Annotated in this window: 49 protein-coding genes and 1 pseudogene (1 of these 50 only partly in view); 24 read left to right on the forward strand and 26 right to left on the reverse strand. The window is 65.0% G+C overall.

Annotation, left to right across the window (positions count from 1 at the left end; all coding sequences use genetic code 11):
* A pseudogene (locus AC1VNY_RS27455) lies at window positions 1-550 on the reverse strand (hypothetical protein); the annotation flags it as partial.
* Window positions 551-1,029: 479 nt separating this feature from the next.
* On the opposite strand from AC1VNY_RS27455, the gene AC1VNY_RS27460 reads away from it, so the two are divergent.
* Together AC1VNY_RS27460 and AC1VNY_RS27465 are read left to right on the forward strand one after the other, a co-directional pair.
* Window positions 1,030-1,776, forward strand: a complete 747-nt coding sequence (locus AC1VNY_RS27460; protein ID WP_482407542.1) for a thermonuclease family protein — start codon at window positions 1,030-1,032, stop codon at window positions 1,774-1,776.
* A gap of 72 nt (window positions 1,777-1,848) precedes the next feature.
* Window positions 1,849-3,342, forward strand: coding sequence for a M48 family metalloprotease (locus AC1VNY_RS27465; protein ID WP_482407543.1), 1,494 nt, complete (start codon window positions 1,849-1,851; stop codon window positions 3,340-3,342).
* A gap of 176 nt (window positions 3,343-3,518) precedes the next feature.
* Here the strand turns inward: AC1VNY_RS27465 and AC1VNY_RS27470 are convergent, their stop codons facing one another.
* Window positions 3,519-3,920 carry a c-type cytochrome gene (locus tag AC1VNY_RS27470; protein WP_482407544.1) on the reverse strand — a complete coding sequence of 134 codons (402 nt, stop codon included), beginning with the start codon at window positions 3,918-3,920 and terminating at the stop codon, window positions 3,519-3,521.
* Between the two features lie 192 nt (window positions 3,921-4,112).
* Here AC1VNY_RS27470 and AC1VNY_RS27475 point away from each other — a divergent pair, with 192 nt between their 5' ends.
* Complete coding sequence (locus AC1VNY_RS27475) at window positions 4,113-4,922, forward strand: transporter (RefSeq protein ID WP_482407545.1); 810 nt, start codon at window positions 4,113-4,115, stop codon at window positions 4,920-4,922.
* Window positions 4,923-5,059: 137 nt separating this feature from the next.
* Here AC1VNY_RS27475 and AC1VNY_RS27480 read toward each other — a convergent pair whose 3' ends face one another.
* Window positions 5,060-6,349: an MFS transporter gene (locus AC1VNY_RS27480; RefSeq protein WP_172646401.1), complete on the reverse strand. Its 1,290-nt coding sequence runs from the start codon at window positions 6,347-6,349 to the stop codon at window positions 5,060-5,062.
* A gap of 246 nt (window positions 6,350-6,595) precedes the next feature.
* Between AC1VNY_RS27480 and cyoA the strand changes: the two genes are divergently transcribed.
* The 7 genes from cyoA to AC1VNY_RS27515 all read left to right on the forward strand — a co-directional run bounded on the left by cyoA (window position 6,596) and on the right by AC1VNY_RS27515 (window position 13,675).
* A complete protein-coding gene (cyoA, locus tag AC1VNY_RS27485; RefSeq protein ID WP_482407546.1) occupies window positions 6,596-7,762 on the forward strand; it encodes a ubiquinol oxidase subunit II in 1,167 nt (388 codons plus the stop codon).
* A gap of 10 nt (window positions 7,763-7,772) precedes the next feature.
* Entirely contained in the window at window positions 7,773-9,776 is a 2,004-nt protein-coding gene (gene cyoB / locus AC1VNY_RS27490; RefSeq protein WP_482407547.1) for a cytochrome o ubiquinol oxidase subunit I, read from the forward strand.
* A complete protein-coding gene (gene cyoC / locus AC1VNY_RS27495) occupies window positions 9,773-10,402 on the forward strand; it encodes a cytochrome o ubiquinol oxidase subunit III (protein ID WP_482407548.1) in 630 nt (209 codons plus the stop codon). Before cyoB ends, cyoC begins: the two co-directional genes overlap by 4 nt.
* A complete protein-coding gene (cyoD, locus tag AC1VNY_RS27500; RefSeq protein WP_482407549.1) occupies window positions 10,399-10,791 on the forward strand; it encodes a cytochrome o ubiquinol oxidase subunit IV in 393 nt (130 codons plus the stop codon). Before cyoC ends, cyoD begins: the two co-directional genes overlap by 4 nt.
* Before the next feature lie 212 nt (window positions 10,792-11,003).
* Window positions 11,004-11,792 carry an SURF1 family protein gene (locus AC1VNY_RS27505; RefSeq protein WP_482407550.1) on the forward strand — a complete coding sequence of 263 codons (789 nt, stop codon included), beginning with the start codon at window positions 11,004-11,006 and terminating at the stop codon, window positions 11,790-11,792.
* A 28-nt stretch (window positions 11,793-11,820) separates the two neighbouring features.
* On the forward strand, window positions 11,821-13,149 hold the full coding sequence (locus AC1VNY_RS27510) for an ATP-binding protein (RefSeq protein ID WP_482407584.1): 1,329 nt from the start codon (window positions 11,821-11,823) through the stop codon (window positions 13,147-13,149).
* On the forward strand, window positions 13,139-13,675 hold the full coding sequence (locus tag AC1VNY_RS27515) for a response regulator transcription factor (RefSeq protein ID WP_304497685.1): 537 nt from the start codon (window positions 13,139-13,141) through the stop codon (window positions 13,673-13,675). Before AC1VNY_RS27510 ends, AC1VNY_RS27515 begins: the two co-directional genes overlap by 11 nt.
* Before the next feature lie 71 nt (window positions 13,676-13,746).
* Here the strand turns inward: AC1VNY_RS27515 and AC1VNY_RS27520 are convergent, their stop codons facing one another.
* Entirely contained in the window at window positions 13,747-14,145 is a 399-nt protein-coding gene (locus AC1VNY_RS27520; protein WP_482407551.1) for a nuclear transport factor 2 family protein, read from the reverse strand.
* Window positions 14,146-14,338: 193 nt separating this feature from the next.
* Here AC1VNY_RS27520 and AC1VNY_RS27525 point away from each other — a divergent pair, with 193 nt between their 5' ends.
* Window positions 14,339-14,761: a hypothetical protein gene (locus tag AC1VNY_RS27525; RefSeq protein WP_482407552.1), complete on the forward strand. Its 423-nt coding sequence runs from the start codon at window positions 14,339-14,341 to the stop codon at window positions 14,759-14,761.
* A 333-nt stretch (window positions 14,762-15,094) separates the two neighbouring features.
* Here AC1VNY_RS27525 and AC1VNY_RS27530 read toward each other — a convergent pair whose 3' ends face one another.
* From AC1VNY_RS27530 to AC1VNY_RS27555, 6 genes are all read right to left on the reverse strand, one after another.
* Window positions 15,095-15,649, reverse strand: a complete 555-nt coding sequence (locus AC1VNY_RS27530; RefSeq protein WP_482407553.1) for a hypothetical protein — start codon at window positions 15,647-15,649, stop codon at window positions 15,095-15,097.
* A 283-nt stretch (window positions 15,650-15,932) separates the two neighbouring features.
* Complete coding sequence (locus AC1VNY_RS27535; protein WP_482407554.1) at window positions 15,933-16,742, reverse strand: CarD family transcriptional regulator; 810 nt, start codon at window positions 16,740-16,742, stop codon at window positions 15,933-15,935.
* A 411-nt stretch (window positions 16,743-17,153) separates the two neighbouring features.
* Window positions 17,154-17,492, reverse strand: a complete 339-nt coding sequence (gene fdxA, locus AC1VNY_RS27540) for a ferredoxin FdxA (RefSeq protein WP_016844914.1) — start codon at window positions 17,490-17,492, stop codon at window positions 17,154-17,156.
* 136 nt (window positions 17,493-17,628) lie between these two features.
* The gene (locus tag AC1VNY_RS27545) at window positions 17,629-17,913 is read right to left on the reverse strand and encodes an RNA-binding S4 domain-containing protein (RefSeq protein ID WP_028341879.1); all 285 of its coding nucleotides are present in this window, start codon (window positions 17,911-17,913) and stop codon (window positions 17,629-17,631) included.
* 30 nt (window positions 17,914-17,943) lie between these two features.
* The gene (locus AC1VNY_RS27550; protein ID WP_482407555.1) at window positions 17,944-21,456 is read right to left on the reverse strand and encodes a helicase-related protein; all 3,513 of its coding nucleotides are present in this window, start codon (window positions 21,454-21,456) and stop codon (window positions 17,944-17,946) included.
* 738 nt (window positions 21,457-22,194) lie between these two features.
* Window positions 22,195-23,025, reverse strand: a complete 831-nt coding sequence (locus AC1VNY_RS27555) for a DUF3108 domain-containing protein (protein WP_482407585.1) — start codon at window positions 23,023-23,025, stop codon at window positions 22,195-22,197.
* A 354-nt stretch (window positions 23,026-23,379) separates the two neighbouring features.
* Here AC1VNY_RS27555 and rpmB point away from each other — a divergent pair, with 354 nt between their 5' ends.
* The 4 genes from rpmB to AC1VNY_RS27575 all read left to right on the forward strand — a co-directional run bounded on the left by rpmB (window position 23,380) and on the right by AC1VNY_RS27575 (window position 26,330).
* A complete protein-coding gene (gene rpmB / locus AC1VNY_RS27560) occupies window positions 23,380-23,688 on the forward strand; it encodes a 50S ribosomal protein L28 (protein WP_028341882.1) in 309 nt (102 codons plus the stop codon).
* Window positions 23,689-24,098: 410 nt separating this feature from the next.
* Entirely contained in the window at window positions 24,099-24,359 is a 261-nt protein-coding gene (locus AC1VNY_RS27565) for a hypothetical protein (protein ID WP_482407556.1), read from the forward strand.
* A gap of 290 nt (window positions 24,360-24,649) precedes the next feature.
* Complete coding sequence (locus AC1VNY_RS27570) at window positions 24,650-24,877, forward strand: hypothetical protein (RefSeq protein ID WP_028336196.1); 228 nt, start codon at window positions 24,650-24,652, stop codon at window positions 24,875-24,877.
* Between the two features lie 247 nt (window positions 24,878-25,124).
* Window positions 25,125-26,330, forward strand: a complete 1,206-nt coding sequence (locus tag AC1VNY_RS27575) for an ABC transporter substrate-binding protein (RefSeq protein WP_482407557.1) — start codon at window positions 25,125-25,127, stop codon at window positions 26,328-26,330.
* Between the two features lie 202 nt (window positions 26,331-26,532).
* Here the strand turns inward: AC1VNY_RS27575 and AC1VNY_RS27580 are convergent, their stop codons facing one another.
* The 4 genes from AC1VNY_RS27580 to AC1VNY_RS27595 form a co-directional block, all read right to left on the reverse strand.
* Entirely contained in the window at window positions 26,533-27,495 is a 963-nt protein-coding gene (locus tag AC1VNY_RS27580) for an alpha/beta hydrolase (RefSeq protein WP_482407558.1), read from the reverse strand.
* Between the two features lie 29 nt (window positions 27,496-27,524).
* A complete protein-coding gene (locus AC1VNY_RS27585; RefSeq protein WP_482407559.1) occupies window positions 27,525-29,300 on the reverse strand; it encodes an NAD(P)-binding domain-containing protein in 1,776 nt (591 codons plus the stop codon).
* Between the two features lie 75 nt (window positions 29,301-29,375).
* The gene (locus AC1VNY_RS27590; RefSeq protein WP_482407560.1) at window positions 29,376-32,846 is read right to left on the reverse strand and encodes an acyl-[ACP]--phospholipid O-acyltransferase; all 3,471 of its coding nucleotides are present in this window, start codon (window positions 32,844-32,846) and stop codon (window positions 29,376-29,378) included.
* Window positions 32,847-33,132: 286 nt separating this feature from the next.
* The gene (locus tag AC1VNY_RS27595; protein ID WP_411781952.1) at window positions 33,133-33,390 is read right to left on the reverse strand and encodes a hypothetical protein; all 258 of its coding nucleotides are present in this window, start codon (window positions 33,388-33,390) and stop codon (window positions 33,133-33,135) included.
* 52 nt (window positions 33,391-33,442) lie between these two features.
* On the opposite strand from AC1VNY_RS27595, the gene AC1VNY_RS27600 reads away from it, so the two are divergent.
* Window positions 33,443-34,063: a TetR/AcrR family transcriptional regulator gene (locus tag AC1VNY_RS27600; RefSeq protein ID WP_482407561.1), complete on the forward strand. Its 621-nt coding sequence runs from the start codon at window positions 33,443-33,445 to the stop codon at window positions 34,061-34,063.
* A 20-nt stretch (window positions 34,064-34,083) separates the two neighbouring features.
* Here AC1VNY_RS27600 and AC1VNY_RS27605 read toward each other — a convergent pair whose 3' ends face one another.
* Window positions 34,084-35,082, reverse strand: coding sequence for a winged helix-turn-helix domain-containing protein (locus AC1VNY_RS27605; RefSeq protein ID WP_482407562.1), 999 nt, complete (start codon window positions 35,080-35,082; stop codon window positions 34,084-34,086).
* 150 nt (window positions 35,083-35,232) lie between these two features.
* On the opposite strand from AC1VNY_RS27605, the gene AC1VNY_RS27610 reads away from it, so the two are divergent.
* Window positions 35,233-36,411, forward strand: a complete 1,179-nt coding sequence (locus AC1VNY_RS27610; protein ID WP_482407563.1) for an ABC transporter substrate-binding protein — start codon at window positions 35,233-35,235, stop codon at window positions 36,409-36,411.
* Between the two features lie 161 nt (window positions 36,412-36,572).
* On the opposite strand, the gene AC1VNY_RS27615 is transcribed toward AC1VNY_RS27610, so the two are convergent.
* The gene (locus tag AC1VNY_RS27615; protein ID WP_038387793.1) at window positions 36,573-36,992 is read right to left on the reverse strand and encodes a hypothetical protein; all 420 of its coding nucleotides are present in this window, start codon (window positions 36,990-36,992) and stop codon (window positions 36,573-36,575) included.
* Between the two features lie 220 nt (window positions 36,993-37,212).
* Between AC1VNY_RS27615 and AC1VNY_RS27620 the strand changes: the two genes are divergently transcribed.
* Window positions 37,213-39,480: a DUF2235 domain-containing protein gene (locus tag AC1VNY_RS27620; protein WP_482407564.1), complete on the forward strand. Its 2,268-nt coding sequence runs from the start codon at window positions 37,213-37,215 to the stop codon at window positions 39,478-39,480.
* Window positions 39,481-39,723: 243 nt separating this feature from the next.
* The gene (locus AC1VNY_RS27625) at window positions 39,724-41,406 is read left to right on the forward strand and encodes a phospholipase D-like domain-containing protein (RefSeq protein ID WP_482407565.1); all 1,683 of its coding nucleotides are present in this window, start codon (window positions 39,724-39,726) and stop codon (window positions 41,404-41,406) included.
* Between the two features lie 67 nt (window positions 41,407-41,473).
* On the opposite strand, the gene AC1VNY_RS27630 is transcribed toward AC1VNY_RS27625, so the two are convergent.
* Window positions 41,474-42,574, reverse strand: a complete 1,101-nt coding sequence (locus tag AC1VNY_RS27630) for an LLM class flavin-dependent oxidoreductase (protein ID WP_482407566.1) — start codon at window positions 42,572-42,574, stop codon at window positions 41,474-41,476.
* Between the two features lie 104 nt (window positions 42,575-42,678).
* The gene (locus AC1VNY_RS27635; protein ID WP_482407567.1) at window positions 42,679-43,317 is read right to left on the reverse strand and encodes a TetR/AcrR family transcriptional regulator; all 639 of its coding nucleotides are present in this window, start codon (window positions 43,315-43,317) and stop codon (window positions 42,679-42,681) included.
* 55 nt (window positions 43,318-43,372) lie between these two features.
* Here AC1VNY_RS27635 and AC1VNY_RS27640 point away from each other — a divergent pair, with 55 nt between their 5' ends.
* Entirely contained in the window at window positions 43,373-44,899 is a 1,527-nt protein-coding gene (locus AC1VNY_RS27640) for an FAD-dependent monooxygenase (protein WP_482407568.1), read from the forward strand.
* 99 nt (window positions 44,900-44,998) lie between these two features.
* Here the strand turns inward: AC1VNY_RS27640 and AC1VNY_RS27645 are convergent, their stop codons facing one another.
* The 5 genes from AC1VNY_RS27645 to cobS form a co-directional block, all read right to left on the reverse strand.
* Window positions 44,999-46,111: an NADH:flavin oxidoreductase/NADH oxidase gene (locus AC1VNY_RS27645; protein ID WP_482407569.1), complete on the reverse strand. Its 1,113-nt coding sequence runs from the start codon at window positions 46,109-46,111 to the stop codon at window positions 44,999-45,001.
* A 136-nt stretch (window positions 46,112-46,247) separates the two neighbouring features.
* Complete coding sequence (locus tag AC1VNY_RS27650) at window positions 46,248-47,336, reverse strand: esterase-like activity of phytase family protein (protein ID WP_482407570.1); 1,089 nt, start codon at window positions 47,334-47,336, stop codon at window positions 46,248-46,250.
* Between the two features lie 3 nt (window positions 47,337-47,339).
* Window positions 47,340-49,238, reverse strand: coding sequence for a cobaltochelatase subunit CobT (gene cobT, locus AC1VNY_RS27655; protein WP_304557354.1), 1,899 nt, complete (start codon window positions 49,236-49,238; stop codon window positions 47,340-47,342).
* The gene (locus tag AC1VNY_RS27660) at window positions 49,235-49,645 is read right to left on the reverse strand and encodes a GNAT family N-acetyltransferase (protein WP_028343272.1); all 411 of its coding nucleotides are present in this window, start codon (window positions 49,643-49,645) and stop codon (window positions 49,235-49,237) included. Before AC1VNY_RS27660 ends, cobT begins: the two co-directional genes overlap by 4 nt.
* A 3-nt stretch (window positions 49,646-49,648) precedes the next feature.
* A complete protein-coding gene (gene cobS / locus AC1VNY_RS27665) occupies window positions 49,649-50,650 on the reverse strand; it encodes a cobaltochelatase subunit CobS (protein WP_028343271.1) in 1,002 nt (333 codons plus the stop codon).
* Between the two features lie 292 nt (window positions 50,651-50,942).
* Here cobS and AC1VNY_RS27670 point away from each other — a divergent pair, with 292 nt between their 5' ends.
* Window positions 50,943-51,605, forward strand: coding sequence for a DedA family protein (locus AC1VNY_RS27670; RefSeq protein WP_482407571.1), 663 nt, complete (start codon window positions 50,943-50,945; stop codon window positions 51,603-51,605).
* Here AC1VNY_RS27670 and AC1VNY_RS27675 read toward each other — a convergent pair whose 3' ends face one another.
* Window positions 51,606-52,829, reverse strand: coding sequence for a citrate/2-methylcitrate synthase (locus tag AC1VNY_RS27675; RefSeq protein WP_411781937.1), 1,224 nt, complete (start codon window positions 52,827-52,829; stop codon window positions 51,606-51,608).
* Window positions 52,830-52,905: 76 nt separating this feature from the next.
* On the opposite strand from AC1VNY_RS27675, the gene AC1VNY_RS27680 reads away from it, so the two are divergent.
* Window positions 52,906-54,000, forward strand: coding sequence for a citrate synthase/methylcitrate synthase (locus AC1VNY_RS27680; RefSeq protein ID WP_482407572.1), 1,095 nt, complete (start codon window positions 52,906-52,908; stop codon window positions 53,998-54,000).
* 298 nt (window positions 54,001-54,298) lie between these two features.
* On the opposite strand, the gene AC1VNY_RS27685 is transcribed toward AC1VNY_RS27680, so the two are convergent.
* Window positions 54,299-54,937, reverse strand: coding sequence for a J domain-containing protein (locus AC1VNY_RS27685; protein WP_038387781.1), 639 nt, complete (start codon window positions 54,935-54,937; stop codon window positions 54,299-54,301).
* A 109-nt stretch (window positions 54,938-55,046) separates the two neighbouring features.
* On the opposite strand from AC1VNY_RS27685, the gene AC1VNY_RS27690 reads away from it, so the two are divergent.
* Window positions 55,047-55,322: a BolA family protein gene (locus AC1VNY_RS27690; RefSeq protein WP_028338206.1), complete on the forward strand. Its 276-nt coding sequence runs from the start codon at window positions 55,047-55,049 to the stop codon at window positions 55,320-55,322.
* A 118-nt stretch (window positions 55,323-55,440) separates the two neighbouring features.
* Window positions 55,441-55,890, forward strand: a complete 450-nt coding sequence (locus AC1VNY_RS27695) for a hypothetical protein (protein ID WP_482407573.1) — start codon at window positions 55,441-55,443, stop codon at window positions 55,888-55,890.
* Between the two features lie 150 nt (window positions 55,891-56,040).
* On the opposite strand, the gene AC1VNY_RS27700 is transcribed toward AC1VNY_RS27695, so the two are convergent.
* Window positions 56,041-56,949 carry the 3' portion of an HlyC/CorC family transporter gene (locus AC1VNY_RS27700; RefSeq protein WP_028343265.1) on the reverse strand. 399 nt of this gene lie beyond the right edge of the window, so 909 of the gene's 1,308 nt are visible here — the last part of the coding sequence; the start codon falls outside the window, past its right edge; it ends in the stop codon at window positions 56,041-56,043.

Below are 56,949 nucleotides of genomic sequence, written 5' to 3' on the forward strand. Positions count from 1 at the left end.
CGCCATCGGCGCCGATGCCGCCGCCACCGCCGCCACCGCCGGCTGGATCGACCACGCCGCCATCGCCGCCCTTGGCCGTGTTGCTGCCGAAATTGACATTGTTCAGCGTGACGTTGGCGTTCTGTCCGACGAACAGGCCACCGCCAAGACCCGCGCCGCCGCCGCCACCGCCGACCCCGCCATTGCCGCCGCTTGCAACCGCGTTGACGATCGTGAGGTTCTTGAACGTCACCGTGCCTGATATGACGACGAAGCCCTGATAGCCGCGCGCGTCGATGACGTCGCTGTAGTCCTGTCCGCCGAGCTGATTGTTGTAGTCGGAGTTTCCGTCGAAAGTGAGCGTCGAGCCGCTCATCAGGTTGATGGCAGGCAGATCGTCGAGCAGCTGCAATGTGCGGGCGCTGCCGGAGGTCGAGAAGTTGATGACGTAGTCGGTGTTGGACGACGCTAGTCCGCCGCCGACGCTGATCGCCGAGATCGCGTTGTAGAGCTGGAGATAATCGTGGAGCGGATCGCTGGTCGTCAGCGTCAGAACAACGGGATTCGACACAAGGACCTCGGCAATATGCGTGAGCGACCGCAATCGGTCGCCCTTTCAAAAAATTGCCGAACAGTTACCTTGCGCCGCAAGCCATTGGCAACAATAACGAATTCTCATTCCGCGCACGGAGTTGAGATGATGAATGGGTAAGGTTGACGGGTGTGAGAGCCGCTCGACGCACGATCGGACGGCAATTTTCGTCACAACGAGGGGCGGTGAAGACGAGTTGGTCCCGCGACAGGCACGCATTGATGTGAAACACGAATCTCGCCTGTGCACACGATGAGAAGCGCCGCAGAAAAATTGACCACCGAATCAACGATGGCATCCCTCGATGCGATTTCGCTTCGCTTGTGGTGGCCCCGAAGCGATCTTTCCGTCAGACTGTCCTTGTTGGCGACCACGCTCCGAGCGGAGCGCGCCGAAGTGACGAGTGCCGCATGACGCCTCCACGCGATAGAGCATGGCGTCGCCGTCCGTGGGCGGTGATGATGACAACATGCGTCCTCGCGATCGGCGCGTGCAGCGCACGCGCCGAAGCGACTGGCTGCAATTTCGAGGTTCAGGGCGAGGGTCGCGTCGCCGCCATCGTCGATGCGCGCAGCCTTCGGCTCGACGACGGCCGTGAGGTCAAGCTCGCCGGCATCGAGGTGGCCGACAGGGCGAAGGCCATCGCTGCACTGACGGCGCTGCTGGTCGGCCGCGAGGTGACGCTGCGCGGACAGGACGACACGCCGGACCGCTATGGCCGGCAGCCGGCCTACGCATTCCTCGAAGGCAGTGAGAAGCCCGTGCAAAGCGAGCTGCTGCGCCAGGGCCTCGCTGTGGCGTCATCCGAGGTCGCCGACAAGGACTGCGCTACGGCGCTGATGGCGGCCGAGGCCGAGGCCAGGGCCGCCCGATCGGGAACCTGGGCCGAGGCCACCGTCATAAAAAACGCCGAAAGTTCCGCCGATATTTTGACCGGGATCGGGCGTTTTACAGTGGTCGAGGGCAGGGTTTTGTCCGTGCGTCAGGCGGGCGCGACGACCTACCTGAATTTCGGTCGAAACTGGACTCAGGACTTTGCTGCGACTATTTCAAGGCGCATAGTCCCCGCGTTCGAGGCGGCCGGGCTTGCGCCCAAGTCTCTGGAAAATCGTAAGATTCGTGTACGAGGCTGGGTGGAAGCACGACGTGGGCCGCGAATCGAACTGCTCCGGGTGGGGCAGCTTGAAGTGCTCGGCGGGAACTAGAGGCCCAAGGGACTCAAGAAATCCAGGGGCCCTGCCCCGGTCTTTTTACGGGACAATTTGTGAGTTTTTGACGTGATTGAGCGCGCAGGACGGCGTGAAGAGGGGACTGGCCGCCGCCTTTTGGCTGCGCCGGCGCTCGTTTGCGCCGCCCTGACGCTATCGGCCTGCGGCAATATCGGCCGGTTCGAGCAGGCCACGCCGACGGCAGCGACGGCACCGGTGAAGCCGAACCGCGTGGTGCAGCAGACGCCCACGAGCGAGCGCGAGCATGAGCGCATCCTGTCGTCCTATGGCGGCGCCTATGACGACCCGAAGCTCGAGGCCCTGATCAGCAAGACCGTCGAGCGGCTGGTCGCCGCCTCCGAACGGCCCGACCAGGCCTACAAGGTCACGATCCTCAATTCCGGCGCGGTCAACGCCTTCGCGCTGCCGACCGGCCAGCTCTATGTCACGCGCGGTCTGATTGCGCTCGCCAGCGACACCTCCGAGCTCTCCTCGGTGCTGAGCCACGAGATGGCGCATGTGCTGGCCAAACACGCGGCGATGCGCGAGGACCAGGCCCGCCAGGCGGCGGTGGTGACGCGCGTCGTCACCGACATGAGCACCGATCCCGATCTCACCGCGCTGGCGCTCGCCAAGACCAAGCTGACGATGGCGAGCTTCTCGCGGCAGCAGGAGTTCGAGGCCGACGGCATCGGCGTCGGGATCGCCGCCCGCGCGCATTTCGATCCCTACGGCGCGGCGCGCTTCCTGACCGCGATGGAGCGCAATGCGGCGCTCAAGATCGGCAAGACCGCGCTCGATCCGCGCGCGCAGGACTTCACCTCGTCGCATCCGGCAACGCCCGAGCGCATCAACAACGCGCAGACCACTGCACGGCAATACTCGTCGCCCGAGAGCAACGAGCGCGACCGCGAGACATATCTCGCCGCGATCGACAACATCGTCTATGGCGAGGATCCCAGCGAAGGCTTCGTGCGCGGCCGCCGTTTCCTGCATCCCAAGCTCGGCTTCACCTTCACCGCGCCCGACAATTTCACGCTCGACAACACCGCGCAGGCGGTGATCGGCGTGCGCGAGGGCGGCAGCCAGGCGATGCGCTTCGACGTGGTGCGGGTGCCGGCCGAGCAGTCGCTCGGCGATTACCTGAATTCGGGCTGGATGGAAGGCGTCGAGAAGTCCTCGACCGAGGACCTCAACATCAACGGCTTTCCGGCGGCGTCGGCCACCGCCCATGGCGACCAGTGGCAGTTCAAGGTCTACGCGCTGCGCTTCGGCAGCGACGTCTACCGCTTCATCTTCGCCGCCAAGCAGAAGTCCACCGAGAGTGAGCGCAACGCGCGCGAGACCGTCAATTCATTCCGCCGCCTGACGCTCGACGAGATCCAGGCCGCGCGGCCGCTGCGCATCAAGGTCATCAACGTGCAGCCCGGCGACACCGTGGAATCGCTGTCGCACCGCATGTCCGGCGTCGATCACCCGGCCGAGCGCTTCCGCGTGCTCAACGGCCTCGACGCACATGCCCAGGTGAAGCCGCGCGACCGCGTCAAGATCGTGGTGGATTGAGGCTGCGAGGCGTCGCGCTCGCGCCTCACTACCGCTGTCGTCCCGGCGAAGGCCGGGACCCATAACCACAGCTATCGATTGATTGAAAAAAGCTGGGGCCACAGCGCGTCCCAACAACATATTCCTGTGGTTATGGGTCCCTGCTTTCGCAGGGACGACAGACAGAGAGCGCTGCTCTACTTCGCCTTCTCCTTGAGGAAGGCGATGATGTCGGCGCGATCCTTCGGATCCTGAACCTCGTAGAACATCTTGGTGCCCGGAACCATGGCGTCCGGACCGGTGAGCCATTTGTCGAGATTCTGCTCGGTCCACACGATCTTCGAATTCTTCAGCGCGCCCGAGTAATTGTAGCCCGCGACGGAGCCGGCAAGCCGGCCCACCACGCCCCTGTGCATCGGGCCGACGTCATTCTTCTCGATCGAATGGCAATCGCCGCAGCCCTGGTACAGCGTGGCGCCGCGCGCCACATCTCCCGCGGCACGGGCGCTGTTCACGGCGAGCAGTATCGCGATCGCCGCCATCGCGGCAATTTTGGCTTGCCGCGGCGCCAGCACGTCTGCGATCGAACGAATGGTCATTCCGCGGGCTCTCCTGTTTGCCATCACAACAGGAGCGGCCATGCTGCCATTCTATTCCCTGAAATGCCGCAGGCTTCGCGCGGCCGGCGACTGACGAAGATTTTTGAGCCAACCGGGAATATCCCCGCGCCCCGCCGATCTCTATCGAAGCTGCTACCTCCGCAGCGGCGCCGGGCTATTGGAGCATCCCCAGTGTTTCAGAATCGGTTCGGCGCCGTCGCTCGACTTGCCGAACTCGGGTGCGTGCTTGCTGCGCTCACACTCGCAGCAGCCACCGCCGCGCGCGCGGACGGCTGTCCCAAGCCGAGCGACGAAATCGCGACCGACCGGCCCGACGTCACCAATTCGAGTATCGTCGTGCCGGTCGGGAGCCTGCAGAACGAGAACGGCATCAACCTGACCGGCCGCAACAACGGCCGCAGCATCGACGGCAGCAACAGCCGCTGGCGACTCGGGATTGCGCCCTGCCTCGAAGTGCTGATCGACCTGCCGAGCTATGTCGCGACTGTGAAGTCGCCCGGCGCCTCGGGCTTTTCCGACGTCGCGCCGGGGATCAAATGGCAGATCAGTCCGCTGCCGGGGAAGATCGACCTCTCGATCACGGCCGGCGTCGCGCTGCCGACGGGCGCGGCCGAAATCGCCGGGCGCGGCGCGCAGCCCTACATCCAATTGCCGTGGTCATGGGAGCTGCATGACGGCTGGGGCGTCAGCGGCATGTTCACGGAATTTTTCCGCCCCGCCGAGTTGACCGGCCGGCACATGTCGGAGGCGACCTTCGTGATCGAGAAGAAGCTGACCGAGCGGATCAGCCTGTTCACCGAATATGTCGGCGACTATCCCGACGGCGCGCGGCCGATCCAGCTCATCAACTCCGGCGGCCTGTACCAGATCACGCCGACCCAGCAGGTCGACTTCCATGTCGCGTTGGGGCTCAACCGCAACTCGCCGAACTACATCGTCGGCCTGGGCTATTCGTTCCGGGTCGACGGGCTGTTTCGCTAGCGCACCTCCCCTTGAAAAGGGGAGGTCGCTTTGCTCGCCAGAGCAAAGCGGGTGGGGATCTGCTCTCTCCGCTTGCAGCGGAGCCTGTGGCTGACCCCCATCCCGACCTTCCCCCTTTCAGGGGGAAGGAGAAGAGCTCAACCCTCCGCTTCGCGCAATCCGCTCAGCCACAGCGCCAGCAGCGTCCACACCGCGCCCGACAACAGATACGCACCGGCCGAGATCAGGCCGAAATGCGTCGCCAGCAAGAGCGCCGCGAGCGGCGCAAAGCCGGCACCGAACAGCCAGGCGAAATCCGAGGTCAGCGCCGAGGCCGTGTAGCGATAGTTGCGCGCGAAGCTCGAGGCGATCGCGCCCGACGACTGGCCGAACGACAGACCGAGCAGCACGAAGCCGAGCACCATATAGACGGTTTCGCCGAACGCGCCGGCGTCGAGCAGCTGCGGCGCGAAGCCGCTATACACCGCGATCGCGACCGCAGACCCGAGCAGCAGCGGCTTGCGCCCGACGCGGTCGGCGATCATGCCGGAGGCGACGATCGCGACGACGCCGACCATCGCGCCGATCATCTCGATGATCAGGAAGCGCACCGGGCTTTCCTTGGTGAACAGGAACACCCAGGACAGCGGAAACACCGTGACCATGTGGAACAGCGCAAAGCTCGCCAGCGGCGCGAAGGCGCCGAGCAGGATATTGCGGCCCTCCTGCGCGACGGTCTCGCCGACCCGCGCCGGCTCGAGATCGCGGCTTTCGAACAGCTCGGAATATTCATCCGTCGCCACCATGCGCAGCCGCGCGAACAGCGCCACCACGTTGATCGCGAAGGCGACGAAGAACGGATAGCGCCAGCCCCAGTCGAAGAAATCATCCGCCGAGAGGTTGCCGGCGAAGAAGGCGAACAGCGCGCTGGCCACGATCAGCCCGAGCGGCGCGCCGAGCTGCGGCACCATCGCGTACCAGCCGCGGCGATGCGCCGGCGAATTCATCGCGAGCAGCGAGGCAAGGCCGTCCCAGGCGCCGCCCCAGGCAATGCCCTGCAGCACGCGCGCGGCGGCCAAGAGCCAGATCGCCGCGACGCCGATCGTGTCGTAGCCGGGCAGGAAGGCGAGCGCGACCGTGGCGGTGCCGAGCAGGAACAGCGCGATGACGAGCTTGGCGCCCTTGCCGTGGCGGCGGTCGACCGCCATGAAGATCACGGTGCCGAGCGGTCGCGCGGCGAAGGCCAGCGCGAAGATGCCGAACGAATAGAGCGTGCCGGTCAGTTCATTGACGAACGGAAACACCAGCTTCGGAAACACGATGACCGAGGCGATCGCATAGACGAAAAAGTCGAAGAATTCCGACGTGCGTCCGATGATGACGCCGATGGCGATATCGCCGGGTTTCGCCTGCGCGTGACCTGATGCGGTCGGGGTGCCGTGAGCCATTGCTGGGGCTTGTGCCATCGCCGGAGAACCGTCCTTTGGAGCACGATCCGGGAAAGCGGAAACCGGTTTTCCGAATGGACCATGCTCAAGCAAGAGATGAGGCCGCGGGCGGAGTTTGCCACGCGGTCCACCTCACCTTCTGACCCTCTATCTCGCAGTGCAACATTGGACAAATTGTCCAATGTCAACTTTGCTGCATCGCAGCTACCCCTTGGCGGAACTCATAAAATTCAAGTGGGGTGAGCCGTGCGCGCCTTGAAATTATTGGCCTTATTGCCGTTCGCGGCGCTCCTTGGCGGGTGCGATTTCGTCGTCCTGGCCCCTGCCGGCGACATCGCCGCCCAGCAGCGCGACCTCGTCGTCATCTCGACCGTCCTGATGCTCATCATCGTGCTTCCGGTGATGGCGCTGACCGTCTTCTTCGCCTGGCGCTACCGCCAGTCCAACGCCGCGGCGCCCTATGAACCGGAGTGGGATCACTCCACCCAGCTCGAGCTCGTGATCTGGTCGGCGCCGCTGCTGATCATCATCTGCCTCGGCGCGCTGACCTGGATGGGCACGCATCTGCTCGATCCGTACCGCTCGCTCGGCCGCATCGCCGCCGACAAGCCGATCGAGAGCAAGGACGCGCCGCTCAATGTCGAGGTGGTCGCGCTCGACTGGAAGTGGCTGTTCATCTACCCGGACTACGGCGTCGCCGCCGTCAACGAGCTCGCAGCTCCGGTCGACCGCCCGATCCGCTTCCGCATCACGGCGTCCTCCGTGATGAACTCGTTCTACATCCCCGCGCTTGCCGGCCAGATCTACGCCATGCCCGGCATGGAGACCAAGCTGCACGCGGTCGCCAATAAGGAAGGCACCTATCGCGGCTTCTCCGCCAATTACAGCGGCGCCGGCTTCTCCGGCATGCACTTCGAGTTCAAGAGCCTGTCGGCAACGGATTTCGACAAGTGGATCGGCAGCGCCAAGGCCAGCGCCAGCATGCTCGGCCGCACCGACTATCTGCAGCTCGAGCGTCCGAGCCAGAACGATCCGGTCCGGCTCTATCGCTCGGTCGATCGCGATCTCTACAAGGCGATCCTCAACATGTGCGTCGAGCCCGGCAAGATGTGCATGAGCGAGATGATGGCGATCGACGCCAAGGGTGGCCTCGGCCGTGAGGGCTTCAACAACACGCTGCCGCTGACCTACGACAAATACGCCCGCCGTGGCGCGCCGCTCGGCTCTGAGCCGACCTTCGTCGCCGGCATCTGCTCGATGGACGAGATCAAGGACGCGCCGTCGCGCGAGGTCACCGCGCCGCTCGACCTGACGCCGCTGCGCGGCTTCGGGCTGAAGCGCCCGCCGTTCTCGCCCGCGCATCCGTCATCGACATCCTTGCTGCTCGGCCAGCGTCCGAAATCCGAGTCCTGAGGAGGACCGCATGAATCCCGATCTCGTCAAGATGATCTTCGGTCGCCTCAATCTGGAAGCGCTGCCGTTCCATGAGCCGATCCTGGTCGGCACCTTCGCGGTGGTGGCGACCGGCGGCCTCGCGCTGTTTGCGATCGTTACCTATTTCCGGCTCTGGACCTATCTGTGGCGCGAATGGTTCACTACCGTGGACCACAAGCGCATCGGCATCATGTACATGATCCTCGGCATCGTGATGCTGCTGCGCGGCTTCGCGGACGCGCTGATGATGCGCCTGCAGCAGGCGATCGCCTTTGGCGGCTCCGACGGTTACCTCCCGGCCCATCACTACGACCAGATCTTCACCGCGCACGGCGTGATCATGATCTTCTTCGTGGCGATGCCGCTGGTCACCGGCCTGATGAACTATGTGGTGCCGCTGCAGATCGGCGCCCGCGACGTCTCGTTCCCGTTCCTCAACAATTTCAGCTTCTGGATGACGGTCGGCGGCGCCGTGCTGGTGATGATGTCGCTGTTCGTCGGCGAATTCGCCCGCACCGGCTGGCTCGCCTACCCGCCGCTGTCGAACATCGGCTACAGTCCCGACGTCGGCGTCGATTATTACATATGGGGACTGCAGGTCGCCGGCGTCGGCACGACGCTATCGGGCATTAACCTGATTTGTACCATCGTCAAGCTGCGCGCGCCGGGCATGACGATGATGAAGATGCCGGTGTTCACCTGGACCTCGCTCTGCACCAACGTCCTGATCGTCGCCTCCTTCCCGGTGCTGACGGCGGTGCTGGCGCTGCTGTCGCTCGACCGTTACGTCGGCACCAACTTCTTCACGAACGACTTCGGCGGCAACCCGATGATGTACGTGAACCTGATCTGGATCTGGGGCCACCCCGAGGTCTACATCCTGGTGCTGCCGGCGTTCGGCATCTTCTCCGAGGTGACCGCGACGTTCTCCGGCAAACGGCTGTTCGGCTACACCTCGATGGTCTACGCCACCGTCGTCATCACCATCCTGTCCTACCTGGTCTGGCTGCACCACTTCTTCACGATGGGCTCCGGCGCCAGCGTGAACTCGTTCTTCGGCATCACCACGATGATCATCTCGATCCCGACGGGCGCGAAGATGTTCAACTGGCTGTTCACGATGTATCGCGGCCGCATCCGCTTCGAGCTGCCGATGATGTGGACGGTGGCATTCATGCTGACCTTCGTGATCGGCGGCATGACCGGCGTGCTGCTGGCGGTGCCGCCGGCCGATTTCGTGCTGCATAACAGCCTGTTCCTGATCGCGCATTTCCACAACGTGATCATCGGCGGCGTGCTGTTCGGCCTGTTCGCCGGCATCAACTACTGGTTCCCGAAGGCGTTCGGCTTCAGGCTCGATCCGTTCTGGGGCAAGCTGTCGTTCTGGTTCTGGGTCTCGGGCTTTTACTTCGCCTTCATGCCGCTCTACGTGCTCGGCCTGATGGGCGTGACCCGAAGGCTCCGCGTGTTCGACGATCCGTCCTTGCAGATCTGGTTCATCATCGCGGGCTTCGGCGCGTTCCTGATCCTGCTCGGCATCGTCGCGATGCTGGTGCAGTTCGCGGTCAGCATTCTGCGCCGCGAGCAGCTGAAGGACACCACCGGCGATCCCTGGAACGCGCGGACGCTGGAATGGGCAACCTCCTCACCGCCGCCGGACTACAACTTCGCCTTCACGCCCGTGGTCTACGACAACGACGCCTGGTGGGACATGAAGCGCCGCGGCTACAGGCGCCCGCTGACCGGCTTCAGGCCGATCCACATGCCATCCAACACCGGCACCGGCATCATCCTCGCCGGACTTGCGACGGTGATGGGGTTCGCCCTGATCTGGTACATCTGGTGGCTCGCCGCCGTCAGCTTCGTTGCGCTGCTCGCGGTCGCGATCGGCCACACCTTCAACTATCACCGCGACTTCCACATCCCGGCGGATGAGGTGGTGCGGGCCGAAGAGGCGCGGACACGCGTGCTTGCCGCGGGAGCCCAGACATGAGCGTTGCAATCAGAACCACACAGGACTCCGAGCCGGTCTTCCACGTCATCGACGAGCATGATCATCCGGAAGGCGCCAGCACCATGCTGGGATTCTGGATCTACCTGATGAGCGATTGCCTCATCTTCGCGATGCTGTTTGCGACCTATGGCGTGCTCGGCGGAAACTATGCCGCCGGACCGGCGCCGAAGGATCTGTTCGACCTCAAGCTGGTCGCGCTCAACACCACGATGCTGCTGCTCTCCTCGATCACCTATGGCTTTGCCATGCTGACGATGGAGAAATCGAGGATCGGGGCGACGCAAGCCTGGCTCGCCATCACCGGGCTGTTCGGCCTCGCCTTCCTCGGCATCGAGCTCACCGAGTTCGCGCATATGATCCATGAGGGTGCGACGCCGCAGCGCAGCGCCTTCCTGTCGTCGTTCTTCACGCTGGTCGGCACCCACGGCCTGCACGTCACCTTCGGCCTCGTCTGGCTGGTGACGCTGATGGTGCAGACCGTGCGTTTCGGCCTCACCGAAGCCAACCGGCGCCGTCTGATGTGCCTCTCGATGTTCTGGCACTTCCTCGACGTGGTCTGGATCGGCGTCTTCACGTTCGTCTATCTCCTGGGAATGCTGCGATGACAAAAGAAGCTCATGCTCTCGAAGCCAACGCCTGCGGGCACGGCCACGACGCTCACGGCGGGGCATCCCATGGCTCGCTGCAGAGTTATCTGATCGGCTTCGGTCTCTCCGTCGTCCTCACCGCGGTGCCGTTCTGGCTGGTGATGACGGGTGCCATCGCCGACAAGCAGGTCACCGCGCTGATCGTGCTGGTGCTCGCCGCGGTGCAGATCGTCGTGCATATGGTGTACTTCCTGCACATGAACACGCGGTCCGAGAACGGCTGGACCATGATGGCGATGATCTTCACCGTGGTCATGGTGGTGATCGCGCTGACCGGCTCGCTGTGGGTTATGCATCACCTCAACATCAACATGATGCCGATGCACGACATGAGCCAGATGCCGTGACGATGCGGGGTGCCGTAGGCCTCTCTTCACCTCTCCCGCTTGCGGGGGAGGTCGACGCGCGTAGCGCGGCGGGTGGGGGCTGTCTCCATTCCGAACGGTCCGACTCGCGGCGACACCCCCACCCCAGCTCTCCCCCGCAAGCGGGAGAGGGAGCGCAGTCCCGACGCGGCCACAATTTTACTCTCCGTCGTTGCACACTGCTCACGCTCGGCATGCTGGGCGTGGCGCTGCTGAGCGCGCTCGGCGTCTGGCAGGTCGAGCGCCGGAGCTGGAAGCTGGCGCTGATCGAACGGGTCGAGCAGCGCATGCATGCGGCGCCGGTCGCGCCGCCGGCGCCATCGTCATGGCCGGCCGTGACGGCCGCAAGCGATGAATACCGCCGCGTCACCGTACGCGGCACGTTCCTCAACGCGGATGAAACGCTGGTGCAGGCCGTCACGGCCGAGGGCCCCGGCTTCTGGGTGCTGACCCCGCTGCAAGCCGCCGACGGAACCACCGTGCTGGTCAACCGCGGCTTTGTTCCCGCTGATAAACGCGATCCCGCGACACGGCGCGATGGCGAGCCGCAGGGCGCCGTCAGCGTCACCGGACTGATGCGGATGTCGGAGCCGAAGGGCGGCTTCCTGCGCAGCAACGACGCTTCCGCCGGCCGCTGGTATTCCCGCGACGTCGTCGCGATCGCCGCCGTGCACGGATTGTCGCATGTAGCCCCCTTCTTCATCGACGCCGATGCGACGCCGAATCCGGGCGGCTCCCCAATCGGCGGGCTCACGATCGTGCGGTTTCCGAACAACCATCTGATTTACGCGCTGACATGGTTCGCACTGGCCTTTATGCTGGCGGGCGCGCTCCTGCGCGTCATCAGCGGCAGGAGCCGCGCCGGCGCCGCCGATCCAAGGTGGGACTCACGGCGCGCCGCCGTGCGCCGCCTGATCGGCGCAGCCCGCAATCTGTCTCGCGACACAGGCCCAGATGCTCGAGCGCACATCGGATCTGCATGACGACAAGGCCGCGACCGGCACGGCGGTGATGGCGTCCGCGACGGGCGCGGCCGCCGGCATGCCGTTCGATCTCGCCGCGCCCGCCGACATCGCGACCAATCGCAAGAACATGGCCCTCCTGGTCCAGCTGCGCTGGATCGCCGTGATCGGCCAGATCGCCACCATCGGCTTCGTGCAGTTCTGGATGGGCGTCGCGCTGCCGCTGCTGCCCCTGGCGGCCGTGATCTCCGGGCTGGTGGCACTCAATGTCGTCAGCCTGCTGTGGCTGCGCTACCGCGCCGACATCAACAACCGCGAGCTGCTGGTCGCGCTGGCGCTCGACGTGGCGGCGCTGACCGCCCTGCTCTATCTCAGCGGCGGCGCCACCAACCCCTTCACCTCGCTCTACCTGCTGCAGGTGACACTTGGCGCGGTGCTGCTCGATGCGCCCTCGACCTGGTCGCTGGTGGCGCTGGTCTGCATGAACTTCGCCTGGCTGACCAGCTATTACCGGCCGCTGGAGCTGCCGCAGCATGGTTTCGCCGATGCCTTCAACCTCTATATCGCCGGCACCTTCATCGGCCTCGTGCTCGACGCCGTGCTGCTCGTGGTGTTCATGACCCGGATCAATCGCAATCTGCGCGACCGCGACCTGCGCCTCGCGGCGCTGCGCCAGCACGCCGCCGAGCAGGATCACATCGTCCGGATCGGCCTCCTGGCCTCCGGCGCCGCGCATGAGCTCGGCACGCCGCTCGCCTCGCTCTCGGTCATCCTGGGCGACTGGCGCCGGATGCCCGCGCTCGCCTCCGATCCTGAAATGTCGCAGGACCTCGGCGAGATGGAGATCTCGGTGCAGCGCTGCAAGTCGATCGTCACGGGCATCCTGCTCTCGGCCGGCGAAGCCCGCGGCGAAGGCTCCTCGCCGACCACGGTCGCGGCGTTCCTGACCGCATTGGTGGAGGAATGGCGGACGACGCGGCCGTCGGCCACGCTGTATTTCCGCAACGCCTTCGGCACCGATCTCGCGATCGTATCCGACATCGCGCTCAAGCAGGCGATCTTCAACGTGCTCGACAACGCCGCCGAGGTCTCGCGCGACTGGATCGAGCTGACCGCCGAGCGCAATGCCGACCGCCTGGTGCTGTCGGTGACCGATCGCGGCCCGGGTTTCTCGCGCGAGATGCTGGCGCATATCGGCAAGCCGTATCAATCGACCAAGGGCAGCCCCGGCAGCGGCCTCGGCCTGTTCCTGGTGGTCAACGTCGTGCGCAAGCTGGGCGGCGTGGTGACGGCGCGCAACCGGCCGGACATCGGCGCCGCGGTCAAGCTCGAGCTGCCGCTCTCGACGCTCGCGATCGGAGACCATCTTGACGGATGAACGCCAGCTCCTGATCGTCGAGGACGACGCCGGCTTTGCTCGCACGCTGAAACGCTCGTTCGAGCGCCGCGGCTATGATGTGGCGGTGTCGGCCTCGCTCGACGAGGTCCGCCAGCTGCTTGAGCAGCAGTCGCCCGGCTATGCGGTGGTCGACCTGAAGCTCGCCGGCGGTGCATCGGGGCTTGCCTGCGTCGAGGCGCTGCACGCGCACGACCCCGAGATGCTGATCGTCGTGCTGACCGGGTTCGCCAGCATCGCGACCGCGGTCGAAGCGATCAAACTCGGCGCCTGCCACTATCTGGCCAAGCCGTCGAACACCGACGACATCGAGGCCGCGTTCCTTAAAGCGCAAGGCAACGCCGCCATCGAGGTCGGCGCGCGGCCGACCTCGATCAAGACGCTGGAATGGGAGCGCATCCACCAGACCCTGATCGAGACCGATTTCAACATCTCCGAAGCCGCCCGCCGGCTCGGCATGCATCGCCGGACATTGGCGCGCAAGCTCGAGAAGCAGCGGGTGAAGTAGCCGATAGAGGCGGATGACGCCAACGAGACACGCGAACGCGCGTCTGATTCAGCCGGTCGCCTCTCGCGCCGTCACGACATCGCGGCAACATCCGCCGCAGTGTCAATGTACTCCTGAAAGCGAACCGCCTTCCCGTCACGGTACTTGAAAACGTGGGCCCATTCGTTCGTTACAGTCTTGCCTGTTTTCTTTGCCCGCGCCGTGAGTGTACCCAGGACCACGACCGTGTCGCCCTGCTCAATCATCTCACGCGGTGCAAACTCGCTGAATTCCAGGTTCTCACCGACCTGGACGAAGAAGTTCGCAATCTGCTGCTTGCCCCTAAAGGTCCCGGCCCAAGGCAACTTATCCTGGGGACCTGGGGTTATCCACGTACAGTTGTCATCGATCAGATCCCTCATGAGCGTCGGAATGTCACCACGTTGAAAGGCCTCATAACCCTTCCTGGTTACCTCAACATTGGATGTCATCGGATTTCTCCTCGCTGCAAATTGATGGGTCAATTTAATGTCGATCAAATATCGGCAGGGCGGCCAGCATAGCACGCCGCGCTTCGGTTGCCGTCGTCATCCATGAAGCAAGACAGGACGATACTGGTCAGGATCGTTTACGTAGCCTCGAGCGTCGTTGCGGCTCGCTTCGCTGCCGATATATAGCTGCGGCATGAGTAATGCCGACAAGCTCTTCCAACCCGGCCCTGACAATGCCGACCATGCGGCCATGATCGCGGCGGCGATCCGCTGCATCGACGAATTCACCGACCGCTTCAACGCCCGCGATCTCGCCGGCATGGACGCGCTGCTGCACTTCCCGCACGTCATCCTCTCCGGCGAGCAGCTCGTGATCTGGGAAGGCCCGGGCCAGCTGCCGGCGTCGTTCTTCGACGATCTGGCGCGCACCACGACGGGATGGGCGAAGAGCACCTATCAGCGCAAGGAGCCGGTGCTGGTCAGTCCGCGCAAGGTTCACCTCCTGGTCGAATACAGCCGCGACCGCGCCGATGGATCGATCATCACTCGGCACCGCAATCTATGGATCGTGACCTCCGAGAACGGCCGCTCGGGCATCAAGCAGCGCTCGTATTGAGCACGCGGCGCGGCAGCATCAACGGCGTCGCCGAGGGTTACCGCCGAGCCAGGAAGACCCCCAGCAAGAATGCGACGGCAAGCGATTGAAGCGGAGCCGCCCTGGTCAATTCAGCCAAGTGATGCAGCCACCGATCTTGTTGCGGCAAGGGTTCGAATGCGCCATGCCCAGCCATCTGACGGATCGCCTCTGACGCCTGTTCTATGCGTTGTTCAGGGCTGGCTGTGGAAGCAATGGAGTTTTCGTTAGCCATCAGACGAACGGGCCTTCTGTATCAGCACTAACGTCCCTCGATTGCGGACTGTTCCTCGACTCCTTCACTAAGTGATACGCTCAGTCATTCCCGAAGAAATTCGCGAACGGACGAGGCGGGGAGTCATCGTCTTCAGACGCCATGATCGGCACTTCGCGGCGTCGCGCCTGCTCCAAGAGCACCGGAGCTTCGCGGCGTTGCTCGCCTTGCTCGATGCGCCGCTGTTGACGCTTCGCCTGCTCGGTCGCGACGCGCTTCGCCTTGCGTTCGGCGTAGCGCTTACGCCGCTCCTTTTCTGCAATGTCAGATTTTCTCGTGTCCACCACGTCCGCCTGCTTCTCGACAGGCGCTTGTACGTCCTTGACCGACTCCGGTGGCGGCTGCGGCGGTGAGGCTGCGTCCGGCGTGGCGGGCTCTCGTTGGGTGGCAGGCCGCGGTGGCTGCGCGGCTTCCGCCGTGGATGGCAGGATAACGCGCGCTGGTTCCGCAGGCGCTGGCGAAGAGACGCGCGCGGGGGCGCCGGCAGAATCCTTAAGCGCCGAATTCGCCATGAACAGTCCACCACCGAACCCAGCGCCTAGGATAATAAAAGTTGTTCCAACGCCTGCGAAAAAAATGCCTGCCTTTGATGTCATGGTCCGCTCTCCTCATTGGCGAGCGAACGCGCGAAAGTTACCGGCGTTCCGTTTCGGGATAACTCGGCAACGAGTGCCGCCGGTCCAAGAGTCCAGCGGCGCGGACAGTTTGGAGTATCGATCTGCCCGGGCGAAGGTCGCGGTCGTGGGACTGCAACTTGCGGAGAGCCTGCACCCTCACCCGGATTGCATTTGCCGAGGTAAGCGTGCCCCACGGACACGCCGCCAAAACAAAAAGCCCGGTCTTGCGACCGGGCTTTTGTTTTCAATCCGTCGAACCCTTTCAGGCGGCTTCGTCCTCGACGGCGGTATCGTCGCCATCGTTGTCGAGATCCTCACCTTCGGCATCGCCCTCGGCGTCGCCTTCAGCGGACTCGGCCTTGGCGCCGCGGCGCGGGCTCTTGGCGAGCTGACCTTCGATCTCCTTGATCGCCTCGGTCTCGGTCGAGTGCTGCACGACCGCGATCTCGCGCGACAGACGATCGAGCGCCGCTTCATAGAGCTGGCGTTCGCTGTAGGACTGCTCGGGCTGCGATTCCGAACGATAGAGATCGCGGACCACCTCGGCGATCGCGACGATGTCGCCCGAGTTGATCTTCGCTTCATATTCCTGGGCGCGGCGCGACCACATGGTGCGCTTGACGCGGGCGCGGCCCTTCAGCGTCTCCAGCGCCTTCTTGACCAGCGCCGGCTCCGACAGCTTGCGCATGCCGACATTGGCGACCTTCGCCGTCGGGACGCGCAGCGTCATCTTGTCCTTCATGAAGTTGATCACGAACAGCTCAAGCTTGGCGCCCGCGATCTCCTGCTCCTCGATCGCCAGGATCTGGCCGACGCCGTGAGCGGGATAGACCACGAATTCGTTGGCCTTGAAGCCCTGGCGCTGGGTCACGACTTTCTTCGGCTCCTCGACGCGCGGCGCGGCGGCCGGCTTGGCGGCGGCCTTCGGAGCAGCGGCGGGGACGGCAGCCTTCGGAGCGGCCGGCTTCGGCGCAGCAGCCGTCTTGGTCGCGGCAGGCTTGGGGGCAACCTTGGCAGCAGCGGGCTTCGCAGCTGCCGCTTTCGCGGCAGTCTTGGCAGTCTTTTCTGGCATCACGCTTCTTTTGTTCTTTGAGGACTTTGCAGCCGCCGCCTTCTTGGCGCCCTTCACAGACGCCTTGGCACGGCCCTTGGTTGCGCTGCGAGCAACGACAGCGGCTTTTTTCGTCGTCTTTGAAGCACTCTTTTTACGCGTTTTCTGTGACACAGCCTGCGCGCGGAAACTGCCACGCCCCTGTTCGAGTTTGCGGGAACCTCGAAGCCACAAGGTACGCATGGCAGGGGGTTCTTGGCCTGTAATGTGTCAGATATAGCACATTTTCCGCAAAAATCAATGGTTTACGCCCGATTCCGGGCATAACAGGGGCCGTTCAGGTCATATGTCCGTCATTAGGGTTAAATCGGCGGCCGAACGGAGGGCCGCGGCGGACCGACGTCCACCCTTACCGTGGTATTCCCTGGCGAATCAGTCGCCGCTGCCCGGATTCGGAGAAAAATATTTCTCGAACTTGCCTTCCTTGCCTTCCCACTCCTTGGCGTCTTCGGGCGAGTCCTTCTTCTGGGTGATGTTCGGCCAGCTCTTGGCGTAGTCGCGGTTGACCTCGAGCCACTTCTCAAGCCCCGGCTCGGTGTCCGGCTTGATGGCGTCCGCCGGGCATTCCGGCTCGCACACGCCGCAATCGATGCATTCGTCGGGATGGATGACCAGCATGTTCTCGCCCTCGTAGAAGCAATCGACGGGGCAGACCTCGACGCAGTCGGTATATTTGCACTTGATGCAGGCTTCAGTGACGACGTAGGTCATCCAAAACTCCGGAACGATCGATTTTTCTGGGGTTGCGTAGCGCAGGAATACCGGGGCCGCAAGGGAAGCGGCCCTCGAAAAACGCCAGTATTCTCACGCTCCTGCCACCCAAATTGAGATAGCAAGCGCTAGATAACTACTCCTTACCGGCCTGCAAATTGCCGGCCTGCAAATCCTCGTACAGCACGCGCGCCGAACTGGCATCGCCGCGCCGCTCGGCAAAGCCTGTCACCTTCAGCACGCGGACGCTGTTGTCGAGCGCGACGGTGACGACATCACCGGCCTTCACCGCATGGCCCGGCGATTTCTCGCGCGTGCCATTGATGCGGACATGACCTGACGCGACCAGTTCAGCCGCGCTGGTGCGAGCCTTCACCAGGCGCGCATGCCACAGCCATTTGTCGAGGCGCTGTCGATCCAAACTAGACCAAGCGTTAAACCAAGGGTTGGACTATTCCTTCCGGCCTGCGAGCTGCTCTTTCAGGGCAGCAAGCTTGGCGAATGGCGAATTCGGATCGATCGGCCTGTCGCGCTCGCGCGGGGCGCTCGAGGCGTAGGGCCGATGCGACGGGCCGCCCTCGCGCTTGTCGCGGCCGCCCTTGCCGAAATCGCGGCCGCCGCGGTCACGATCGCCGCGCTCGCCCTTGCGGTCGCCGCCAAACTTGTTGTCGCGGCGACGCTCATTGTCGCGATCGCGACCTTTGCCTTCGAAGCGCTCGCGGCGCTGGCCCTTGTCGTCCCTGTTGTCGCGGGCCTGCGCGCCCTCGGCGGGCGCCGCAGCCGGATCCGCCGGCGCACCCGGGCGCGGTGCGCGGAAATCCTGGTGACGGCGCGGACGGCGATGATGCTCGCGCTTGTTGTCGCCCTCACCGCCGCCTTCAGCGGCCTGCGCGCCCTCGGCGGGCTTGCCCTGGTGACGGCCGCGGTTGCGGTCATGGCCGCGATGGTGCGGACGGCGCTCGTCGGAACGGCCACCGGGACGCCAGACTTCGACCAGCTGAGGCTCGGCCGGCGTCTCCGCGTTGGCGGAAGCGGCTTCAGCCGGTGCTGCCTCGGCAGCCGCGGTCTCCCCGGCCGCCTCAGTGGCGGTCTCGGACGGCGTCTCCGCGGTGGCTTCCGTGGCAGGCGCGGGCTCGGATGCCGTTTTCGCAGCCGGCGCCTCAGCAGCGGGCTCTTCGGCGACAGCGGCGGGCTCGGCGGCAACTTCTGCCACGGGCTCGGGCTTGGTCTCGACGACGACCGGCGTCGCCTCGCTGGACACCACCTCGGCAAAGCCGACATCGGGCAGCAGCGCGGCCGACGGGGCAGGATCGCCGGACACCGGCTGATCCGTGGCAGCTTCCGGCGCATCGGCCACAACTTCGGCAGTGGCACCGACCGGCGCATCCACGGCGGCGTCAGACGTCGCCTCGACCGGCGGCGTCTCGGCGGCGACCGTCTCGGTGGTCTCGGCGACGACCTCCGTGGTCTCTGCCGGCGTGGCCTCAACGGGCTTCGGCGGCAGCGGCGGGCGGCGGTCCATGCGGTAGCCGAGCGCGCGCAGGATCGAGGCAAAGTCCTCGCCCGCGGAGCCGGTCAGCGAGGTCATCGCCTGCGTCACGACAAAGCCGCGGCCGTCGAACGCGCCCGCAGGCTTCTCGCCCGGCGAGGTCTCGCGCCAGGCCAAAGCGGGGCGGATCAGGTCGGCGAGCCGCTCCAGGATGTCGACGCGCACCGCGCGCTCGCCGCACTGGCGATAGCCGAGCACGCGATAGGCATCGCGGGCGAGCTGCTTGTCGACTGGGAACGAGGTGCGGCCGCTACTCGCCAGATGCTGCACATTCGACAGCGCAGCCATGTCGACATTGCTCTGCTTCTCGGCCCACAGCAGCGAGGCCAGCGAGCGCGCCGCGGGCTTCAGCAGCTGCGGGAAATAGATGTGGTAGGCGCCGAACCGCACGCCGTATTTGCGCAAGGCCGCGCGCGAGGGCTGGTCGAGATCCTTCATCTCGGCCGCGATCTTCGCGCGCTCCAGCACGCCGAGCGCCTCGACCAGCTGGAAGGCGATGCCGCGGGCGATGCCCTGCAGATCCTCAGCCTTGGACAGTTCGAACAGCGGCCCGAGCAGCTTTTCGATATGGGTCTTGAGCCAGAGATCGAGCCGGGTCTGCACCGCTTCGCGCGAGGCGCCGGTCAGCCGCTCGTCGGAGATGATGCGCAGCCGCGGATGCAGCGCGTCGTCGGCGGCCACCAGCTTGGCGACCGCATCGCCGGTCCAGCGGATGGTGCCGTCGGAGGTCAGCACGAACTGCTCGTCGGGCGCGGCGCCCAGTTTCTCGGCGCGCGCATCGATCTCGCGCGCCAGCACCTGCTGGGCGGCGGCTTGCAGCGCCTTGGCATCGCTGCCGGCCTCGGCCGCATCAGGTGCGAAGGTGAAACCATCGAGCCGGCCGATCACGTGGCCTTCCACGATCACTTCACCGGTCTTGCCAATTTCCGTATTCAAAACTGAGTTCTCCCGCAGGCGGCGCATCAATACACTGGTCCGCCTGTCAACGAAACGCTCCGTGAGCCGTTCATGCAGCGCATCGGATAATTTATTTTCGAGCTCGCGCGTGATCCCCTGCCAGTGGTCCGGGTCGTAAAGCCAGTCCGGCCGGTTGGCAACAAAGGTCCAGGTCCTGATCTGCGCGATCCGGCCCGATAGCGTGTCGATATCGCCGTCGGTCCGGTTGGCCTGGTCGACCTGGGCGGCAAACCATGCGTCAGGGATACGCCCCTTTTGCATCAGGAAGCCATACAGCGTGGTCACGAGTTCGGCATGGGCGGCCGGCGACAGCTTTCGATAGTCCGGAACCTGGCAGGCCTCCCACAGCCGCTCCACCGCTTTAGCCCCATGCGCCAATTCGCGCACCTCGGCGTCGCGAGCGACATGCTCGAGCACCCGCAGATCCTCGGCCACCGGGGCCCGCGTCAGTGCCTCATGATTGGGCGTCAGCGCCAGCGACACCTGCAACGCGCCGAGCGAGGCGAAATCGAGCTTGGCGTTGCGCCATTGCAGCACCTTGACGGCGTCGAAGGTGTGGTTCTGCAGCGCGTTGACGAGCTCCGGCTCGAACGGCGCGCAGCGCCCGGTGGTGCCGAAGGTGCCGTTGCGCGTGGCGCGGCCGGCGCGGCCCGCGATCTGCGCGAATTCGGCCGGCGTCAGGCGGCGGAACTGGTAGCCGTCATACTTGCGGTCGGAGGCGAAGGCGACGTGATCGACGTCGAGATTGAGCCCCATGCCGACCGCGTCGGTGGCAACGAGGTAATCGACGTCGCCGTTCTGGAACATCGCAACCTGCGCATTGCGCGTGCGGGGCGACAGCGAGCCCAGCACCACCGCCGCGCCGCCATGCTGACGGCGGATCAGTTCGGCGATCGCGTAGACCTCGTCCGCCGAGAACGCCACGATCGCGGTGCGCCGCGGCTGCCGCGTGATCTTGCGGTCGCCGGCGAATTCGAGCTGCGACAGCCGCGGCCGCGTAATGATCGAGGCACCCGGCAGCAGCCGCTCGATCATCGGCCGCATTGTTGCCGCGCCCAGCAGCAGCGTCTCGTCGCGGCCGCGGCGATTGAGGATGCGATCGGTGAACACATGCCCGCGCTCGAGATCGGCAGCGATCTGGATCTCGTCGACCGCGAGAAACGATACATCGAGATCGCGCGGCATCGCCTCGACGGTCGACACCCAGAAGCGCGGCGCCTTCGGCTTGATCTTCTCCTCGCCCGTGACCAGCGCGACGTTGTCGACACCGGCGCGATCCGCGATCTTGTTGTAGACCTCGCGCGCGAGCAGCCGCAGCGGCAGCCCGATCAGGCCGGACGAATGCGCCAGCATGCGCTCGATGGCCAGATGCGTCTTGCCGGTGTTGGTCGGCCCGAGCACCGCGGTGACGCCTGCACCGGGCACGCGGTCATTTCCGAACGAATTTGAGAAAGCCATATTTTGCAGGTGTTTCTTGAATTTGTTGGGCGCTCTCTGATCCGTCATCCCCGGTACAACGGCGAATTCGCCGTTGTACCTGCGAGGAGCGCGTCAGAGCGTCTCGAAGGATGCACGGCCGAGATCGACCCGTTTGCGGCGATCTTGATGAGACAGCAGGGCCGTCGCCCTTCGAGACGGCCGCTGCGCGGCCTCCTCAGGGTGACGGTGAGGGATTGACGCTCTGGTCTTCACTCCTTCACGCGTCCTTTCACAAAATCTGTCTCACAACGCGACGCTTTCCGCGCCCGGCTTAAGCTCTGGAACGAGTCTAGAACGAATCGCGGCCGAATCGCTGACTCGATTTGGGACCTGAAACGTTCACCGCAACATCTCGGGTAGGCTGGCGGCGGCGGCACTAGATCAAGTTTGAGAGGGCTCCACAAGCACAGGATATGCGGACTGAATTCCTTAAGTTCCAGGGGTGACCGAGTCGAATCAGAAGCGGGCAAGAGTCAACTGGATTCCGGCGACGTTCGTTGCATTCCGCAGGGCAATCACCCTTTCAGTCCCGTCATCCTGAGGAGCGCGTAGCACGTCTCGAAGGATGCACGGCCCGGCTGGTGGCGTCGCCCTTCGAGACGCCTGCTCCGCAGGCTCCTCAGGGTGACGGTCTAGCAGTGCGTAGCCCGCATGAGCAAAGCGATATGCGGGACGACTATCCCCGGATGGCGCTTCGCTTATCCGGGCTACGAGGGGCTACTGCGTCTTCGCCACGCGCGGCGGCGCGGCTGTGGTGACGAACGACGTCGCTTCCAGCATGGCCTGGCCGAGCGGGGTCGGGATCGTCATGCGGAACGGCACCAGCAGGCGGGTGCCGGCGATCGGCACGAAGGCGATCTCGATGTTGCGCTGGGCGGCGAGATATTTGATCACCGGGCGATCCGGGATGTAGCCCGAGATCGGCACGAAATAGAGCGCGCAGACCAGCGCCGGGCCGTGATAGCCGCGCTCGGCCTTGACGATCTCGACCCGTTTGAAATCGAGCTTGAGGTCGTAGCGCATGCGGCCGTCGAAGATGCCGGCGCCGCTGCGGCAGACATCCGGGCTCATCAATTCGGCATTGCCGGGCGCGCGCAGGAACGAGCCGGTCATCGGATCGAACACGTTCCTCTTCTGCGCATCGGTCACCGGCAGGCGGTCGGCATCGACCGGCGGCTCCGGCTCGATCGAGGATTCCTTGATGCCGCCATTGGCCAGCACCATCCGGATCGTCTCCGACTTCTTCGAGGTGGTGGTGGTCGCGGTGTAGGAGGAGGCGGCCAGCGCACCGTTGACGACGCGGCCCTGCGAGGCGCCAGCGCCAGAGCCGCCGGAAAACGCCTTCAGCAGGCCTGCGGTGCCGCCCTGGGCCGAGGCCGAGAAGGTGTCGTCGCCGATTTCGATGGTCCAGCTGCCCTTGCCGACCGGGATACCGGCCAGGGTCGCCTCATACTGGGCGTCGAGCCGACCCTGCGCGCTGGCGCGCTCGGCGCAGAACAGCAGCAATGCGCCCGCGCACAAGCCGAGCAGCCGGCCGAGCGGGGGCAAAATGGCAATGGCGGTGGTCACTTAACCTACCTGACGGTCCTGCTATCGGCGCTCTATCCGTTGTCCATTTCGGCGTTCAATTCGGCCGGACAACAAGGCGCATCTTGTATGGAACCTAGACTTGCAGCCGAATACGCCCTTTATATGGTTGCCATATCCGCCGTTAAGTGGCTGGAAGACCTTATGAACCGGCATTTCCGGTGCCCCGCATGCGGCGATATAATCTTGACGCTCGGGTATTCTCCCCCTATACACCCGCGGTTCCTGGAAAATGGACGCGAATTCAAAACCCCCGCGCGGGCCGTGTGATTGCACGCCCTTCGAGCGGCGGGGATGCAATAAGGATTTTGTAAGATGTCCCGGCGCTGCGAACTGACGGCCAAGGGCCCCCAGACGGGCCACAAGGTGAGCCACTCGAACATCAAGACCAAGCGGCGCTTCCTGCCGAACCTGGCCAACATCACCTTCATCTCCGAAGCGCTCGGCCGCAACGTGCGCCTGCGCGTCTCGACCAACGCGCTGAAGAGCGTCGACCACAATGGCGGCCTCGACGCCTATCTGCTCAAGGCCAAGGCCGACGTGCTCTCGCCCCGCGCTTTGGATCTCAAGCGTGCGATCGAGAAGAAGGTCGGCAAGCCCGCGCCGGTGAAGAAGGCGAGCTGAGCTAGCGGCGAACGCGGAATTCGCGGAGAGAGTTTTGAACGGCCGGGTCTGATGACCCGGCCGTTTTTGTTTGTGAAGATCGTCTCGTTCACCTCTCAGGCGCACCCCTCGCGGAATCATCCGAGAGCGAGCATTTCAATTTGCGATGGTGCAGTGCTTGGACAGGTTGTCGAGGCATCGCAGGGAGCCGATACATCGCAGCAATCGCGTCTGAGTTCACCCTGAGCTCAGGACCCATGCGCGCGTGCTTGCTGGCACCCGGCGTTCCCTTCGCCCTCTGCCGACAAGCGAGCTGCCGCAAGGCTCGGGCCGATCGCGCCGCGAGACTACGCGCGCACGCCCTCTCCCGCTGTCTGACAGGTGAATCGATCCGACCGACGCGCGCTCGCGCACGCACGGGTGAGTGGCGAGTGGATTTTTCTTTTCGTGATTACGCACGGAGCAAAACAATCCATCGTACAACGCCAGGAGAGATGGATTTCTTCGTCGCTTCGCTCCTCGCAATGAAGGCGTCACTAATGACTACGACAGTCCGCTGGCAGCTGCTGCCAATGACAGCGATGTCATCTCTTCCATCGCGCGCACATCACACGAATCTTCTGCTTGATGCGCTGTTCGTGCGTGAAGAAACGCTTAACGCACGCGCCCCGACCAACAAAGAAACCCTATAAATAAAGGCAAAGCGGGCTTCTCACGTGGCCGTTAATCACAACATCACTACGCATCATCACGAGCGCATGAGGCGCATGCAAAACGCCACGATCTCTTCCAGATATTAGTGTGCAAACAAGCCGTCCGACACGAATGCGATTCGACGCGGTACGCCGCATCGTCTCGAAGACCGTGAGGGACATCACGGCCAGCACAACTGATTGTGAGGCAGGTGCGCCGCACTCTTGGGAAGAAGCCTGGCCGTTCCTATGTCACGTCCAAAGAACGACCCCGATAAAGGAATTGCTCGATGCAAGTTCGCGCAGCCGATCCGCGCGGAAGACTGGTGCCTGCGATTGCAACCGCCGCCGTGGCGGTGCTCGCCACGGCCGCCCTCGTCATCCTCGAATTCAACCCGCCTCGCAATGTGCAGGCCGCGGCCGAGCCCGGCATGATCACCTCCGCCGCCGCCAGCCGCGCCGGCGCCACCGTGCTGCCGACCGATCCGGTGACGACCGGCAGCGTGCGGGTGCGCTGAGATTTCATCATTGTCGCCCCGGCGAAAGCCGGGACCCATTACCCCGGCTGTTTATGTGATGCGACGCTGGGGCAACATTCCACGCAACGGCAAATATTAGTGGTTATGGGTCCCGGCCTTCGCCGGGACGACGGTACTAGCCGCGTTTTCGCATCCCTGCCCTGGCGTCTCGCCACAAGCTTGCCTCCCCTGACCTGCGTAAGCTCTCCCTCGCGAACAAAACAAAAAAGCCACAGGGAGGCTCACGATGATCTGGAAGGCCGTCACGGCAGCCGTCGCGCTTGCGCTCGCGACGCAGGTGCACGCCGCCGAGAAGAAATATGGCACGGGCGCCAGCGATACCGAGATCAAGCTCGGACAGACCTCGCCGTTCTCCGGCGCGGCGTCGGCCTACAGCGTGATCGCGAAGACGCAGGCCGCCTATTTCAGGATGATCAACGACCAGGGCGGCGTGAACGGGCGCAAGATCAATCTGATCACGCTCGACGACGGCTACTCGCCGCCGAAGACGGTGGAGCAGACCCGCAAGCTGGTGGAGCAGGAGGAGGTCGCCGCGATCCTCAATCCGCTGGGCACGCCGACGGGCTTGGCCGTCCGCAAATATCTCAACGACAAGAAGGTGCCGCAGCTGTTCGTCGGCGCCGGCGCCACGCTGTGGGGCGACTATCAGCATTATCCGTGGACGATCGGCTTCCAGCCGTCGTACCAGGCCGAGACCGCGGTCTACGCAAAATATGTGCTGACCAACAAGCCGGACGCGAAGATCGCGCTGTTCTACCAGAACGACGACGCCGGCAAGGATTACGGCAACGGCTTCAAGAAAGGGCTGGGGCCGGAGAACACCGCGAAGATGGTGGTGGCGGAGACGACCTATGAATCGACCGATCCGACGGTCGACAGCCAGATCGTGAAGCTGAAATCCTCCGGCGCCAACGTGCTGTTCATGCACGCGATCCCCAAGCAGGCGGCGCAGGCGATCAAGAAGATCGGCGAGATCGGCTGGAAGCCCGACCTGTTCTTCCTCGCGGCGACCTCGACCTCGGTGTCCTCGGTGCTGAAGCCCGCCGGCTTCGAATACTCGAAGGACATCATCTCGTCCTACTCGCTGAAGGATCCGAACGATCCGCAATGGAAAGCGGACCCGGACGTGATCGCCTGGCAGGACTTCATGAAGAAGTATTTTCCGGACGGCAATCTGCAGGACCAGCTGATCGTCTACGGCTATGTGGTGGCCGAGGCGACGGTGCAGGTGTTGAAGCAATGCGGCGACGACCTCACCCATGAGAACATCATGAAGCAGGCCGCCAATCTCGACATCGCGCTGCCGATGTTCCTGCCCGGCATCAAGGTGAAGACCTCGCCCACCGATTACTTCCCGGTCGAAGCAATGCGGCTGCAGAAGTTCAACGGTGAGACCTGGCAGCTGTTCGGCGACACGATCGGGAATGATTGAGGGGAAGTTGTTGCGCGCAACTCCATCCCCATCGTCGTCCCGGCGAAGGCCGGGACCCATTACCACCGCAGCCCGTTGTTGCAACGGGGCTGCGGCCCCAGCGTCCCTCCACTCGCACATTTGTGGTTATGGGTCCCGGCCTTCGCCGGGACGACGCGGAGGATAGAATCTCTTCGCCAACAATGGCTGGTGCAACGGGAGATTAAGCTCCCCGCTCCAACAACACCCGAAAATCTGCCCGCGCGCGCTGCGCCTCGGCGCGTGCGGCGTCCGAGGCATCGCCGAGGCCGAAATAACCGTGAATGAGGCCCTCGCCGGCATGAGAGGTCACCTGCACGCCGGCCGCCTGCAACGCCTTGGCATAGGCTTGGCCCTCGTCGCGCAGCGGGTCGAACCAGGCCGTGGTGACCACGGCCGGCGCGACACCGGCAAGGCTCTTCGCGCGCAGCGGCGAGACGCGCCAGTCGGCGCCCTCAGCCTTGTCGGCGAGATAGTGCCCGCAGAACCACTGCATCGTCGCCCGCGTCAGGAAGTAGCCGTCCGCATTCTCGGCGCGTGACGGAAACCTGGCGTTCTCGCCCGCATCGGCGAAATTGCCGACCACGTCGGTGACGGGATAGACCAGCAATTGCCCGGCGAGCCTGATGCCGGCGTCGCGGCAGGCGAGCGCTGACGTGGCGGCGAGATTGCCGCCCGCGGAATCGCCGGCGACGCCGACGCGGGCGAGATCGCCGCCAAATTCGTCGATGCGCGCGACCACGTCGCGGATCGCGGCGAACGCATCCTCGAAGGCGCCGGGAAAGCGCGTCTCCGGCGGGCGGCGGTAATCGACCGAGATCACCACAGCGCCGGTGTCGATCACGAGGTTGCGGGCCTGGCGATCATGGGTCTCGAGATCGCCGGCGACCCAGCCGCCGCCGTGGAAGAAGATCACGGTCGGCGCCGTGCCGCGGCCGTTGCGATAGAGCCGCGCGCCGAGCTTGCCGGCGGCGCCCGCGACCTCGATATCGTGTGCCACGTCGACCGGCGGCGGCGGCACCGCCTTGCGCGCCTCCGCCAGCGCGCGGAGCGAATCGCGACAGCTCTGCGGCGTCATGGTTTCGGGATCGCGCAGCGGCAGCAACGGGATGATCTTCTCAATGACGGGGTCGAGCGGAAGCGGCATGGGAGTCCTCCAGTGTGAGTGCGTGGCGTTCAGGTGAGATGCTTGGAAAGCGCGCCGGCCTCGATCGCGGATATCTGCAGCGCGATGAAGCGGCTGTAGATGCGGGCCTGCGAGAACGCGCCGCCGGCGAACCAGAGGCCGGGCTGCGGCGTGCGCGTCCACATGTTGCGCAGCTCCTGGGTCGCATCGTCAAAGCCCCAGACGCGGCCGACGCGCCCGGCGACGCCCTCGCCGAACAACCTGCCGACCAGATGGTCCGGGCCCTTGTAACCGGTCGCGAGCACGAACAGCTCGGCGGCGAGCGAGGTGCCGTCCTTCAGCGCAAGGCCGGCGGCGGTGATATCAGCGATGTCGGCGGCCTGGATCAGGCGGATCCTGCCGTCGGCGATCAATTCGGAGCAGCCGACATTGAAGTAGTAGCCGCCGCCGCGGGAGCGAAACTTCAGCGGCCAGCCGGTGCCGTCCTCGCCGAATTCGAGCCGGAAGCCGGCGCGCTCCAGCCGCGACAGCAAGGGCGCATCGAGCCGCTTCACCTCGTCGGTGATGATCCTGTGCGCGATCTTCATCACGGGTAGCGGCACGCCGGAACTTAGGATGTCGCGCACCTCGATCGGCGGGCCGTCGCCGAGATAGGTCTTGTCGTAGAGCTGCGCGGGCTCGACATTGACCACCATGGTCGGGCTGCGCTGCACCATGGTGACGTCGGCGCCCGCGGCGTGCAGCTCCTGGCAGATGTCATGTGCGCTGGTGCCGGTGCCGAACACGACGACCGAACGCCCGGCCCATTCGCGCCCGGCCGCGAACGCGCTGGAGTGCAGCACCTTTCCTTCGAAATTCTCGATGCCGTCGATCCGAGGAATGTTCGGCGTGCCGCTGACGCTGGTCGCGAGCACGATGTGCTTCGGATGCAGCGTGCGCGGGCCGCTGGTCCCTTGCAGCGTCGCCGTCCAGCGCTGCGCCGTATCGTCATAGCGCGCGCCTTCGAACGACGTCTCGGTCCAGAAGTCGAGCTCCATGATGTCGACATAGCTTTCCAGCCAGTTCGCGATCTTGTCCTTCGGGATGTAGTCCGGAAAGCTCGGCGGGAACGGCAGGTAGCGAAACAGATTGACCGGCGTCTTGTTGTGTAGCTTGAGCCCGCGATAGCGCAGCCGCCAATTGTCGCCGATGCGCCGCTCGCGATCGACGATCAGGGCATCGAGCCCGATCCGCTTGCACTCGACCGCGGCCGCGATGCCGGCATGGCCGCCGCCGACAATCAGCACGTCGGGCTCGCGGTCGGCATAGGCGCGCGAGGCCTGCCGCTGCTCCAGCCAGTCGGGTGCGGCGAAATCGCGCGCGTGGGATTGCTCGGCAGCGCGATCGGTGCGCGCCTCGCAGATGCGGTTGAAGTCGAGCATCGTGGAGAACGTCCACGCCGCGGAATTTCCGCCCCTCTCATGCAGCAGGCGGACCGCGCCGCTGCCGGGACCATTCGACGTGTCAAAGGTGAAGACGGCCTCGATCACCTCGCGTCCGGCCACCACGGCCCGCCGCGGTATCAAGGCACGGTCGTCGAGACGAAATCCGCGCGCGCCGGCCGCTTCAGCGCGCGTCAGCAGCTCGGCAACGACGCGCTGCCGCCCGCTGAAGGTCGCAAACTGCCAGGAAATGCCGAAGATATTGCGCCAGTGGCTCTCGGGCGCAAACAGCGCGGCGAGAGCCTCGGCGGAGCGGCGCGCGAACGCCGCATCCAGCGCGCCGATCCATCGCTCGGCGGCAAGTTCAGGCGCGTCCCCTGTAGCCGGGTTCAGTTTGTCCAGCATGATCGTGCTTTCTCGGGAGCAGTTGCCGTCTATCTGACAACATGCTCCCGAAAAGCACAACCATCATGCCAAGCCTCATGCGACGTGTTGCTGCAGCGATTCCGGCTCGGCCTCGGGCTCTTGACTGGCAGGCTCGGCCTGCGGCGCAGGTGCCGCGGCGAGTTCCGCTGCTATTTCCTTGGCCAGCGCGGTAGCGCCGACATAGTCGGTCTTGCCGGTGCCGAGCAGCGGCACCTTGTCGACGACGCGGATATCGGCCGGCACTGCGAGCTCGGAGGCACCGACGCTCTTGGCCTGGCGCTGCATCGCGGCGCGGTCGGCATCCTTCTGCGTGGTGAGCAGCACGATGCGTTCGCCCTTGCGCTGATCGGGCAGCGTGACCGCAACCGACATCGCCTGCGGCCAGATCGCAGCCGCGATCGCCTCCACCGCCGACAGCGAAACCATCTCGCCGGCGATCTTGGCAAAGCGCTTGGCACGGCCCTTGATCGCGATGAAGCCCTGCGCGTCGACCGTGACGATGTCGCCGGTGTCGTGCCAGCCTTCAGGCAGCGGCTCCAGCACGCCGGGATTCTCGGCACGGAGATAGCCGAGCATCACGTTCGGGCCCTTCACCGACAGCCGGCCACCTTCCTCGATGCCGGGGACCGGATCGAGTCGGTACTGCATCAGCGGCGAGATCCGGCCGACGGTGCCCTGGCGGTTGGCCATCGGCGTGTTCATCGCCAGCACCGGCGCGGTCTCGGTGACGCCGTAGCCCTCGAGGATGCGGATGCCGTAGCGCTCCATGTAGATCTGCCGCGTGCGCTCCTTCACCGCCTCCGCACCGGCGATGACGAGACGCAGCGTGCGGAAGTCATAGGCATGCGCCGAGCGGGCATAGCCGGTGAGGAAGGTGTCGGTGCCGAACAGGATGGTCGCGCCGGTCTGGTAGATCAGCTCGGGCACGATCCGGTAATGCAGCGGCGACGGATACATGAAGATCGGGATGCCACCGAGGATCGGCATCATCATGCCGCCGGTCAAACCAAACGAGTGGAACACCGGCAGCACATTGAACACCTTGTCGTTGGCATTGGCATCGACCCGCGCCAGCGCCTGCGCCGCGTTGGCGAGGATGTTGCGATGGGACAGCACGACGCCCTTCGGCGTGCCTTCCGAGCCCGAGGTGAACAGGATGACCGCGGGATCGTTGGCCTTGCGGGCGACGCGCGGGGCGATGCCGGCGCGGAAGCCCGCGACCTTGTCGGCGAGGCCGATGCCGGCTCTGACATCCTCGAGATAGACGACGCGTGCCTGGCCGGCGAGCGCCGCGATCAGCTTGTCGAACTTGCCCTTCTCGATGAAGGCTTGCGAGGTCAGCACGGTCTTGACCTGCGCCGCCTTCATCGCGGCCAGCACGTTGACCGGACCGGCCGAGAAGTTGAGCATCGCCGGCACGCGGCCGATGGTCTGCAGCGCCATGAACACGACGGCGACGCCGGCCGAGTTCGGCAGCAGCACGCCGACATTCTCGCCGACCGCGGTGCCCTGCTCGAGCTTGCGGCTCAGCACCTGGGCGCCGAGGATCAGCTTGCGATAGGTCAGCTTGGTGCCGAGCGCATCCTCGATGATCGGCTTGCCGGTGTCGCGGTCGCGATAGGCGTGGCCGAGGCCCTCGAACAGCGTATGGTCGAGCATCGCGTTCTGGACCATGGCGTTGATCATCACGTCCTGCAGCGCGGCGCCGGCGGCATTGCGGCGCGCCTTGCCCTTCAGCGACTGGTCGACCGGCAACTTCACCGGCGGCAGGATCGAGATCGTCACCTTGGGGAACCAGGAGCGCTTGATCTCGCCATTCTTGAGATAGCTGAGATGCGAACGCTGCGCGCCCTCGATGCGGACCGGGACGACGACTGCATCGGCCTTGTCGGCGATCATCGCGGTGCCGTCATAGACCTTCATCAACGAACCCGAGACCGTGATGCGCCCTTCCGGGAAGATCACCACCGGCTCGCCGGCGGCGACCAGCTTGATCAGGTCGCGTGCGGCCAGCGGCTTCGACGGATCCATCGTGTAGTGCTTGATCATCTTCAGGAACGGCTTGGCCCACCACGCCTTGGAGATGCCCGTGTCGACCGCAAAGCTTGCATCGATCGGCAAGGTGGCGTGCAGCAGCGGGCCGTCGACCAGGCTGACATGGTTGGGCGCGATCAGCATCCGCGTGCCCGATGGCGGCAGGTTCTCCATGCCGCGCACCTCGACGCGGAATAGCGCCCGGAACAGCAGCGCGCCGAAGTCGCGCACGCCCTCCTTGCCCCACTTGCTCAGCACGAACCAGACGGTGCCGAAGCTCGCGACGGCGAGGCCGAAGAAGATCCAGGCGATCGGCAGACCGATATATTGCAGGGCGCCGACGAACACCGCGCCGGCAACCATGAAGCCGGCCTGCAGGATGTTGCCGGCGGCGATGATGCGGGCGCGCTCGGACGGCGCGGTCCAGGCCTGCACGGCGGCAAATGACGGCACCACGAACAGGCCGCCGCCGAACGCGAATAGGAAAAAGTCGGCCAGCATGCGGAATCCGCCGAACGAGGTCGCGAACGCAGCCGCGGTAACATCTTTGCCGAGCGAGGTGGTGGCGATCGCCCAGGCGAGGTCGAGGCCGATCACGCCCATCACGATGGCGCCGATCGGCACCAGCGCGAGGTTCGGCCGGACATGGCTCAGCTGCGCGGCGAACAGCGAACCGGCGGCGATGCCGATCGCGAACACGGCGAGGCACAGCGTGACCACGCCCTCGGTACCGCCGACGCCTTCCTTGATCAGCGCAGGCAGCAGCGACAGCACGATCGCGCCGACCATCCAGAACCAGGACACGATCACCATGCCGTCCCACAGACGCGGCTCGGCATAGAGCGACTTCAACAGGCGCACGGTCGAGGTCCAGGGATTTTTGGTGATCGGCAGATCGGGCGCGGACGGCTGCGTCACCGGGATGCGTGACGCAAAGCCCCAGGACAGCACCGACAGGCCGACCACGGCGGCGCAGATCCAGCCCATGTGGCTGGCGCCGGCGACGAACATGCCACCCGCGATGGTGCCGATCAGGATCGCCATGAAGGTTGCGCCCTCGACCAGCGCGTTGCCGGTCGCGAGTTCGGACACCGACAGCTGGTCGGGCAGAACGGCATATTTCACCGGGCCGAACAGCGCGGCGACGATGCCGAACAGCGCCAGCGCGATGAACAGCAGCGGAATCGAATGGGCGAAGAAGCCGGCGGCGGCAAAGGCCGCGGCGAAGATCTCGAAGAACTTCAGCCGGCGGGCGACGACGGACTTGATGTAGCGGTCGGCGAGCTCGCCGCCGAGCGCCGACAGCACGAAGAACGGAGCGATGAACACCGCCCCCGCGAGCTGGACCAGCGCCGGCCCCTGCTCGTTGGCGACGCCATACAGCAGCATGATGACGAGCGCGTTCTTCAGCACGTTGTCGTTCAACGCCGAGCAGAACTGCGACCAGAACAGCGGCGCGAAGCGGCGGGACGTCATCAATTCCTTGATCATGACCGGTTCCTTGGGTTAGCGCGCACGGCGCTGGCAGGTCTGCGAATTCGGGTGGCAGAGAATGATGAGCGTGGAGAAAATGACGGAGATGCCGCAGCCTTTAGTCTTTTCCGCAACGTATCGGTTCGAACCGGCGCAAAATCGGTCGCACCGGGACGTCGCGACATTGCCCGCCAAAGATGTACGAGACCTTATCCAGACCTGGGGTTGATCGACGCCGGACGGGCTCGAAGAGGACATGGTGAGTGCTTTGTTGAGGTTTCGCCGACAATTGCCGGGGCCCGCTTCAGGTCAGTTCACTCAACCCGCGGAACGGCGACCATCGGCAGTTGCGCGACTTGCAGCGGCCACCGCTCGCAGCCGCTTGGCGCGGCGCGCGCCGATCCGCACGCCGCTGCTCCAGGACGCCTGCGACGTCGCAGGCACGGGCGATCCGTTCGATCGGCGCGGTCGCCAGATTGAGGACGGCGCGGCCGAAGCCCTTCACGAGCTCGATCGCGTCATCGACAAGGGTGGTGGTCAATTGAAGTGCTAGGGTCTGCATCTGAGTGGCCTCCTATGCCAACTTGAGCAACGCTCAAATTAGTAGTATGAAAATGAACATTGTTCAAGACGAATCGCGACGGGATCGGAAAAAACTTCAGCGGCGGGCCCTGCTGATCGAGATCGCGCGCCGGTCAATCGCCACTAAGGGATTGAGATCACTCAAAGTTCGCGATGTTGCCGAGGCCGCCGGCTGTTCCATCGGGAGTGTCTATAATGAGTTCGGCGACTTCGACGGGCTGATCCTGACCGTGAACCGGGAGACCGTTCACGCCCTGACCACGCAGCTCAAGGCGGTCCCGTCCGACGATCCGCTGCGCCAGCTGCACGGGCTTGCCGACGCCTATCTCGGCTTCGCCACCGAGCACGCCAATCTGCTGCGCTCGCTGTTCGAGCACCGGATGGAGGACGACCGGCCGTTTCCGGAAGACATCCTCACGATGGTGATGGATGCGTTCGCTCTGATGCATGCGCCGCTGGTGCGGCTGCTGCCCGATCGCGATCCCGGCGACATCGCGCTGCTGTCACGGATGATGTTCTCCGCGGTCCACGGCATCATCTCGCTCGGCCTCGAGGAGCGCATGGTCGCGGTGCCGCCGGAAATGCTGCGCGAGCGGCTCGCGCAGTTCGTCGACACGCATCTGGCGGGGCTCGGTGTTTCGCGGCGCACGTAATCACACCGGGTGCGCCTCGATCAGGTTTGACTGCGTGCAATGGGGCCTGGGTGGGCAAGGGTCCAGAGCGGTTCGAGGAACACGATACTGGTACCTCCCTCGCGGAAGACGAGCTTGAACTCGATCCGTCCATCCGCGGTGATGGAGGCAGAATGCAGTCCCGTATTGCCGTCATAGCGCAGGACGTCGTCGAGGACATATCCGGTGAAGCCGCCGGAAAAGCCGGGTCCGGGTACACGGCTGTGCGGCATCGCCGGCCCGTTCACGAGATAGCCGGTCGCAACACCGTCCCGATCGACATTGGTGACGATCATCATGAATTGGCGGTGCGAATTGATCCATCCCTGGTCGCTCACCCACACGCCGAGAAAGCGACGGACATTGTCCGGCACGTCGCTTGCCGGCGCGCGAACGCGATAGGCGGGAAGCGGCAGCTGCTTCTCGGCGGCCAGCGCGTTGATCCGCTCGACGTCCTGATCCGGCACGATGCCGTGATCCTGCGGCACAAGCCAGTGCGCCAATTCCGCTAGGGGATGCCACATCCCGTTGGCGATCGGCGGCGCGGATGCGAGTGATGCGAAGACGATCACCGACAGGCCGGCGATCAGCAACCATCGGGGAAGTGCGGCCAAGCGCGCTGCAATGCCGCGGGCAGCGGACATCCGGCGCGAGACGTTCTGCGATCCATGATCGTGCGGCGGCGTCAGCGGCCTGGCGTCGAGGCGATAGCCGCGGCGAGACACCGTCTTGATGATGCGGTGGTCATCATCGCGCAGCTTCAGGCGCAGCTCGCGGATGCATTGGACGAGCGAGTCGTCCGAAACCGCGACGTTACCCCAGACCGCCTCGTGCAGATCCTGCTTGGATGCCAGCCGCCCGGCATTGCTGGCGAGATAGCCGAGCACCGCGAATGATTTCGGCCTGAGATCGAGATCGACGCCATCCACGCGGGCTACGCCGCGGGCGAGATCAAGCTCAAAGGAATCAAATATCAAAACGGAATCAGTCGCCGGGTTCATAGAGGTCACTCCATGCCCACAGACGGCACCAATCGGGAAAATTTAGCAGGAAATTCGCCGTTCTGTCACTTCTTCATCAGGACTTCCCTGCCGCGACGCCGATAGTCGCGGATAGCCCGGCATCATTTCCAGGCTCACGGGAGGTTGGCCATGTCGAGCACCCGGTTTGCCATGTTGGTCTGGGCTGTCCTGGCGCTTGCGGCGGTGCGACCGGGACATACCCAGGCGCAGGACGCCGTAAGGGTCGGGCTGGTGATGCCATTGACCGGTGTTCTGGGGCCGGTCGGCAAGCAGGCGGTCGCCGGGGCGCGGCTCTACATGGCGCAACACGGCGACATGGTCGCCGGCCGCAAGATCGAATTGATCGTCCGGGACGATGCCAGCGTGCCCGACAACGCCAAGCGCATCGCGCAGGAGCTGATCGTCAACGACGGGGTCGCGATCCTCGGCGGCGGGCTGACGCCGAGCGTGCTGGCGCTCGCGCCGCTGGCCAATGAGAGCAAGACGGCAACCGTCGTCATGGTATCGGGCACCTCGATCGTGACCGAGCGGTCGCCTTACTTCGTGCGCACCAGCTGGACGCACGCGCAGCAGGCCAGCGTGCTGGCGGATTGGGCGGCCCGGAACGGATCGAAACGGGCCACCATCATCGCGTCCGACTGGGCACCCGGGCGCGAAGCCGCCGGCGTATTTTCGGCGAGCTTCTCCGTGGCCGGCGGAACGATCGTCGAAGCGCTGAAAGTGCCGCTGGCCAACCCCGATTTCGCGCCGTTCCTGCAGCGCGCGCGGGATGGCAATCCCGACACCCTGTTCATTTTTGTCCCGACAAGCCAGGCCGGTATCCTGGCCAAGCAGTTTGTCGAGCGCGGGCTCGACAAGAGCGGGATCAAGCTGATCGGCCCCGGCGACATCGCCGACGACGAGGACCTGCCGGGTATGAGCGATGCGATGATCGGCATGATCACGGCGGGGTTCTACTCCGCCGCGCATCCGTCCGACCTGAACCGCGACTATGTCGCGGCGTTCCGCAAGGCCAACGCGAATGTTCGACCGAACTTCATCAGCGTCAGCGCCTATGACGGCATGCATCTGATCTACGAGGCGCTGAAGGTGACCGGGGGCAAGACCAATGGCGATGCGTTGGTCGAAGCCATGAAGGGCATGGCCTGGGAAAGCCCGCGCGGCCCGATGTCGATCGACCCGAAGACGCGCGAGGTCGTCCACGACATCTACATTCGCAAGGTCGAGAAGGTCGGCGGCGAGCTCTACAGCGTCGAGCAGGAGACGTTCAGGGCGGTTAAGGATCCCACCAAGGTCGCGAACAGATGAGGGAGGCGGAGTAGCAGCTGATCCGGCTCGGCGTCGGCCTTTGCGGTGTCCCGGCATAGCCGGTGACGGCCGACACCGGACTTGCGTTCAGACCGTCTCTCCTCCCATACGACCGATTTCGAGCCAGGAAAACCAGCCTCGTCCAACACCAGTTCGATGCCTCACGCGCGCGCCCGCGCGATCGTGCCGCCGACGATCTGCATGGCAACGCCGAGCACCCAGCCCGCCATGATGGCCGCGGTCCAGCCGATGTCCGGCTCGCTGCGCAGCACGACGACGCCAACCGAGAAGAACGCGACCATCGTCGCGAGGAAGGTCCCGATCGCGCCGAGCAGCTCCGCTGCGTCGATCTTGCGCATCGAGGCCGAATCCTTCGGATGGAACAGCTTGGGCGGCGTATCGATGCCGAGATAGAAGCCGATCGCGCCGCCCAGCATCATGATGAGCAGGAACGCCTGCGAGGTCAGCGCCGAGACGCTCGAGCCGACATGGATGGCGACAAACAGACCGCTTGCAGCTCCCGCCAAGGCAAGACCGAAGCGCTCAAGGACGTGGGCAAATTTTCTGACGTGGCTGCGCATCGCTATGCCTCATCAATGAATTGCGCCGCTATCAGGCTAGGCCTTTTCGCAGCAACGCGAAAGCCGTCACCTCTCACATGGCCGCGACCACGTGACGCTTTGTGCGCCAGTTCACACCTATCGCGGCATGGAATGATTAAAGAGCGATCAAAGGTAGCAATCGATCCGGTCCCTGCTACGCTGCGCCATCCGCTTCATTCGTTTCAGCGAGCGTCTTTCAATGCCGAGTCCGAAGATCATTATTCTGTCCGATGGCACCGGCAACGCCGCTTCCAGCGTCTGGCGCACCAATGTCTGGCGAATATTCCAGTCGCTCGATTTGCAGGGCAATACGCAGGCCGCCAAGTATGACGACGGCGTCGGCACATCGAAATTCATTCCGCTGGCCATCCTCGGCGGCGCCTTCGGCTACGGCCTCAAGCGCAATATCCTCGACGCCTACAAGTTCATCTGCCGGAACTACGATCACAAGAACGATTCGAAGATCTACCTGTTCGGATTCAGCCGCGGCGCATTCACCGTGCGCACACTCGCCGCGTTCATCCTCGATCAGGGCCTGATCGTCGCGGACACCGAATCCGAACTGCACGACGGCGCGGTGAAGGCCTATCGCGCATACCGGGCCGAGGGCTACCACTCGATCTGGCGCATCGAGATGCTGTTCCGCGCATTGCGCGACTACGTCCTCGTGCCGGTGCTGGACCGCCTGCAAGGCAACAAACCCTATGCGGAGATCACCCGCAAACCGGTGCCTGCGATCGAATTCATCGGCATCTGGGATACCGTCGCGGCCTATGGCCTGCCGATCGACGAGATGACGCGCGGCATCTCGAACTGGGTGTGGCCGCTTGAACTGCCGAACCGGATTCTCAGCCCAAAGGTCAAGTGCGCGCGGCACGCGCTTGCGCTCGACGACGAGCGCACGACCTTTCATCCGGTGCTCTGGACCGAGCAGGAGCCGGGACAGCCCGCACCGGCGGTGCCGGCCAGCATCGATGGCGAGCGCCTCGTCCAGGTCTGGTTCGTCGGAATGCATGCCAATGTCGGCGGCGGCTATCCGGACGACGCCGTGGCGTTCGTGCCGCTGGCCTGGCTGGTCGACGAAGCCGTCAAGCGCGGCCTCGCATTCAAGAGCGCACCGGTCGCCGACCCCGACGCGATCAAGTCGATCAAGTCCTCCGAAGACAAGGATGGCCGCCTCTACGATTCGCGGGCGGGCCTCGGCGCGTATTACCGGTACGGTCCGCGCAAGGTCGCCGACCTCTGCAACGATCCCTATGCCGGCGTCAGCGTGCCGATGCCGAAAATCCACGAGAGCGTGTTCGAGCGGATCGACAGCGGCGCCAATGCCTACGCCCCGATCGGACTTCCGCCGAACTACGTGGTCGTCTCGCGCAGCGGCGAGGTCACCCCGCTCGGCGCCAATACGTTTGAGACGCCTGCGGGCGCACCGGCGCGCTATGCCGCGCAGGAGAAGCTGTGGAATTACGTCTGGATGCGCCGGATCGCCTACTTCGCCACGCTGGCGGCGTCGCTGCATCTGGCGGCGTTCTGGCTGTTCCACAACCAGCACAAGGAGCACGAATTCAGCTCACCTGTCAGGATGATCTCGGAGCTGGTGCGCTTCGTTCAATCGTTCCTGCCCGATTCCTGTCATTGGTGGACCGATTGGTACGCCGGCAATCCGGAATGGTTCGCCAGCGGCATCATCGCTGTTTTCGCGCTGATGGCGGTGGGCAGTTCGCTCAGCGCAACGATCAGCGACCGGATGCGGATCATCTGGCGCAACCGCGCGAGCCCGGCGCCGCTCTCCGGGTTCATGCACAATGCGATCTATCGATTCCGCACCAGTGTAATCTATCAGTGGGTCCTCAATGTCGGAAAGCGACATGTCGTTCCGTTTGCACTGACAGCCTTGCTGGTCTGGTTCGGCGCAACGCTGCTCAGCCATTTCCTGTTCAATGCCTTCGATTCCATGGGCGCCTTCTGCACGGGGACCGCCGCCGACAAGCTTGTCGCCGTCGACAAGGGCATCCCGCAGGATGCCGCCGACTTCGCCACCGGCGCGATCTGTGCGCCGACCGGCCTGAAGGTGCGCACAGGGTTCAAATACGAGATCGCGATCACGATGTCGGAGCCATGGGAGGACGCCGGCCGCGCGGTGACGCCGATCGGATACCGCACCTCGACCATCGAAGGCACAAAGCAGTTGCGCGGCTATTTCGCGATCTTCCTGCGGCGGATCCTGTTCCGGCCATGGTTCAGGCTGATCGCACGGGTCGGAGAGACCGGCGTCGACGAGTACTTCCTCGACCCCCTGCCGGTGTCGAATACCGACCCACAGGTCTACAGAGCGAGGTTCACCGCCGATCGCAGCGGCGAGATCTTCCTCTACGTCAACCAGGCCGTCATCGGCCTCCCCTGGGTCTGCGGATGGTTCTACGGCGACCATAAGGGCAAGGCGAAGGTCACGGTGCGATTGCTGTAGGAGGCCGCGACCGGGCTCACGGCATCGCGGCTGAACGGGTGCACACGGTGTGATCGATCTGTGATCCTGCCGACAGACGCGGTTGTAAATTATCTGACATACTCTCGTTGCTAGATCAGCGGCCCGACGCCCGGAATGATCCGACGCAAGGATCGCCGGGCGAGGTTGACGCGCGGACGCGCCAAGGACGCATCACATTCATATCGACCGGATATTTCTCACCAGCGATTTGGAGGCATCACCATGATTTCCACAATTCAGGCGTTCCCGACCACCGACGGCATCTTCGTGGTCTGGGAGGTCGCGGCAATGATCCCGGACTGCCTCGGCTTTGCGCTGTGTCGTCAGCAGCAGGGCAAGAGTGCAACCGTGGTCGACACCTGGGTCGGGTTCGAGGACCAGGCGCAAGGCCACAAGCCGGGCGAACATCGGCCGAGCACCGAATGGCCGGTGCAGAAGACGAACTGGACCGATTTCCTGGCGCCAATCGACGCGCCGGTCCGCTATGGCGTCGTTCCCGTTCTCAAGGACGGCGCCGCCAAGGTGAAGCCCGCGTACAGTGCGCCGGCGCAATGGACCGAATACGTCTCCGCCATGCCGTCGGGCCCGCTCAAGCCGTGGTTCAACCGCGGCACGATCTCGGCGCAATGGCTGTCGCGCGCGATCGGCAAGGACAAGAAGCCGGCGCAAACCCTGGAGAAGGCGATCTCGACCAAGGGCAACAAGATCCGCGACTTCCTCAAGGGCCAGCTCGGCGCCCGCCTGCTGGCGCTGCTGGCCGATGCCAAAAAGAGCAAGCGCGACGTCTATCTCGCGCTCTACGAACTCAACGACCCCGAGCTGATCGCCGCGCTGACCGCGATGAAGGGCAAGGCGCACGTCGTGCTCGGCAACAGCACCGGCAAGTCCGACGCCACCGCCAAGGACACCGAAAAGAACGCCGGCGTGCTGAAGAAGGCCGGCGTCGACATGGTCCGCCGCAAGATCGCGCCGAGCCGTTACGCTCACAACAAATTCGCGGTGTTCTGCGACGGTGCGCAGAAGCCGAAGGTGGTCTGGACCGGCAGCACCAACTGGACCCGGACCGGACTGTGCACCCAGAACAACAACGGGCTCGAGATCACCGACGACAAGGTCGCGGCGGCCTATCATGACCATTGGAAAGCGATCTACGCCGACGGCAGCAAGTCGCCGAAGGCGCTGGCCGTGGCCGGCGATCACGAATGGCCCTTCACCATCGGCAAGTCGAAGCTCAGTGTCTGGTTCACGCCCACCACCAGGAGCGGCGACCTCAAGGAAGCCACCAAGATGATCGAGGACACCGAGCATGGCGCGGTGTGCCTGATGCTCAATCCCGGCAACAAGGGCCTGCTCGGCCCGATCCTGGAGAAGGCGCAGGACAAGAAGCTTTATGTGCGCGGGGTGCTCAACAATTTCCCGGCGCAGGGCAAGGACAGCCCGAAGGATCAGCTGCAGCTCCTGGCCGGCGACGGACAGCAGCAGGTCTTCAAGGGCAAGCAGATCGCCGACGTGATCCGGCCCGCCGGCATCGACAAGACCGCGGACTGGTGGGAGCACGAGATCAAGAACACCGGAAAGTTCATGATCGCCGTGCACAGCAAGGTGATCGTGCTGGATCCGGCCGGCAAGAACCCGGTGGTCATGACCGGCTCGCACAATTTCTCCGACCGCGCCAGCACCAAGAACGACGACAACCTTGTCATCATCAGGGGCGATTCGCAGCTGGCGCTGACCTACGCGGCGCGCATCGTCAGCATCTACGGGCAGTATCGCTGGCAGGCCTGGCGCAACACGCCGGAGGGCCAGAAGGACAAGGGTCTGAAGCGCAGCGACACCTGGCTGAGCAACCGCATCGGCAAGGGCTGGGCGGAAACCGAAACGCGGTTCTGGCTCGGCACCACCTGACGCCGGCGATCCGTCATGACTACGGGGCAGCGTTACCGCTGCCCCGTGCTCCTCATCGTCCAAGGTCCTACGCCGCGCGGCCGACCGAGGCGTCGAGATGCTTCAGCCGCGGCAGCACCTCCTGCTTCAGCAGCCGCAGCGAATTGTGCCAGGCTTCCGGCTTGTGCTTGTAGTCGAAGCCGAACACCAGGAGCACGCCGAAGCCGCCGACCTCCCGGTAGATCTTCTCGATCTTCTCGGTGACGGTCGCCGGCGAGCCGACGATCCAGTTATTGCGGGCGCAATATTCGACCGTGACATCGCTGTCCGGCACGTCGGGCGAAGCTTTCAAATAATCCTTGAAACCAAAGTGGCCGAGCAGCGGCAGGAAGTACTCGCCCATCATCCGGCCCATCATGTCGCCGGTCGACAGCTTCCATGCTTCTTCATCGGTGTCGGCGACGAATACCTCGCGCACCATTCGCCAATCCTTGCGGCTCGGCGTGCGGCCGGTCTTGGCCGCGCCCGCCTCCACCGAGTCCCAGTGGCTGCCGACATAGGCGGGGTTGAGGTTGAGGCTCATCGGAATGAAGCCGCGCTCGCCGGCGAGCTTCAGCGTGTCCGAATTCTTGGAGAGCCCCGCGACGCCGATCGGCGGATGCGGCGCCTGCTGCGGCTTGATGTGCGGTTTGAGGAAATCGAACATCGTGTCCGGCTTGGTCACGGTCCAGAACTTGCCCTTGTGCGTCCAGGGAGCAGGCTCGGTCCACATCTTCAGGATGATCTCGAGCGCCTCGCGGGTCATGTCGCGGTTCTGTCCCGACATGCCGTCGACATTGAACATCGCCCAGTCGCTCGGCAGGCCCGATGCCGCCACGCCGAAGTTGAGCCGCCCGTTCGAGAGGTGATCGAGCATCGCGACGCGGTTGGCGAGCTCTGCCGGGTGATGATACGGCAGCAGGAAGCCGCCGGGCCCGATACGGATGTTCCTGGTCTGCAGCAGCGCCTGCGCGATCAGGAGATCAGGCGACGGATGCGGCTCCCAGGGCGCGGTGTGGTGCTCGCCGATCCAGGCCTCCTGATAGCCGAGCTCGTCGAGCCAGCGCAGCGTCTGCAGGTCCCAGTCGTGGCCCTCCTTCAATCCGCACTCCGGCGGATGCGACGGCATCGCGAAGTATCCGAGTTCCATGGGTTTCCTCTCTTTGTTGAATGCGTGTCTTCCGCACGCGCTTCGAGAGTACCTGCCCCGGCCGCGGCAGAACAATGGCCTTGTCGCATCAGCTCGACCCGGATTTATGCGTAGGGCGTATCCTTCAGCATGATCGCGATACCGGAAAAGCTTCGCTCCATGATCCGCAGGAAGGTCTCGCGCGACGATGCAGCCGACCTGCGGGCCTTGTGCTCGCGAAGTCCTTCCGCATAGGCGACGGTCAGTGCCGTGACCACCATCGACGCGGCGAGCCGGGCATCGGCATCGGCGAGCGGGCGCTTGACGGCTGCCGCCAGCACGCTCGCGAGATCATCGATCAACTCGTCACGCATCTCGCGCGCCCGCGCCGAGAGCGCCGGGCTCTCGGCGACGGTGCGCCAGAATTTCGCCGTCGCGTCGGTGAATTTCGCGAACGGATGCACGCGATCCGCCAGGCTGTGCACCAGCTTGCGGAGGGTCGCGATCGGCGCCTCGCCGGCCGGACGCTCGGCGAAGGCGCCCCGCAGCATCTGGCGGCTTTCCTCTTCACGGTCGAAGAACAGGTCTTCCTTGCGCGGAAAGTAATTGAACACCGTCATCCGGGAGACCTCGGCGGTCTCGGCAACTTCGGCCACCGAAACATTGTCGAAGCCGCGTTCCAGGAACAACCCGGTGGCGACATCCGAGATCGCCTGGCGCGTCGCCTCCTTTTTCCGCTCCCGCAATCCGCCCTGATTTGACATGCGGGAATTTGTACCATACTAAATATTATACTTAGTACAATTTTATGGTGACGGCGTGACGCGTGAACGAACCGACGTGGTTGTGGTCGGTGCCGGGCCGACCGGACTGCTGCTGGCGATCGAACTGACCCTGGGCGGCGCCGACGTGATCGTGATCGAGCGGCTGGCCGAGCCCGACCAGACCATCAAGGCCGGCGCGATCGGCGCGCTGGCAGGCGAGGCACTGGAGCGCCGCGGCCTCGGCGATGCGATGAATGCGGTCGAACGCAGCATGGCGGACAGCATGTCCAGGCTCATGAAGGGCGCGGGTGATGGGAGCGAACTGCCGTTCAAGAAATTCGGCGGTCACTTCTCGGGCATTTTCCTGATCGACCAGACGCGTCAGCGCGAGCCGGACCGGCGGTTGCGCGGGGTGAACCAGCAAGCCCTGGAAAGCATGCTCGGCGAGCGCGCCCACGCGCTCGGCATCACGATCAGGCGCGGCTGCGAGCTGATCGATTTCGAGGATCATGGCGATTGCATCGTGGCGCGGACCAGGGACGCGTCCGGCGATGGCGAGCTGCACGCTGCCTATCTGGTCGGCTGCGACGGCGGACGCAGCGCCGTGCGCAAGCGCGCGGGCTTCGCATTCCCCGGCACCGAACCGACCCTCACGGGACACCAGGCCATCGTCGACCTCGATCATCCGGATCGCCTTCTGCCGGCCGGCTGGCGGCGAACGCCGGTCGGCATGATGGCATATGGACCGATTCCTGGCCGGGTGTTCCTGGCCGAGTTCGACGGACCGCCGGCCGATCGCAGCGCGCCGGTGACGCGCGAGGAGATCGAGACCACCCTGCGCCGGATCAGCGGAGCCGACGTTCGCGTCACCGCCGTCAAGACCGCCACGCGCTTCACCGACAATGCGCGGCAGGCCGATAGCTACCGCAGGAGCCGCGTCCTCTTGGCGGGCGACGCGGCGCATGTGCACTCGCCATTCGGCGGACAAGGCCTCAATCTCGGCCTGCTCGATGCGGTCAATCTCGGCTGGAAGCTTGCGGCTGTTGTCTGCGATCGCATGCCTGAAAGCCTGCTCGACAGCTACACGGAAGAGCGGCATCCGATCGCGGCAAGGGTGCTCGCCAACACCCGCGCCCAGGTCGCCTTGATGCGGCCCGACGTCATGACGGACGCCCTGCGCGAGATCGTCGCGGACCTGATGGACCTCGACGAGGGCACCCGCTACTTCGGCGAAATGATCAGCGGCATCAGGATCCGTTACGATCTCGGCAGCGACCATCCATCGGTCGGCCGGCTCTCCGGCAATTTTGCTCTCGGCGACGGCGGCGCGGAGACAACCCTGTTCGATCAGATGGAGGACGGCAGGGCCGTGCTGGTCGATGCGACTGATGGAGCTGCGTCAGCGATCGCGGCGCGCTGGGACATCTCCGTGCGATGCGTGCCAAGACGTAACGTGTCAAGACGCGGCGGCGCTTCGCTGCTGATCCGTCCGGATGCCTGCATCGCCTGGGCGGCGGACGGCGAAGACTTGGCGGGCCTCGACGCCGCGCTGACGCGCTGGTTCGGTGCCCAAACAGGATGAATTGCATCGTCATTCCGGGGCGATGCGCAGCATCGAACCCGGAATCTCGAGATTCCGGGTTCGGTCCTGCGGACCGCCCCGGAATGACAGTGGGTGAACTTAGCGCGTCCCGAACGTGGTCTTGCCGAACAGCGCCTTCTGCGTCGAGGGCTGCGAGCGCCAGTATTGCGGCGGCGCGCTCACCTCGCCGCCGAGCTCGGCGGCAGCGTGCCAGCCCCAGCGCGGGTCGTAGAGCATGCCGCGGGCGAGCGCGACCATGTCGGCCTTGCCGGACGAGACGATCTCCTCCGCCTGCTTCGCTTCCGTGATCAGGCCGACCGCCATCGTGGTGACGCCGGTCGCCTCCTTGACCGCCTGCGCCGCCGGCACCTGGTAACCCGGCCCGAGCGGGATCTTCTGCAACGGCGAGACGCCGCCGGAGGAGACATCCATCCAGTCGACGCCGCGCTTCTTCAGCTCCCTGGCAAACTCGATGGTCTGCGCAAGGTCCCAGGCGCCCTCGACCCAATCGGTCGCCGACACCCGCATGCCGATCGGCTTGTGATCCGGGAATACGGCGCGCACGGCGTCGAACACTTCCAGCGGGAAGCGCATGCGGTTTTCGAGCGAGCCGCCATAGCGGTCGGTCCGCTTGTTGGCGATCGGCGACAGGAACTGGTGCAGCAGATAACCGTGCGCGCCGTGCAGCTCGAGCGCATCGATGCCGAGCCGGTCGGCGCGCCTTGCCGACGCGACAAAGGCCTCGCGGATGCGCTTCAGGCCGGCGTCGTCGAGCGCCACCGGCGCGGCCTCGCCTTCCTTGTGCGGGACGTCGGATGGTCCGACCGTCTGCCAGCCGCCTTCGGCAATCGGGATCAACTGCCCGCCCTCCCAAGGGCGCTGGCTCGACGCCTTGCGGCCGGCATGGGCGAGTTGCATGGCGACCGCCGCTTTCGAATGCTTGCGCACCGAGGCCAGGATCGGCTTCAGCGCTGCCTCGTTGGCGTCGTTGTAAAGACCGAGGCAACCCGGCGTGATCCGCCCGATATCCTCGACATGGGTGGCTTCGATGCAAAACATCGCCGCGCCCGACAGGGCCAGCATGTTGATGTGGGTGAAGTGCCAGTCGTTGGCGGAGCCGTCGATGGCCGAATACTGGCACATCGGCGAGACCATGATGCGATTGGAGAGTTTCAGGTCGCGTAGTTCGATCGGGGAAAACAGGGTGCTCATGCGGCGGATATCCGGGATCGGGGAGAGGGCCCGGTTAAGATAGAGGCACCACGGCCGATCACCAACCGTCCGGAAGGCCGCGCAGGCCGGGGCGCAGATCAGCAATGCCCTGACGGCGCCCCTCCGGGCCGGCGCCTCAGTCCACCAGCGTGAACTGCAGCAGCAGATTGCGCTGGATCAGGGAGAAATTGTCGTCGGAGACCATGGTCAGCACGGTCTCGCCCGCCTCCGTGACATGGGCGTCGATGCCTTCCATGTTGTCGATCTCGTTACCGAGATCGGCATTGAAGATCGCGGGGCCATCGACCACGGCGCCGGGCGCGATATCGGACAGCGCGAGACGGCGGATGCGGATGCCGACTCCGCCGAACCAGGAGAATTTCCGCTCCAGGATCAACAGACCGCCCGACGGCAGCAGGACCGCGTCACTGATGTCGAAATTCTCGGTGCGGCGGACGCTGAACTGGCCCGGCGTCTTGCCGCCGACCAGGAAGGCAATCAAATTGCCGCTCGCATCGAGCCCGCGTTCCGAGAACGCGATCAGCGTGCCGGCGAGCGGCTGGCCCGTGGCCTTGGGCACGAAGACGAGGCCCTCCAGCCCCTTGTTGTTCGGAAGTTTGCGGGCGGCCGCCGGCAGCGGCACCACCTCGCCGCGCGAGCGGGTAAAGCCCTTGGCGAAATCGAAGCGCAGCACCTGGTTGACCCGCTCGAGCCCGACATAGGCGAACGAGCCGTCGAGCGCGAGCGATTCCGAATCATACCAGCCGCGGGTCACGGTGATCGGCCTGCCGTCGGCGCCGAGCAGCGGTGCCGCCTCGACGTCGTCGAGCCCGACCATCTCCCGGCCACGATAGACGATGCGACCGGTGAACCAGCTGCCCTGATCGCTGACCGCGATAAAGCGCTCGCCCTTGGGATCGAGCCGCAGCGCGGAGAGGCCGCCGAAGCCGGAGAACGACGAGGTCAGGATCAGCCCGCTGCGATACTCCAGCGCGCCGAACCGCGTGCGCGCGCGATCGCGGGTGTCGAACGACGGCAGCGGCCGTGCGTTGACGTCGATCGAAACCGGTTCGTTGACCCGGTAGGGGCTCGGCCTCGCAGCCGGCCTCGGCGTTGCCGGCGGCTGGGTCGCGCTCTGTGCCTGCGCCAGACGCGGCAATGCGGCGGCCGACAGCCCCGCCGCCACACCCTGGAGGAAACGGCGGCGGCTAGGGGGTGAGCGCATGTCTCACGAGTGGAGGCGGCGCCGGATGCCCGGCGCGGGCGCCGAGCCGTGAGTCTCGCTGAACAGCTCGGCGAGCTTTTCGGTGATGGCGCCGCCGAGCTCTTCGGCGTCCACGATGGTCACGGCACGGCGATAGTAGCGCGTCACGTCGTGACCGATGCCGATCGCGATCAGCTCGACCGGCGAGCGGGTTTCGATCTCGTCGATGATGTGACGCAGATGCCGCTCGAGATAGTTGCCGGGATTGACCGACAGCGTGGAGTCGTCGACCGGCGCACCGTCGGAGATCATCATCAGGATGCGGCGCTGCTCGGGACGCGCGAGCAGGCGCTTGTGCGCCCAGTCGAGCGCCTCGCCGTCGATGTTCTCCTTGAGCAGGCCCTCGCGCATCATCAGGCCGAGATTTTTTCGCGCGCGACGCCAGGGTGCGTCGGCCGATTTGTAGATGATGTGCCTGAGATCGTTGAGGCGGCCCGGATTGGCCGGCTTGCCGGCGGCAAGCCACGACTCGCGCGACTGCCCGCCCTTCCAGGCGCGGGTGGTGAAGCCCAAGATCTCGACCTTGACGCCGCAACGCTCCAGCGTGCGCGCCAGGATGTCGGCGCAGGTCGCGGCAACCGTGATCGGACGGCCGCGCATCGAACCTGAATTGTCGAGCAGCAGCGTCACCACGGTGTCGCGGAAGGTCGCCTCCTTCTCATGCATGAAGGACAGCGGATGATAGGGGTCGGTGACGACACGCGACAGCCGCGCCGGATCGAGGATGCCCTCCTCGAGATCGAAATCCCAGGCGCGATTCTGCTGCGCCATCAAGCGCCGTTGCAGGCGGTTGGCGAGCCGCGCCACGATGCCCTGCAGATGCGCGAGCTGCTTGTCGAGATAGGAGCGCAGACGCTCGAGCTCGTCGTGATCGCAGAGGTCCTCGGCGGCGATCACCTCGTCGAACTTCGGCGCGAAGGCGTGATATTCCGGACCGCGCGGCTCGTTCTGGCCGCGCGCATTCGGCCGAGTCGCCTCGCCCGGCGTCTCGTCGTCGCCGAGCTCGCCGTCGTCGAACGTGTCCGACGTGGAGGCCTGCGCGCTCTCCATCGCGCTTTCGCTCATCTCTTCCGCGGACGTCTGCGCCTGGTCGGCGCTCATCTCCTGCGCGGCATCGGAGTCGGGCGAGCCCTCGGCGCCGGACTGATCGCTCTCGCCGTCCTGGTTCTCGTCCTGGTCGTCGTCATCGTCGGAATCCATGTTGCGGTCGTCGCCGAGATCGAGCGCCGACAGCAGATCATGGACGAGGTCGCCGAACCTCGCCTGGTCCTCGGTGAAACGGCTGAGCTTGTCGAGCCGCGAGCCGATCTTGTCCTCCAGGGTCGGACGCCAGAGATCGACCATCTTCTTGGCGGCCGCGGGTGGCGCCATGCCGGTGAGACGTTCGCGCACCAGCATCGCCAGCGCATCCGATAGCGGCGCGTCGGCGCGATCGGTGATCTCGTCGTACTTGCCGCGGTGGAAATGATCGTCGAGCATCGCGGTGAGGTTCTTCGCAACGCCCGCCATTCGCCGCGAGCCGATCGCCTCGACGCGCGCCTGCTCGACCGCCTCGAACACGCCGCGCGCCTGCGGATTGCCCGGCATCAGCTTGCGATGCACCTTGGGATCGTGACAGGCGATCTTGAGCGCGATCGAATCGGCGTGGCCGCGCACGATCGCCGCATCGCGCTTGGTCATCTTGCGCGCCGGCTCCGGCAGCCGCGCCTTGCCGGGCGCGAGCCCGGGGCGCTCGGCGGCGAAGGAGACCTCGAGCTCCGGCTTCTTGGCGATCGCCTTCAGGCACGCCGACACCGAGCGCTTGAACGGCTCGGTCGGCGCTTCCTTGGATCCGGGACGGAATTTGATGTTGGAGGTTGTCATAGCGATTTCGTAAACCAATGGCGCGTTACGCCGCCGGGATACCCCTCAATCGAACCGAACTCTTTATATCCGTTGGCGCGGTAGAAGCCCGGCGCCTGGAAGCTCATCGTATCCAGATAGGATCGCGTCGCTCCGAAGCGCCGCGCCTCGTCCTCGATCGCCTTGATCAGCTTCGCACCAAAGCCCTTGTTGCGAAACTTCTGCTCCATCCAGAACAACTGGATGAACAACACCGCGGTCCAGACCTCGCCGACGATGCCGCCGACAATCTCGTCGCCTTGCCGCAGCGAGATGGCGAAGCGCTTGTACTTCTGCTTCCCCATCTTCTCGTTGTTGTAGTGGAGCAATCCGCCGAGCACCGCTTTCTTCGTCTGTGTGACTGTGCGCTCGACGGAGATTTTCGGCATGGACTAGCTGAGCGCCACGTTGACCGAGGATTCCGGCAGCTCGACGTTGAAGCAGCGCTGGTAGAACTCGGCGACCAGCGGCCGCTCCAATTCGTCACACTTGTTGAGGAAGGTGACGCGGAACGCAAAGCCGATGTCGTTGAAGATGTCCGAGTTCTCGGCCCAGGTGATCACCGTGCGCGGGCTCATCACCGTCGACAGGTCGCCGTTGGCGAAGGCGTTGCGGGTGAGGTCCGCAAGCCGCACCATCTTGTTGACGATGTCGCGGCCTTCCTGCGTTCGGTAGTGGCGCGCCTTGGCCAGCACGATCTCCACTTCCTCGTCATGGGCGAGGTAGTTCAGCGTGGTGACGATCGACCAGCGGTCCATCTGACCCTGGTTGATCTGCTGGGTGCCGTGATAGAGGCCCGAGGTGTCGCCGAGGCCGACCGTGTTGGCGGTCGAGAACAGGCGGAACGCCGGATGCGGCTTGATCACCTTGTTCTGGTCGAGCAGCGTCAGGCGGCCGGAGACTTCCAGCACGCGCTGAATCACGAACATCACGTCCGGGCGGCCGGCGTCGTATTCGTCGAACACCAGCGCGATATTATGCTGCAGCGCCCAAGGCAGGATGCCGTCGCGGAATTCGGTGACCTGCTTGCCGTCCTTGACCACGATGGCGTCCTTGCCGACGAGATCGATACGGCTGATGTGGCTGTCGAGGTTGACGCGCACGCAGGGCCAGTTGAGGCGGGCCGCAACCTGCTCGATGTGGGTCGACTTGCCGGTGCCGTGATAGCCGGTGACCATCACGCGGCGATTCTTGGCAAAGCCGGCGAGGATCGCGAGCGTGGTCGCGCGATCGAAGCGATAGTCCGGATCGGTTTCCGGCACATGCGGATCGACTTCCGAATAGGCGGGAACTTCCAGATCGCTATCGATCCCGAAGACCTGCCGGACCGACACCTTCATGTCGGGCAAGCCGACGACGGGTTCTTGTGTTTTGGTCTGGACGGCGGTCGTCATTCATCCTCCGAGGTCACGGGCATTCCCGAAACCAGATTAATCGTTTGGCTGCGGATGGGGTGCTAGGCACAAGCCTAGCAGAGAGCAACGGCCGGCAGAAGCCCGCGGGCCAATCAAAGTTCCGTTGTCCTATCATGAAGATAGGTCCGGACGCCGGTTTTTGAAAGGCTGCCCTGCGAATCACGCCGTACTTTTGCCGCAGCGCGTGGGCGCCCTGGCTTTCCGAGGCACTTTTCACCCCGGCAGGGAGTTGTTAGCTCTCAAGTCGATATCACCGCTGCATGGGAATTTTGTGACTTCATTCCTTGACCCGTTCATCGCGTTCGTTTCGGCCCATGCCTGGCTCGCCTATCTGACGCTGTTTCTGGCCGCCCTGCTGGAAGCGGTTCCGGTGATCGGCTCCCTGGTGCCGGGTTCGACCATCATCCTGGCGTTGAGCGCGCTGGTGCCGGGCGGGGAACTGAAGCTGCTCCCGGTGCTCGCCGCGGCGGCCGCCGGCGCGATGCTCGGCGACGGCACCGCCTATCTGATCGGCCACCGCAGCCAGCGCGAGATCCTGTCGGCCTGGCCGCTCTCCAACTATCCGCGCGTGGTGGCGCAGAGCGAGGCGTTCTTCAATCGCTGGGGCGTGCTCGCGGTGTTCTTCGCCCGCTTCGTGCCGCCGATCCGCGCCTTCGTGCCGATCACCGCCGGCGCGCTCGACATGCCGCCGGCGCGCTTCTACGCGGTCAACATTCCCGCGATCCTGCTCTGGGCGCCGGCGCATGTGCTGCCCGGCGTGCTCGCGGTGACCGCGCTGCACGACTATGCCGGCCTGCCGCATCATGGCCATGTCGGCAAGCATCTCTGGATGTTTGCGGTCGCGGGCGGCGCCGTAATCCTGGCGCTGGCCATCTGGACCATCCGCCGCCGCCATGGCGGCAGCCTGATCGAACCGGCCAAGCCGGCGAAATAGCTAGATGCTGTTGGTGGTCCCGCCACGCCCGGGTGCCGGGCCGACATAGCGGGCACGCGGCCTGATCAACTTGCCGAGCTGAAGCTGCTCGCTGGCATGCGCGATCCATCCGACGCTGCGCGCCATCGCAAACAGCGCCAGCTCGCTGCCCGCCGGCATCCGCAGCGCATGCACCAGCACCGCCAGCGCGTAGTCGATGTTGACGAATTCGCCGGTCGCCTCCGCGATCCGCTCCGGGACTTCCCTGGTGAATTTGCGCGGCGCGCCGGCCCGCGTCAGCGCCTCGAGCAGCGAGATCGCGCGCGGATCGCCCTTCTTGTAGACGCCGTGCCCGAAGCCGGCGAAACGTTCGCCAAGCGCGACGCGCTCGCGAACCACCGGCGCAACGTCGTTGTCGAGCATCGTCTTGACGAGGCGCGAGGCGAGCACGCCGGCGCCGCCATGCATCGGGCCCTTCAGTGCGACGAGACCCGCGATCACGGCGTCGTACAGATTGAGCCCGGTCGATGCCGCGCAGCGCGCGGTGAAGGTCGAGGCGTTCAATTCATGATCGGCGAGCAGCACCAGCGCGCGGCGAATCAGGTCGGGCGCGTGCTTGTTGTCAGGCGTCCAGACCCGCGCCACCTGCTCGTGCAGCGGCTCGTTCGATGGCGCAGCGTTCAGCATGGTCGCGACCAGCAGCCGCAAGATGCGGCCGCCGACCATCGCGCGGCCATCCGGCGCGCGCGTGAAGGCGCCGGGATCGGCACTTGCCGCCAGCGCCAGCACGGCGACCGTCCGGTCGATCGGCTGGGCGCGGCGCGCGGCCTCAGCGATGGCGCGCATTTCGTCCGAGACCTGCGGACAATTGTCCGGCGCGAACGGATCGACGCCGGTGACGTCCCACAGCAGCGTCGCGGTGTGCTCCAGCGTGTCGCGCTCGGCGAGCTCGACGCAGTTGACGCCGCGATAGATCGGGCCCTGCTCGGTAATGGTCGCGATCGCCGAATCCATCACCGGCAGGTCGGCGTCGAAATTGCGGAAGCCGCGCGGCTCCGGCGACGGCACGCGGCGCTCCTTCAACCCCCTGATGTCCTCGGCGCGGTAGCGGTGGCTGCGCGAATCCGGCGACGGCTCGGAGCGGATCAGCCCGCGGCTGACATAGGCGTAGAGGGTCGCCGGCGAGATCGCGAGCTCGGCCGCGGCCTCCCGGGCGGAGAGGTAAAGCTCGGCGGATTTTTTCATATTGATTTATATAATCAAGATTGATCAACTCGTCGAGAGGCCTGACCCTGAAGGGGTTAAGCAAGGAGATCAGGCCATGAATATGCATCTCACCAAGAGCCGGATCGGTCTGGACGGCGTTCCCGCCGCCGAGACCGTGTTGAGCCATGTCGACGGCGAGCGCGGCGAGTTGATCATCGCCGGCGAGCACGTCGCCGACCTCGCGGACAAGTCGAGCTTCGAGGGCGTCACGGCGCGGCTGTGGAACGGCGCCACCGGTAAGGCGCTGAGCGAAGCCAATGTCCGCGCCAGCCTCGGCGCCGCCCGCGAACGCGCCTTCGCGCGGCTGCCGGACCTGCTGCCGGCGACGCGCGGCATGTCGATCGTCGACGGTTTCCGGGCCGCGATCGCCGGCCTCCGCGGCGAGAACGGACTGGAGCACGAGGCGACCATCGCCGGCGCCTTCCCGGTGATCGCGGGCGCCCTGGTCCAGCGCGCCAGGGGACATGACCCGATCGCGCCGGACCCGAATGCCGGCCACGCCGCCGACACGCTGCGGATGCTGCTGAACCGCAAGACCGAACCGCGCGAGGTCGCCGCACTCGACGCCTATCTCGTCACGGTCTGCGACCACGGCATGAATGCGTCGACCTTCACCACGCGGGTGATCGCGTCCACCCAGGCCGATCTGTTCGCGGCGATCACCGGCGGCTATTGCGCGCTGACCGGCCCGCTGCATGGCGGCGCGCCGGAGCCGGTGCTCGAAATGCTGGACGCGATCGGGACGCGCGAGCGCATCAAGCCCTGGGTCGACGGCGCGCTGGCGCACGGCGAACGGCTGATGGGGTTTGGTCACCGCGTCTATCGCGTGCGCGACCCGCGCGCCGACGTGCTGAAGGTCGCGATCGAGCGCCTCGAGGCCAGTGGTGCCGACCTGCCATTTGCCGCCGAGGTCGAGGCCTATATCCGCGAGGCACTGCGGAAGAAGAATCCGGAGCGGCCGCTCGAGACCAATGTCGAGTTCTTCACCGCGATTCTGCTCGATGGGCTGGAAATCCCGCGGCAGGCGTTCACGCCGATCTTCGCGGTGGCCCGCGCCGCCGGCTGGACCGCGCACGCCCTGGAGCAGCGGCGCACCGGAAGGCTGATCCGGCCGAGCTCGTCCTATGTCGGGGCGATGCCGAAGGGCTGAGAGCTAACGCCGACCCGTAGCCCGGATGGAGCGCAGCGAAATCCGGGAGCGGTGTGACCTCGGATAGAAGGGTCCCGGATTGCGCTGCGCTTCATCCGGGCTACAAAACTGCACCGTTGGACGATGGCGGAGCCACACACTCCGCCGTCGTCCCGGCGAAGGCCGGGACCCATACGCCGCGGCCCATCGATGGGGCAATCGGGCAGACATCTTGTGCGAACGATAACGGCCGGTGGTTATGGGCCCCTGCTCCCGTGGGCAACTGCGCACTAGGCAGGGGCGACGAGGACGAGAGAGCTCAGGCCTCGCGCACCACGGTCTTCAGATAATTGTACGCCTTGATGATCTCGATCAGGCGATCCTCGGTCGAGCGGTCGCCGCCATTGGCGTCGGGATGGTGCTGCTTGACCAGCGCCTTGTACTTCGACTTGACGTCTTCGAGCGTCGCCTCGGCCCCTAACCCCATCACCTGCAGCGCCTTGCGCTCGGCGTTCATGATCTTGCGGGTCTCGGGCTTGGGCTCCGCGCCGCCCGGTCCGGGGCGCCAGCGGCCGCGGCCGTTGAGCTCGGAGAACACGTGGAACGGATCGGCGGCGGCATCGAGACCGCTCTCGCCCTTCTTGCCGTTGTTGGCACCCATCTTCCAGGTCGGACGGTGGCCGGTCAGCGCGTCCTTCTGGTAGCGCGCGACATCGTCAGGATTCATCCCCTGGAAGAAATTGTAGGACTGGTTGTATTCGCGGACGTGATCGAGACAGAAGTGCCAATACTCGCGCGAATTCTCGCGGCCCTTCGGGGCGCGATGCGCGCCCTTGTTCTGGCAACCCGCCCACTCGCAGGTCACGGCCTGCTCGCCGGCCTGCGCCTGGCGCTTCGCACTCACCTTGGTCGGCTTGATGCGAATGGAGTCGAAGAATTTTGATGAATCGATCGGCATGTTCTCTTTGACTACGCAATGCACAAATCTTCAAGTCTTGACATTGCGCAGACCTCGTTTCCCGCTTGCACCATTGACGAAAAGCTGTCGCGAACCTAACTCCGCCGCCATGAGCACCAAAGACGCTATCATAAACAAGTTGCGTGAAGCTTTCTTGCCGGAAAGCCTCGACGTCGTCGACGAGTCACATCTGCATGAGGGCCACGCCGGCCACAGGCCAGGCGGGGAGACGCACTTCCGGGTATATATTGTGTCTCCGGCCTTCGAAGGGAAGAGCCGGATCGAACGCCATCGCATGATAAATGCGACGCTGGCGCAGGAACTCGCCGGCTCGGTGCATGCGCTGGCGATCCACGCCCACGGCCCCGGGGAAAAGCCGCGCTAGTGCGCGCTTGCCTCAAGACGAAGCAGTGGTTTTCCTTTATGAGAACAGGATGGACCTGCTCCATAGGTGAGCAGGTGAAACTACGGATTGCACCGCCACGCATGATATGGGGCCATCGATGATCCCTTGCTGGCCACGTTTCCGGTCGATCGTCACCGCCGCCAGCCTGCTCCTGATCTGCGCGATGCGTCCGGCCTCGGCGCTGGACATGCCGAGCCCGTTCGTCCAGGAGGTGCTGATCAAGAGCATCCTGGTGTCGCTCAACGATGCGGTGGCAGCGAATAATTTCACCGTGTTCCACGCCAAGATCTCAAAGCCGTTCCGCGACCAGTTTCCGCCGGACAAGCTCAAGACCATCTTCAAGGATCTGGTCGACAAGCATGCGGTGTTCGACGCCGTGGTGGCCAAGCCGATCGTGCTCGATGAGGACGCCAAGATCGACGACAAGGGCGTGCTGCGGCTGAAGGGGCATTTCGACACCACGCCCAAGCAGGTGAAGTATCAGCTCGGCTTCATCCCCTCCGACGGCGCCTGGAAGCTGTCGGGCATCTCGATCGATATCGAGTAGCGAGGCACATCCATCAGACCCGTCATCCTGAGGTGCGAGCGAAGCGAGCCTCGAAGGATACACGGCCCCGCCGGTGGCCGTCGACCCTTCGAGACGCCGCTTCGCGGCTCCTCAGGGTGACGGTGGCGCATTTGCGCTTGCCGCCCAGCGCTAGAACGCCGTCCCCGCCCGCTTCGGCTTCTTCTCCTCCAGCTCGGTCTCGCGCGGGACGGCGACGATGCGCAGCGCGGTGATGCGGTTGCGCTCGCGGCGGAGCACGCGGAAGCGGAAGCCGTGGAAGGTGAAGCTCTGGCCGCGCTCCGGGATCGAGCGCGCCTCGTGGATCACGAGGCCGGCGACCGTGGTCGCCTCCTCGTCCGGCAGGCGCCAGTCCATCGCACGGTTGAGATCGCGGATCGGCACCGAGCCGTCGACCACGACCGAGCCGTCCGGCTGGGCCCGCACGCCGGCGACGACGACGTCATGCTCGTCGGAGATGTCGCCGACGATCTCCTCCAGGATGTCCTCCAGCGTCACCATGCCTTCGACCTCGCCATACTCGTCGACCACGAGGGCGAAGTGGGTCTTGCGGCGGCGGAACGCCTTCAGCTGTTCGGAGACCGGACGCATCTCCGGCACGAACCAGGGCGGCAGCGCGATCGCGGTGGCATCGATCGCGGACATGTCGCCGTCGTTGGCGCGCATCGCGCGCAGCAGGTCCTTGGCATGGAGCACGCCGACGATGTTCTCCGGCTTCTCGCGCCACAGCGGGATGCGGGTGTATTCGCTCGCCAGCACCTCGCGCACCAGTTCTTCCGGCGGCAGGTCGGCGTTGACCATGGTCATCTCGGTACGATGGACCATGACGTCGGAGACCTGCAGCTCGCTGAGATCCAGCAAGCCGCCGAGCATGTCGCGGTCCTGCTTCTCGACCTTGCCCTCGTGATGCAACAGATCGACCGCACCGCGCAGGCGTTCGGTCGGCGACAGCACCGCCTGATGCGCCCCGACCTTGATGCCGAGCAGCTTCATCAGCGCCAGCACGATGGTCTCGATGATGGTGAGCAGCGGCCCCAGCAC

This window comes from Bradyrhizobium ferriligni, from assembly GCF_056837965.1.

What these genes read in the sequence shown, in the direction of transcription:
- AC1VNY_RS27460 (WP_482407542.1), top strand. Translation starts at nt 1,030, where the DNA reads ATGATGACAACATGCGTCCTCGCGATCGGCGCGTGCAGCGCACGCGCC.
- AC1VNY_RS27470 (WP_482407544.1), bottom strand. Translation starts at nt 3,920, where the DNA reads ATGACCATTCGTTCGATCGCAGACGTGCTGGCGCCGCGGCAAGCCAAA.
- AC1VNY_RS27480 (WP_172646401.1), bottom strand. Translation starts at nt 6,349, where the DNA reads ATGGCTCACGGCACCCCGACCGCATCAGGTCACGCGCAGGCGAAACCC.
- cyoB (WP_482407547.1), top strand. Translation starts at nt 7,773, where the DNA reads ATGAATCCCGATCTCGTCAAGATGATCTTCGGTCGCCTCAATCTGGAA.
- cyoC (WP_482407548.1), top strand. Translation starts at nt 9,773, where the DNA reads ATGAGCGTTGCAATCAGAACCACACAGGACTCCGAGCCGGTCTTCCAC.
- cyoD (WP_482407549.1), top strand. Translation starts at nt 10,399, where the DNA reads ATGACAAAAGAAGCTCATGCTCTCGAAGCCAACGCCTGCGGGCACGGC.
- AC1VNY_RS27505 (WP_482407550.1), top strand. Translation starts at nt 11,004, where the DNA reads ATGCTGGGCGTGGCGCTGCTGAGCGCGCTCGGCGTCTGGCAGGTCGAG.
- AC1VNY_RS27510 (WP_482407584.1), top strand. Translation starts at nt 11,821, where the DNA reads ATGGCGTCCGCGACGGGCGCGGCCGCCGGCATGCCGTTCGATCTCGCC.
- AC1VNY_RS27520 (WP_482407551.1), bottom strand. Translation starts at nt 14,145, where the DNA reads ATGACATCCAATGTTGAGGTAACCAGGAAGGGTTATGAGGCCTTTCAA.
- AC1VNY_RS27525 (WP_482407552.1), top strand. Translation starts at nt 14,339, where the DNA reads ATGAGTAATGCCGACAAGCTCTTCCAACCCGGCCCTGACAATGCCGAC.
- AC1VNY_RS27530 (WP_482407553.1), bottom strand. Translation starts at nt 15,649, where the DNA reads ATGACATCAAAGGCAGGCATTTTTTTCGCAGGCGTTGGAACAACTTTT.
- AC1VNY_RS27535 (WP_482407554.1), bottom strand. Translation starts at nt 16,742, where the DNA reads ATGCCAGAAAAGACTGCCAAGACTGCCGCGAAAGCGGCAGCTGCGAAG.
- fdxA (WP_016844914.1), bottom strand. Translation starts at nt 17,492, where the DNA reads ATGACCTACGTCGTCACTGAAGCCTGCATCAAGTGCAAATATACCGAC.
- AC1VNY_RS27550 (WP_482407555.1), bottom strand. Translation starts at nt 21,456, where the DNA reads ATGGCTTTCTCAAATTCGTTCGGAAATGACCGCGTGCCCGGTGCAGGC.
- rpmB (WP_028341882.1), top strand. Translation starts at nt 23,380, where the DNA reads ATGTCCCGGCGCTGCGAACTGACGGCCAAGGGCCCCCAGACGGGCCAC.
- AC1VNY_RS27570 (WP_028336196.1), top strand. Translation starts at nt 24,650, where the DNA reads ATGCAAGTTCGCGCAGCCGATCCGCGCGGAAGACTGGTGCCTGCGATT.
- AC1VNY_RS27575 (WP_482407557.1), top strand. Translation starts at nt 25,125, where the DNA reads ATGATCTGGAAGGCCGTCACGGCAGCCGTCGCGCTTGCGCTCGCGACG.
- AC1VNY_RS27580 (WP_482407558.1), bottom strand. Translation starts at nt 27,495, where the DNA reads ATGCCGCTTCCGCTCGACCCCGTCATTGAGAAGATCATCCCGTTGCTG.
- AC1VNY_RS27585 (WP_482407559.1), bottom strand. Translation starts at nt 29,300, where the DNA reads ATGCTGGACAAACTGAACCCGGCTACAGGGGACGCGCCTGAACTTGCC.
- AC1VNY_RS27590 (WP_482407560.1), bottom strand. Translation starts at nt 32,846, where the DNA reads ATGATCAAGGAATTGATGACGTCCCGCCGCTTCGCGCCGCTGTTCTGG.
- AC1VNY_RS27595 (WP_411781952.1), bottom strand. Translation starts at nt 33,390, where the DNA reads ATGCAGACCCTAGCACTTCAATTGACCACCACCCTTGTCGATGACGCG.
- AC1VNY_RS27600 (WP_482407561.1), top strand. Translation starts at nt 33,443, where the DNA reads ATGAACATTGTTCAAGACGAATCGCGACGGGATCGGAAAAAACTTCAG.
- AC1VNY_RS27605 (WP_482407562.1), bottom strand. Translation starts at nt 35,082, where the DNA reads ATGAACCCGGCGACTGATTCCGTTTTGATATTTGATTCCTTTGAGCTT.
- AC1VNY_RS27610 (WP_482407563.1), top strand. Translation starts at nt 35,233, where the DNA reads ATGTCGAGCACCCGGTTTGCCATGTTGGTCTGGGCTGTCCTGGCGCTT.
- AC1VNY_RS27615 (WP_038387793.1), bottom strand. Translation starts at nt 36,992, where the DNA reads ATGCGCAGCCACGTCAGAAAATTTGCCCACGTCCTTGAGCGCTTCGGT.
- AC1VNY_RS27620 (WP_482407564.1), top strand. Translation starts at nt 37,213, where the DNA reads ATGCCGAGTCCGAAGATCATTATTCTGTCCGATGGCACCGGCAACGCC.
- AC1VNY_RS27625 (WP_482407565.1), top strand. Translation starts at nt 39,724, where the DNA reads ATGATTTCCACAATTCAGGCGTTCCCGACCACCGACGGCATCTTCGTG.
- AC1VNY_RS27630 (WP_482407566.1), bottom strand. Translation starts at nt 42,574, where the DNA reads ATGGAACTCGGATACTTCGCGATGCCGTCGCATCCGCCGGAGTGCGGA.
- AC1VNY_RS27635 (WP_482407567.1), bottom strand. Translation starts at nt 43,317, where the DNA reads ATGTCAAATCAGGGCGGATTGCGGGAGCGGAAAAAGGAGGCGACGCGC.
- AC1VNY_RS27645 (WP_482407569.1), bottom strand. Translation starts at nt 46,111, where the DNA reads ATGAGCACCCTGTTTTCCCCGATCGAACTACGCGACCTGAAACTCTCC.
- AC1VNY_RS27650 (WP_482407570.1), bottom strand. Translation starts at nt 47,336, where the DNA reads ATGCGCTCACCCCCTAGCCGCCGCCGTTTCCTCCAGGGTGTGGCGGCG.
- cobT (WP_304557354.1), bottom strand. Translation starts at nt 49,238, where the DNA reads ATGACAACCTCCAACATCAAATTCCGTCCCGGATCCAAGGAAGCGCCG.
- AC1VNY_RS27660 (WP_028343272.1), bottom strand. Translation starts at nt 49,645, where the DNA reads ATGCCGAAAATCTCCGTCGAGCGCACAGTCACACAGACGAAGAAAGCG.
- cobS (WP_028343271.1), bottom strand. Translation starts at nt 50,650, where the DNA reads ATGACGACCGCCGTCCAGACCAAAACACAAGAACCCGTCGTCGGCTTG.
- AC1VNY_RS27675 (WP_411781937.1), bottom strand. Translation starts at nt 52,829, where the DNA reads ATGAAAAAATCCGCCGAGCTTTACCTCTCCGCCCGGGAGGCCGCGGCC.
- AC1VNY_RS27680 (WP_482407572.1), top strand. Translation starts at nt 52,906, where the DNA reads ATGAATATGCATCTCACCAAGAGCCGGATCGGTCTGGACGGCGTTCCC.
- AC1VNY_RS27685 (WP_038387781.1), bottom strand. Translation starts at nt 54,937, where the DNA reads ATGCCGATCGATTCATCAAAATTCTTCGACTCCATTCGCATCAAGCCG.
- AC1VNY_RS27690 (WP_028338206.1), top strand. Translation starts at nt 55,047, where the DNA reads ATGAGCACCAAAGACGCTATCATAAACAAGTTGCGTGAAGCTTTCTTG.
- AC1VNY_RS27695 (WP_482407573.1), top strand. Translation starts at nt 55,441, where the DNA reads ATGATCCCTTGCTGGCCACGTTTCCGGTCGATCGTCACCGCCGCCAGC.